General features: G+C 52.7%; 58 protein-coding genes and 4 pseudogenes (1 of these 62 cut by a window edge). 11 read left to right on the plus strand and 51 right to left on the minus strand.

Annotated features, from left to right (window positions below; genetic code table 11):
* Positions 1–668 precede the first annotated feature (668 nt).
* Positions 669–1,342: pseudogene (locus KOE80_RS06820) on the plus strand (recombinase family protein).
* A 210-nt stretch (positions 1,343–1,552) separates the two neighbouring features.
* On the opposite strand, the pseudogene KOE80_RS06825 reads toward KOE80_RS06820, so the two are convergent.
* Together KOE80_RS06825 and KOE80_RS06830 are read right to left on the minus strand one after the other, a co-directional pair.
* A pseudogene (locus KOE80_RS06825) lies at positions 1,553–1,866 on the minus strand (Tn3 family transposase); the annotation flags it as partial.
* Positions 1,867–1,892: 26 nt separating this feature from the next.
* On the minus strand, positions 1,893–2,645 hold the full coding sequence (locus tag KOE80_RS06830; RefSeq protein ID WP_212710221.1) for an alpha/beta hydrolase family protein: 753 nt from the start codon (positions 2,643–2,645) through the stop codon (positions 1,893–1,895).
* A gap of 240 nt (positions 2,646–2,885) precedes the next feature.
* Between KOE80_RS06830 and KOE80_RS06835 the strand changes: the two genes are divergently transcribed.
* Entirely contained in the window at positions 2,886–3,755 is an 870-nt protein-coding gene (locus KOE80_RS06835) for a DMT family transporter (protein WP_001567390.1), read from the plus strand.
* 133 nt (positions 3,756–3,888) lie between these two features.
* Entirely contained in the window at positions 3,889–5,112 is a 1,224-nt protein-coding gene (locus KOE80_RS06840) for a MalY/PatB family protein (protein WP_023287190.1), read from the plus strand.
* Positions 5,113–5,297: 185 nt separating this feature from the next.
* Here KOE80_RS06840 and KOE80_RS06845 read toward each other — a convergent pair whose 3' ends face one another.
* The 3 genes from KOE80_RS06845 to KOE80_RS06855 form a co-directional block, all read right to left on the minus strand.
* Positions 5,298–6,071: an SDR family NAD(P)-dependent oxidoreductase gene (locus KOE80_RS06845; RefSeq protein ID WP_004729618.1), complete on the minus strand. Its 774-nt coding sequence runs from the start codon at positions 6,069–6,071 to the stop codon at positions 5,298–5,300.
* Between the two features lie 65 nt (positions 6,072–6,136).
* The gene (locus KOE80_RS06850; RefSeq protein ID WP_001194072.1) at positions 6,137–6,838 is read right to left on the minus strand and encodes a DsbA family oxidoreductase; all 702 of its coding nucleotides are present in this window, start codon (positions 6,836–6,838) and stop codon (positions 6,137–6,139) included.
* A gap of 65 nt (positions 6,839–6,903) precedes the next feature.
* Positions 6,904–8,010 (minus strand): alkene reductase, encoded by a 1,107-nt coding sequence (locus tag KOE80_RS06855; RefSeq protein WP_006687059.1) that lies wholly within the window; start codon positions 8,008–8,010, stop codon positions 6,904–6,906.
* Between the two features lie 213 nt (positions 8,011–8,223).
* Between KOE80_RS06855 and KOE80_RS06860 the strand changes: the two genes are divergently transcribed.
* Complete coding sequence (locus KOE80_RS06860; protein ID WP_002431133.1) at positions 8,224–8,553, plus strand: thioredoxin family protein; 330 nt, start codon at positions 8,224–8,226, stop codon at positions 8,551–8,553.
* Positions 8,554–8,582: 29 nt separating this feature from the next.
* On the opposite strand, the gene KOE80_RS06865 is transcribed toward KOE80_RS06860, so the two are convergent.
* The 33 genes and pseudogenes from KOE80_RS06865 to KOE80_RS07025 all read right to left on the minus strand — a co-directional run bounded on the left by KOE80_RS06865 (position 8,583) and on the right by KOE80_RS07025 (position 36,839).
* Positions 8,583–8,921, minus strand: a complete 339-nt coding sequence (locus KOE80_RS06865) for a carboxymuconolactone decarboxylase family protein (protein WP_000888080.1) — start codon at positions 8,919–8,921, stop codon at positions 8,583–8,585.
* A 4-nt stretch (positions 8,922–8,925) separates the two neighbouring features.
* The gene (locus KOE80_RS06870; RefSeq protein WP_000210409.1) at positions 8,926–9,507 is read right to left on the minus strand and encodes a TetR/AcrR family transcriptional regulator; all 582 of its coding nucleotides are present in this window, start codon (positions 9,505–9,507) and stop codon (positions 8,926–8,928) included.
* A gap of 141 nt (positions 9,508–9,648) precedes the next feature.
* A complete protein-coding gene (locus KOE80_RS06875; protein WP_226348700.1) occupies positions 9,649–10,206 on the minus strand; it encodes an OsmC family protein in 558 nt (185 codons plus the stop codon).
* A 185-nt stretch (positions 10,207–10,391) separates the two neighbouring features.
* Positions 10,392–10,976 (minus strand): recombinase family protein, encoded by a 585-nt coding sequence (locus tag KOE80_RS06880; RefSeq protein WP_012695450.1) that lies wholly within the window; start codon positions 10,974–10,976, stop codon positions 10,392–10,394.
* 83 nt (positions 10,977–11,059) lie between these two features.
* Positions 11,060–11,407 (minus strand): annotated as a pseudogene (locus KOE80_RS06885) (helicase); the annotation flags it as partial.
* Complete coding sequence (gene ltrA, locus KOE80_RS06890; RefSeq protein WP_226348701.1) at positions 11,391–13,109, minus strand: group II intron reverse transcriptase/maturase; 1,719 nt, start codon at positions 13,107–13,109, stop codon at positions 11,391–11,393. The gene ltrA and the pseudogene KOE80_RS06885, both read right to left, overlap by 17 nt.
* A 598-nt stretch (positions 13,110–13,707) precedes the next feature.
* Positions 13,708–14,778, minus strand: a complete 1,071-nt coding sequence (locus KOE80_RS06895) for a DEAD/DEAH box helicase family protein (protein WP_226348702.1) — start codon at positions 14,776–14,778, stop codon at positions 13,708–13,710.
* 111 nt (positions 14,779–14,889) lie between these two features.
* Positions 14,890–15,516, minus strand: coding sequence for a hypothetical protein (locus tag KOE80_RS06900; RefSeq protein ID WP_226348703.1), 627 nt, complete (start codon positions 15,514–15,516; stop codon positions 14,890–14,892).
* A gap of 81 nt (positions 15,517–15,597) precedes the next feature.
* Positions 15,598–15,939 (minus strand): hypothetical protein, encoded by a 342-nt coding sequence (locus KOE80_RS06905; RefSeq protein ID WP_226348704.1) that lies wholly within the window; start codon positions 15,937–15,939, stop codon positions 15,598–15,600.
* Positions 15,940–16,048: 109 nt separating this feature from the next.
* Positions 16,049–16,606, minus strand: a complete 558-nt coding sequence (radC, locus tag KOE80_RS06910) for a RadC family protein (protein ID WP_226348705.1) — start codon at positions 16,604–16,606, stop codon at positions 16,049–16,051.
* Positions 16,607–16,886: 280 nt separating this feature from the next.
* A complete protein-coding gene (locus KOE80_RS06915; RefSeq protein WP_264180205.1) occupies positions 16,887–18,002 on the minus strand; it encodes a DUF6094 domain-containing protein in 1,116 nt (371 codons plus the stop codon).
* A gap of 1 nt (position 18,003) precedes the next feature.
* A complete protein-coding gene (locus tag KOE80_RS06920) occupies positions 18,004–18,309 on the minus strand; it encodes a hypothetical protein (RefSeq protein WP_226348707.1) in 306 nt (101 codons plus the stop codon).
* Positions 18,310–18,416: 107 nt separating this feature from the next.
* Entirely contained in the window at positions 18,417–18,752 is a 336-nt protein-coding gene (locus tag KOE80_RS06925) for a hypothetical protein (RefSeq protein WP_086060065.1), read from the minus strand.
* A 190-nt stretch (positions 18,753–18,942) separates the two neighbouring features.
* Positions 18,943–19,251 carry a hypothetical protein gene (locus KOE80_RS06930; RefSeq protein WP_021446568.1) on the minus strand — a complete coding sequence of 103 codons (309 nt, stop codon included), beginning with the start codon at positions 19,249–19,251 and terminating at the stop codon, positions 18,943–18,945.
* Positions 19,252–19,327: 76 nt separating this feature from the next.
* A complete protein-coding gene (locus KOE80_RS06935) occupies positions 19,328–19,630 on the minus strand; it encodes a hypothetical protein (protein WP_226348708.1) in 303 nt (100 codons plus the stop codon).
* Positions 19,631–19,701: 71 nt separating this feature from the next.
* Positions 19,702–19,977, minus strand: a complete 276-nt coding sequence (locus tag KOE80_RS06940; protein WP_086060033.1) for a hypothetical protein — start codon at positions 19,975–19,977, stop codon at positions 19,702–19,704.
* A gap of 531 nt (positions 19,978–20,508) precedes the next feature.
* Positions 20,509–21,123: a DUF3275 family protein gene (locus KOE80_RS06945; protein ID WP_222667360.1), complete on the minus strand. Its 615-nt coding sequence runs from the start codon at positions 21,121–21,123 to the stop codon at positions 20,509–20,511.
* Between the two features lie 619 nt (positions 21,124–21,742).
* Complete coding sequence (locus tag KOE80_RS06950; protein WP_226348709.1) at positions 21,743–22,441, minus strand: DUF3577 domain-containing protein; 699 nt, start codon at positions 22,439–22,441, stop codon at positions 21,743–21,745.
* A gap of 309 nt (positions 22,442–22,750) precedes the next feature.
* Positions 22,751–23,032 carry a type II toxin-antitoxin system HicA family toxin gene (locus KOE80_RS20515; protein WP_346659465.1) on the minus strand — a complete coding sequence of 94 codons (282 nt, stop codon included), beginning with the start codon at positions 23,030–23,032 and terminating at the stop codon, positions 22,751–22,753.
* On the minus strand, positions 22,950–23,225 hold the full coding sequence (locus KOE80_RS06960) for a DUF1902 domain-containing protein (protein ID WP_222667358.1): 276 nt from the start codon (positions 23,223–23,225) through the stop codon (positions 22,950–22,952). The genes KOE80_RS20515 and KOE80_RS06960 overlap by 83 nt, the downstream gene beginning before the upstream one ends.
* A gap of 185 nt (positions 23,226–23,410) precedes the next feature.
* Positions 23,411–25,423, minus strand: a complete 2,013-nt coding sequence (locus KOE80_RS06965; protein ID WP_131070572.1) for a DEAD/DEAH box helicase — start codon at positions 25,421–25,423, stop codon at positions 23,411–23,413.
* 192 nt (positions 25,424–25,615) lie between these two features.
* Positions 25,616–25,924, minus strand: a complete 309-nt coding sequence (locus KOE80_RS06970; RefSeq protein WP_226348710.1) for a hypothetical protein — start codon at positions 25,922–25,924, stop codon at positions 25,616–25,618.
* Entirely contained in the window at positions 25,921–26,433 is a 513-nt protein-coding gene (locus KOE80_RS06975) for a hypothetical protein (protein ID WP_226348711.1), read from the minus strand. Before KOE80_RS06975 ends, KOE80_RS06970 begins: the two co-directional genes overlap by 4 nt.
* A 327-nt stretch (positions 26,434–26,760) precedes the next feature.
* Positions 26,761–27,198, minus strand: a complete 438-nt coding sequence (locus tag KOE80_RS06980) for a single-stranded DNA-binding protein (RefSeq protein WP_026484866.1) — start codon at positions 27,196–27,198, stop codon at positions 26,761–26,763.
* Positions 27,199–27,790: 592 nt separating this feature from the next.
* Positions 27,791–28,909 carry a PFL_4669 family integrating conjugative element protein gene (locus KOE80_RS06985; RefSeq protein ID WP_226348712.1) on the minus strand — a complete coding sequence of 373 codons (1,119 nt, stop codon included), beginning with the start codon at positions 28,907–28,909 and terminating at the stop codon, positions 27,791–27,793.
* 47 nt (positions 28,910–28,956) lie between these two features.
* A complete protein-coding gene (locus KOE80_RS06990; protein ID WP_051316415.1) occupies positions 28,957–29,346 on the minus strand; it encodes a hypothetical protein in 390 nt (129 codons plus the stop codon).
* 148 nt (positions 29,347–29,494) lie between these two features.
* Positions 29,495–31,129, minus strand: a complete 1,635-nt coding sequence (locus tag KOE80_RS06995; protein ID WP_226348713.1) for a hypothetical protein — start codon at positions 31,127–31,129, stop codon at positions 29,495–29,497.
* A gap of 7 nt (positions 31,130–31,136) precedes the next feature.
* A complete protein-coding gene (locus KOE80_RS07000; RefSeq protein ID WP_226348714.1) occupies positions 31,137–31,733 on the minus strand; it encodes a hypothetical protein in 597 nt (198 codons plus the stop codon).
* A 6-nt stretch (positions 31,734–31,739) separates the two neighbouring features.
* Positions 31,740–32,345: an STY4526/YPO1902 family pathogenicity island replication protein gene (locus KOE80_RS07005; protein ID WP_026484871.1), complete on the minus strand. Its 606-nt coding sequence runs from the start codon at positions 32,343–32,345 to the stop codon at positions 31,740–31,742.
* The gene (locus KOE80_RS07010; RefSeq protein ID WP_226348715.1) at positions 32,342–34,126 is read right to left on the minus strand and encodes a ParB family protein; all 1,785 of its coding nucleotides are present in this window, start codon (positions 34,124–34,126) and stop codon (positions 32,342–32,344) included. The genes KOE80_RS07005 and KOE80_RS07010 overlap by 4 nt, the downstream gene beginning before the upstream one ends.
* An 8-nt stretch (positions 34,127–34,134) precedes the next feature.
* On the minus strand, positions 34,135–35,079 hold the full coding sequence (locus tag KOE80_RS07015) for a ParA family protein (RefSeq protein WP_080748046.1): 945 nt from the start codon (positions 35,077–35,079) through the stop codon (positions 34,135–34,137).
* 272 nt (positions 35,080–35,351) lie between these two features.
* Positions 35,352–35,516: a hypothetical protein gene (locus tag KOE80_RS07020; protein WP_226348716.1), complete on the minus strand. Its 165-nt coding sequence runs from the start codon at positions 35,514–35,516 to the stop codon at positions 35,352–35,354.
* Positions 35,517–35,543: 27 nt separating this feature from the next.
* Positions 35,544–36,839 carry a conjugal transfer nickase/helicase domain-containing protein gene (locus tag KOE80_RS07025; RefSeq protein ID WP_319002384.1) on the minus strand — a complete coding sequence of 432 codons (1,296 nt, stop codon included), beginning with the start codon at positions 36,837–36,839 and terminating at the stop codon, positions 35,544–35,546.
* A gap of 65 nt (positions 36,840–36,904) precedes the next feature.
* Here KOE80_RS07025 and KOE80_RS20420 point away from each other — a divergent pair.
* Positions 36,905–37,597: pseudogene (locus KOE80_RS20420) on the plus strand (DUF3438 family protein).
* A gap of 529 nt (positions 37,598–38,126) precedes the next feature.
* On the opposite strand, the gene KOE80_RS07035 reads toward KOE80_RS20420, so the two are convergent.
* The gene (locus tag KOE80_RS07035; protein WP_226348719.1) at positions 38,127–38,858 is read right to left on the minus strand and encodes a FadR/GntR family transcriptional regulator; all 732 of its coding nucleotides are present in this window, start codon (positions 38,856–38,858) and stop codon (positions 38,127–38,129) included.
* Positions 38,859–38,916: 58 nt separating this feature from the next.
* Entirely contained in the window at positions 38,917–39,843 is a 927-nt protein-coding gene (locus KOE80_RS07040; RefSeq protein ID WP_226348720.1) for an EamA family transporter, read from the minus strand.
* Positions 39,844–40,224: 381 nt separating this feature from the next.
* Between KOE80_RS07040 and KOE80_RS07045 the strand changes: the two genes are divergently transcribed.
* The 3 genes from KOE80_RS07045 to KOE80_RS07055 all read left to right on the plus strand — a co-directional run bounded on the left by KOE80_RS07045 (position 40,225) and on the right by KOE80_RS07055 (position 44,467).
* On the plus strand, positions 40,225–41,658 hold the full coding sequence (locus KOE80_RS07045) for an aldehyde dehydrogenase family protein (protein WP_226348721.1): 1,434 nt from the start codon (positions 40,225–40,227) through the stop codon (positions 41,656–41,658).
* Positions 41,659–41,862: 204 nt separating this feature from the next.
* Entirely contained in the window at positions 41,863–42,774 is a 912-nt protein-coding gene (gene kdgD / locus KOE80_RS07050; protein ID WP_226348722.1) for a 5-dehydro-4-deoxyglucarate dehydratase, read from the plus strand.
* Between the two features lie 322 nt (positions 42,775–43,096).
* Positions 43,097–44,467 (plus strand): amidase, encoded by a 1,371-nt coding sequence (locus tag KOE80_RS07055; RefSeq protein ID WP_226348723.1) that lies wholly within the window; start codon positions 43,097–43,099, stop codon positions 44,465–44,467.
* A 211-nt stretch (positions 44,468–44,678) separates the two neighbouring features.
* On the opposite strand, the gene KOE80_RS07060 is transcribed toward KOE80_RS07055, so the two are convergent.
* The 5 genes from KOE80_RS07060 to KOE80_RS07080 all read right to left on the minus strand — a co-directional run bounded on the left by KOE80_RS07060 (position 44,679) and on the right by KOE80_RS07080 (position 49,105).
* The gene (locus tag KOE80_RS07060; RefSeq protein WP_226348724.1) at positions 44,679–45,236 is read right to left on the minus strand and encodes an ureidoglycolate lyase; all 558 of its coding nucleotides are present in this window, start codon (positions 45,234–45,236) and stop codon (positions 44,679–44,681) included.
* 94 nt (positions 45,237–45,330) lie between these two features.
* Entirely contained in the window at positions 45,331–46,623 is a 1,293-nt protein-coding gene (locus KOE80_RS07065; RefSeq protein ID WP_226348725.1) for a TRAP transporter large permease, read from the minus strand.
* A gap of 3 nt (positions 46,624–46,626) precedes the next feature.
* Entirely contained in the window at positions 46,627–47,166 is a 540-nt protein-coding gene (locus tag KOE80_RS07070) for a TRAP transporter small permease subunit (protein WP_226348726.1), read from the minus strand.
* A 161-nt stretch (positions 47,167–47,327) separates the two neighbouring features.
* Entirely contained in the window at positions 47,328–48,362 is a 1,035-nt protein-coding gene (locus KOE80_RS07075) for a TRAP transporter substrate-binding protein (RefSeq protein WP_226348727.1), read from the minus strand.
* A gap of 68 nt (positions 48,363–48,430) precedes the next feature.
* On the minus strand, positions 48,431–49,105 hold the full coding sequence (locus tag KOE80_RS07080) for an RraA family protein (protein ID WP_226348728.1): 675 nt from the start codon (positions 49,103–49,105) through the stop codon (positions 48,431–48,433).
* Positions 49,106–49,228: 123 nt separating this feature from the next.
* Here KOE80_RS07080 and KOE80_RS07085 point away from each other — a divergent pair, with 123 nt between their 5' ends.
* The 3 genes from KOE80_RS07085 (at position 49,229) to KOE80_RS07095 (ending at position 52,112) form a co-directional block, all read left to right on the plus strand.
* Entirely contained in the window at positions 49,229–50,134 is a 906-nt protein-coding gene (locus KOE80_RS07085) for a LysR family transcriptional regulator (RefSeq protein ID WP_226348729.1), read from the plus strand.
* Between the two features lie 224 nt (positions 50,135–50,358).
* The gene (locus KOE80_RS07090) at positions 50,359–51,180 is read left to right on the plus strand and encodes an NAD-dependent epimerase/dehydratase family protein (RefSeq protein WP_226348730.1); all 822 of its coding nucleotides are present in this window, start codon (positions 50,359–50,361) and stop codon (positions 51,178–51,180) included.
* Between the two features lie 38 nt (positions 51,181–51,218).
* Positions 51,219–52,112 (plus strand): SMP-30/gluconolactonase/LRE family protein, encoded by an 894-nt coding sequence (locus KOE80_RS07095; protein ID WP_226348731.1) that lies wholly within the window; start codon positions 51,219–51,221, stop codon positions 52,110–52,112.
* A 54-nt stretch (positions 52,113–52,166) separates the two neighbouring features.
* Here the strand turns inward: KOE80_RS07095 and KOE80_RS07100 are convergent, their stop codons facing one another.
* The 6 genes from KOE80_RS07100 to KOE80_RS07125 all read right to left on the minus strand — a co-directional run.
* Positions 52,167–53,309 (minus strand): porin, encoded by a 1,143-nt coding sequence (locus KOE80_RS07100; protein WP_319002385.1) that lies wholly within the window; start codon positions 53,307–53,309, stop codon positions 52,167–52,169.
* Positions 53,310–53,480: 171 nt separating this feature from the next.
* Positions 53,481–54,335: an ABC transporter ATP-binding protein gene (locus KOE80_RS07105; protein ID WP_413228923.1), complete on the minus strand. Its 855-nt coding sequence runs from the start codon at positions 54,333–54,335 to the stop codon at positions 53,481–53,483.
* The gene (locus tag KOE80_RS07110; RefSeq protein ID WP_226348733.1) at positions 54,332–55,228 is read right to left on the minus strand and encodes an ABC transporter ATP-binding protein; all 897 of its coding nucleotides are present in this window, start codon (positions 55,226–55,228) and stop codon (positions 54,332–54,334) included. Before KOE80_RS07110 ends, KOE80_RS07105 begins: the two co-directional genes overlap by 4 nt.
* 72 nt (positions 55,229–55,300) lie before the next feature.
* The gene (locus KOE80_RS07115) at positions 55,301–56,215 is read right to left on the minus strand and encodes an ABC transporter permease (protein ID WP_226348734.1); all 915 of its coding nucleotides are present in this window, start codon (positions 56,213–56,215) and stop codon (positions 55,301–55,303) included.
* A 38-nt stretch (positions 56,216–56,253) separates the two neighbouring features.
* Positions 56,254–57,306, minus strand: a complete 1,053-nt coding sequence (locus KOE80_RS07120) for an ABC transporter permease (RefSeq protein WP_226348735.1) — start codon at positions 57,304–57,306, stop codon at positions 56,254–56,256.
* A gap of 99 nt (positions 57,307–57,405) precedes the next feature.
* Positions 57,406–57,435 carry the final stretch of an ABC transporter substrate-binding protein gene (locus KOE80_RS07125; RefSeq protein WP_226348736.1) on the minus strand. It continues 1,629 nt past the right edge of the window, so the window shows 30 of its 1,659 coding nt (coding positions 1,630–1,659); its start codon lies off the right edge, out of view — the gene reads right to left on this strand; its stop codon occupies positions 57,406–57,408.

Below are 57,435 nucleotides of genomic sequence, written 5' to 3' on the forward strand. Positions count from 1 at the left end.
GTGACTGTCGCCAATCGAGCTGCCCCAATAAAGGTGGCTAAGAATAATTTGGAAATAAGCTGACTAGAGATTGATCACTTTCATTACAGACGTCAGACCTGGTGAGACCAATATCCTGACTTCTAGCCGTTATTCTCGTTTACTCGTGACCTCTCTTGAAGGCGAGGTCTTGAGCAGCCTCCCTGCTCCCCCACAAGGCTGGACTACAGAAACATTGAACGCAGAGGCAGAGCGACTCATCCCTCTAACCAGATGGGGCGCAGATGTTTACCTCGGGCATCACTGGGTAGGAAGCACAGAAGTTTAAATTTGAGAAGTCAGTTTTTTGGCACTAAAGGGAGTTGGCCATAAAAATGGTTCATTTAAGTAGCCAAGAACCGCCTGGCTCAATAGGTTCGGGAAGCAGTATTTTTGGCTACCCTTCCCAAGGGTGGACAAGATGGGTATACCCAAAATGACCAGAAAAGGTGACGGCGTGAATAGGCAGAGAAGTATTACGGTGTTTATGGCATTGCTCTGTTTTGGCGGTGGCGTTGCCAACGCAGTATCGGCCATCCATCTTTTTATGGCTCGCACGGACTTCCAACAATTTCTATGGCATGCAGCAACCGCAGTGCTAGCTTTTGGCTTTGCGATTGTTGCTCTGCTTACTAGGCGAAATATAAATAATGAGTCCAAGTAAACACCACGAGGCACCGGGCGCTGCCCTCAAGGTGGCACGCATCTACATGCGCGTGAGCACGGAGGACCAGGACCTAAACCGGCAGGATGCCATCGTAGAGAGCACGAAAGCAGCCGGCTTTTACGTCGCCGGCATTTACCGCGAGAAAGCCAGCGGCGCACGGGCCGATCGCGCGCCGAGCTACTGCGCCTGATTGCCGACCTGCAACCAGGTGAAGTCGTGGTTGCGGAAAAGATTGACCGAATCAGCCGCTTGCCGCTAGTAGAGGCCGAACGCCTGGTAGCCTCGATCAGGGCTAAAGGTGCCAGGCTGGCAGTGCCTGGTGTTGTGGATTTGACGGAGCTGGCCGCCGAGGCGAAAGGAGTGGCCAAGGTTGTCCTGGAATCCGTCCAGGACATGCTTTTGAAGCTGGCGTTGCAGATTGCACGCGACGACTACGAGGATCGGCGCGAGCGGCAGCGACAAGGCGTGGAGCTGGCCAAGGATGCTGGGCGCTATGCAGGCCGCAAAGCTGACACCCAAATGCACGATCGGATTATTGCGCTGCGGTCTGCAGGCCACAGCATTGCTGCTACGGCAAGATTGGCCGGATGCAGCGCAAGTCAGGTCAAGAGAGTTTGGGCGCTTCATCAACCATTGGCGCGGTCGGCCGGGTCGTAGTGTCCCATGCTCTAAAAACTTACTGAGATACAAGCAGAAATGACTTTTCAGGTTTATTCTGTAAAATCACTGTTTATTTATCCAGTAAAAATTATGAATACTCCACTTCCTGTGACGCAGCTTCCAGCTCAGGTCTGGGCAATTCCTGCGACTGTAGGGGTCCGCTTGGAAAACGGAAATTATCCCACGCTAAGACTATATTTTGTACAGCAGTGGAGAAGGATGAGAGACCAGCAGTTCATTAACAGGGACTCCTTTTTGCTTAAGCGGCTCAATGGTTCTTTCTATATAAACCGTATTCCAGAGTGTTATCGCCGCCGTATGTAGTGTTAGCGCCGGTGGCGTGGTAACGCTGATCCTCTCACCCCCAGATCCCTGATTTCATTCAGCCGGTGCATGAAGGATGCTCGCCCAAGGGCCTCACCCTTATTCAGCCCCACCTGTATGCATCGGCCTAAGCCTTTATCGCAAAATCAGTCCAGCATAAACAGCGTCCGATCTCTGCAGAAAATCGCCCTCTGCGCTACGAGTTTGAACGCATTTACTCTGTTTATAGGTAACATTCGCTCCACGATATAATGATATCGGCAACGTATTCAGCATCCTGAGTATGAGTCAGAAGGTGATCCGCCTTACCCAACGAAATGAAACTCTTGGGATGCTTTGCTGCTTTGAATATTTTTTCGGCCTGCTCAATTAACACAGTATCATCTTCAGTCGCATGAAAAATAAGCAGAGGCTTGTTCATGGCGAACACCTTATGAGCGATTTTGTGTTCCTGAATATTGTCCAGCATCTGTTTCTTTAAGGTAAATACCCGCCCGGCCAGCTCAACGGGATAGGCTCCATGCTGGTTAATGTTTTCAACATCATCCTTAAAAAGACGTTTTACGTGTGTCAGTTCTCCGGGTGATCCTATGGTGACAACGGCCTTTGCCTCAGGAACTTCGCCGGCAATAGACAGAATGGCCGATCCCCCCAGGCTATGGCCGATGAGCAAAGAAGGCGCTTCGTACTGTCGGCGGAGATAATCTACCGCGCAAAGCAGGTCCGAAATATTGGATGAGAAGTTGGTGTTGGAAAAATCCCCTTCGCTGTTTCCCAGACCAGTAAAATCAAACCGGAGAACGGCGATAGCATTCTCTGTCAGTTTCCGCGCAATACGCGCCGCGCCTTTGAGGTCTTTGCCACACGTAAAACAATGAGCTAACAGCGCAAACGCTTTAGGATTTTCAGGAAGTTCAAGCAATCCGGCCAGTTCTTCACCAGCCGCATTTTTGAACGTAAATTTTAGTTTTTTCATAGGATATTCCAGGTCTTAAACTGATTTCATATGTTTGATCGCAGGGAAAAATAATCTTCTGCTCTGCATCTGGCATTACGCGTTTTCCTTCCTCTACTGGGGATGTGAAACAGAATTCATTCCGAATGCCTGTCCTCACCTTCCAGTTTGAAAGCTGATTATTGCTTCCTGTTCGGTGATCACTTACGCTATGCTACCAACTAGATGGTAGTTTACAAGAATTTTATGAGGTCTCACTGAATGGCCAATTGCGCGCTCATTCTTAAAATATCCCTGGCAATGCTGGCATTTGCTGCAAACTCTATTCTGTGCCGTCTGGCCCTGCAGGGAGGCCACATTGATCCCCTTTCATTCAGCAGCCTCAGGCTGGCCAGTGGTGCACTCGTCCTGTCACCTTTCTTGTTTTATCACGCAAAAACTACATTATCGCTGTGGCGTCCGCTGAGCGGATTTTACCTCATGGTGTACGCAGTGCTCTTCTCTGTCGCCTATATCCATCTCGATACCGGGGCAGGTGCGCTGTTACTTTTTGGTGCCGTACAGTTTGCGATGGTGATCCACGGATTATTTAAAGGGGAATCACTCTCCGTTATGCGGGCTTGCGGTTTAGTTATTGCTCTGGCAGGAATTGCTGCCCTGCTGTTACCCGGGGCGAAGGCACCGCCGCTTTACAGTGCACTTATGATGATCGTTGCCGGATTAGCCTGGGCCGCCTATTCCGTCAGGGGGAGGGCGGGCCAGGCGGCCGGGGCTTCAACGGCGGCAAATTTTGTACTCGCCACGCCGATGGCTCTCGCTCTTTCGTTGCTGTTTATGAAGCAGGGTCACTATGATGCTGCGGGCATTGCTTTGTCATTGCTGTCCGGTGCCGCCGCCTCAGCCGGTGCATATGTATTGTGGTATACCCTTTTACCCTCTCTCGGCTCTATCACCGCCAGTACCCTTCAGCTCAGCGTTCCCTGTCTGGCAATGCTAGGGGGTGTGGTATTCCTGGATGAATCACTGACGGTCAGAACGATATTTTCTGCCCTGGCGGTGCTGACTGGCATTGTGATGGTGACACGCGAGAAATCCCCCCGTCAGTCGATGACAAAGGCGAGAGAACCTTAATAACGCAATTAATTCATGCAGTTGTGATGATTCTCTTATGTTAATCACACGAGCCAGTTTTCCCGCTCCGGCATCAGACTGACAGTAATACTGAGGTCGACGTTTCTGACTACACCTAAGGCAGGTTTATGAAATGAAATATGATTTTGATGAGTACGTAAGCAGAGAGAAAACAGACAGTCTCACCGTGGACGGCTGGCGGGAATACCTGTTTTCGGGACAGTCCGAATTTGCAATGCGGTATCCGGCAGAAGGGCTAATCAACCTCTGGGTTGCTGACATGGCTTTTGCCACACCAGAGCCGATTCTTCAGGCCATCAGAGACCGTCTGGATAGAAAAATACTCGGCTACACTAAAATCTACGACGAAGAATACTATGAGATCTTTGGCAGCTGGTGTGAGCGACAATATGGTCACCGTTTCAAAACGGAAGACATTGTGCTGTCTCCGGGCATTATTCCCGCGCTGAACCGTCTCGTCCCGCTTCTGACCGACATGGATGACAGTATTCTTATTATGACGCCTTCATATGGCCCGTTTAAAAAGGCGGGTGAATACAGTCAGCGTCGCGTGGTGTACTCTGCGTTAAAAAAATCAGCAGGCGGCTGGGAACCTGACTGGGAAGACTTTGCACGCAAAGCCAGTCAGGCCGATTTACGTGTGAAAATTCTTTTCCTGTGTAATCCGCATAACCCGACCGGACGAGTCTGGCGGCCTGATGAACTTAAGCGGATTATTGAAATTTGCCTGGCCAATGACATCTGGGTGATATCTGACGAAATTCACTGCGACCTGTCCCGAAGCGGTATCGGTCATACACCGGCCGCCTCTCTTTTCCCTGATTCTACACGCATTATTACCTGCATGTCCTCGAGTAAAACATTCAATCTGGCCGGGAATTTGTTGGCAAATATTATTATTCCGGATCCCGGTGTCAGAAGCGAGTGGCGTCTCAGACACGACGAGTTCATCTCTCCACTGAGCCTGGCAGCAAACAAAGCGGCGTGGAGTGAATGTGATGACTGGCTTGTCCATCTGAGGGAATATATTGACGGCAATTTCCAGTACCTGCACGACTATCTCAAAAGCTATTTACCCGAAACCAGGTTCTCGATCCCCGAAGGGACATATCTGGCCTGGATAGATATTAGCCGCTACCTGCCCGACACCGCAGGTGAGGATTTATCGCTGTATTTTGCCCGGGAGTCAGGGGTCCTTCTTGAAGGGGGCTTGCTGTTTGTCGACAATGGGGACGGATATATCCGGTTAAATCTGGCCTGCCCACGGAGTATGCTGACAGCAGGGATGAAAAGAATTTCACAGGTACTGCGGATACCGGCTCCTCATCGTGTATAACCCCTTTCTCTCTGGCCGTTTTGTCCTGTCAGGATGTCGTCAGAACCCGGCATAACACCCTGTGCCGGGAACACAAAAGGCACGGATGAACAGGTCGTGAATATTCTTAGTGAAGCCTGCTGATGACATGTCTGGCGACAAAAAAATGCCGCCCTTAAGGGGCGGCTTATGCCAGCGTCACGGGGTTATCGTCTGACCGCCATGATGCCCGCATCGACATCCCAGATAGCGCCCGTCACCCATGAGGTTTTGTCAGACAACAGGAAGAGAATAGTGTTTGCCACATCTTCGGCAGTTCCGACGCGTCCCAGCGGGTGGAAATCGTTCAGCGACTTCATAGCATCTGCGATATCCGCTTTGTCCATGAAGCCTTCGTATATCGGCGTATGAACAATCCCGGGAGACACCGCGTTGACACGAATACCCGCGCTGGCCAGCTCAATCGCCAGATTACGCGTCAGGGCATGCAGACCCGCTTTTGCCATTGAATAGGCCGAGGCCGGCGAGTCACCCAGTGCAGCCTGAGCACCAATCGAACCGACGTTGACGATAGACCCTTCGAGCTTCGCGGCGAGCATGTTCTTCACGACATCCTGTGTAATAAAGAACGTGGCTCGGTTCAGCGAAAGATACATGTCATAATCGGCAAAGCTGTGCTCGGTAAATCCTTTGGGCATGAAGATACCGGCGGCATTCACCATCAGGCTGATATCGCGATGGTGAGCATTAATTTCCTGACGGATAGTTTCCATACCTTCTTCGGTCATCAGGTTCGCCGCGATGACCGCAACCGGTCCCAGAGGGCTCAGTTCTTTTTGCACCGCTTCGGCTTTGTCTTTTTTATTCCCGGTCAGCACGACACTGCCGCCCGCTTCCAGTACCATGCGTGCCACGGCCAGGCCCATGCCGCTGGTACCGCCGACGACGAGCAGTTTTTTACCTTTGAAAAAAGTGTTCATTTTCTGACTCCATTACTGGTGGGTAAGACGTTGCCGGCAGCGTGAAACTGCCGGCGGTTGACGGATTAAATACTGCAGCCATCCGTTCCGCAGGTCTGACCCGCAGTGGCTGAAAATTCGGTTTGCTGTTCATCCCAGACCTGACGCAGGGCATTCAAAAAGTTATCTGCTGCCTGAGCCCCGCTGATGGCATATTTTTCGTTCATCACAAAAACCGGAACGCCGCTGAGGCCAATAGACTGTGCGTGGGCTTCATCGTCGGAAACGGTGGCGCGAAAATCGTCATTCTCCAGGGCGGCTTCAGCGTCAGCTTTCGGCATACCGGCTTCTACGGCCATGGCAACGAGCTGCTGACGGTCAAAGAGAGAGCGACCTTCGGTGATACTGCCATGATAAAAACGTTCTTCCACCGCGTCCGCAATTCCGGCCTTACGCGCGGCAACCAGCAGGGTGTGTGCATCTTCTGTATCACCAAACATCATGCCGTCGAAGTTGTAGATCAGACCTTCAGATTTACCGGCGGTGCCCACCTGATTCATCATCAGCTCCGCTGAATGCTGACTGCCCAGCTTTTTAACGATGGCATCCTTAAAAGGCATCGCGGGAGTACCACCGGCCAGACGGTAGCTGTGATGGCGGATCACCACCTGGTCGCGAAATTCAAAGCGATTCAGACCCTGTTCAAATCTTTTTTTAGCAATCCAGCACCACGGGCAGACCAAATCTGACCAGATATCGATGGTAAGGGTGGGTTTCAGCGTTTGCATAATGATTCCTCAAAGACGTTGGGCGGTCGGATCTCACTTATCAGAGAACCGCGACCGTATGGGATTTATTGCGCCTGCCAGACCGGGTAATCGGTATAGCCTTTTTCCGGGGAACCACTGACGCCGTAGTAGGTGGCGCGGTCACTTTCTGCCAGTGGCCAGCCGTTTTGCATTCTTTCAACCAGATCCGGGTTAGCGATGTAGGGCACACCAAATGCCACCAGATCCAGCTCATCATCTTCCAGAGCCTGCTCTGCGATATCACGGGTAAAACCGCCGGCAGCGATGATGGTGCCTTTAAACGTGTTGCGAAAACGGCGGCGGAAGCCTTCCGGAAGTGGCGCTTTGGTGTACACCGGCTGATAGTAAAGGTGTACGTAGGCCAGTTCCCGCTGACCGAGCGCGTCGGTGATGGCTGACCAGGTTTGCTCTTCACCTTCATACGGCGCGAGGTCATAAATGCGGCCGAACGGTGACAGGCGCACGGCAACGTGGCTGTTACCCACGGCTTCCGCCACGGCGTCAATGGTCTCCAGCAGGAAACGCTGACGATTTTCCACCGAGCCGCCGTATTCGTCGGTGCGGGTGTTCAGTTCGCTACTGAGGAACTGGTCAAAGATGAATCCGTTTGCCGCCATGATTTCCACGCCGTCAAAGCCGGCTTCCATCGCCAGGCGTGCGGAGTGCACGAAGTCTGCAGTGATGCGTTTAACTTCATGCGTTTCCAGCGCGCGTGGCTGGCTTGGTACAACCGGGCCCGGTTCTCCGGATTCGGTCAGCGCAAAAACGGTGGTATTGACCGCCTGAACGGTGCCCGCTGAAACCGGCGCTATGTGGCCTGGCTGAAGAGAGACGTGAGACATACGGCCGACGTGCCAGAGCTGCGCGAAAATACGGCCACCTTTGGCGTGAACCGCTTGTGTCACCTTACGCCAGCCCTGGACGTGTTCGTCGTTGTAGATACCAGGGGTATAAAGGTAACCCCGGCCTTCTTCTGAAACCGGCATCCCTTCGGTGATGAGCAGGCCAGCAGAAGCACGCTGTGCATAGTACAAAGCCACGACCTCATCCGGCACGTCATTCATGGTGCGGGTGCGGGTCATCGGTGCCATGACTACACGGTTTTTTAACGCCAGGCCAGACAGATTGTAGGGGGTGAAAAGCTTACTCATCGTATACCTCACAAAAAACAAAAAGGAGTATCCCGGCAGGGATTTGCACAGCCCGGCAGTATCATCGACTGGACGTCGCGCACTGGAGTTGCATAAACATCTGATGGGTGGCAATATACCAACCATCTAGTAGGTAGGTCAATGGGTGTGTCGTATTTTTTTGTCATAACGCAGCCATTTCTGAATTGTCACTCATTTTGCGAGGTCATCACCATGCGTACATTAACAGCTTATAACGAAGATAATTTCCGCCAGATAGAGCAGTACAAAGGAATATCGGTGGTACGTTTCTCTGCACCCTGGTGTCCGCCCTGTCAGGCCAGCGAAGAAATGTTCAGTCAGTTTGCAGACCGGCTCGATAGAGATATTCAGGTGGGGAAAGTCAATGTAGATCAGGCGCCGGTGCTGACAACCAAATACGAGATCTGGGGGCTGCCGTCTGTGCTGATATTTCATGAAGGGCAATTAGTTAAACGCATACCGGGTGTGAAACCTGCATCGGTATATGCTCAGGCTATTGCGGACATAAAAAAAGGGCAGTAATGCCCTTTTAACGTGGAATTTATTAATGCTTAACCGCGTGCCTGACCGACGGCATCCAGAGTGCGGGCTGAATAAATGACCGCCGCGCCAGCGTTGAGGTTAATCGCCACGCCCAGCGCTTCAGCAATTTCAGCGTCGGTTGCACCGGCTTTCACAGCGGCGTCGGCGTGAAAAGCAATACAGCCGTCGCAGCGGGTTGTGACTGCGCACGCCAGGGCAATGAGTTCACGCACTTTTGCGCCCAAAAGGTCAGTTTTGTTACCTGCGTTGCCCAGGGCAACCACGCCTTTCATGGTCTCGGGGGTCAGTTTGCCCAACTCGCCTAAACGTTGCATTAACTCTGAGCGATAGTTGTTCCAGTCCAGCATAGTGTCATTCTCCTGAATGAGGGGTATTAAGAAGCAGTTTTATATACTTAAGGCTGTTGGCGAAGACTTCGGGTCTGGCCGTTGCATGCGCCACTACGCTTGAGCCTTCACAGACATTAATGATCATCAAAGCAATATCTGATGGTTCGGCATGGGATGAAAACTCACCTGACTCCATGCCCGCCCTGACGACTTTTGTGAGCCACTCGATTTGCATATCGAAATAAAGTGATGTCTGTACAGTAATTGCCTGAGGCAGATTGGCGGTCTCTGCTGACAACGCACAACACAGTGGCAGTAGCGAAGCTTTATGGCTTTGCGCGAAGATATCGATGTAAGCCGCAATTCTTCTCTCCGCGCTTTTCTCAGTCGCCTCTATCTGCTCAAATACGCGTTGTGTATCAGAGAACGCCTGTATTACCACCTGCTCACCCAGAATATCTTTGGTCGGGAAATGGTGATGAATACTGGCCTTGGTGATACCCACTATTTTTGATAAATCAGCATAGCTGAATGCTGAATACCCTTTTTCGCGCATCAGGTGTTCTGCTTCGCTGAGCAGCCGTTCCCGTGTCATGGTTGTCATAATTACTCCATATAATCTACTAGTTGATAGATTATATTGTTGCTATTTTTCCGTAGCAAGTTGTATCACTGACTCAGTATCGTGCAGAGCTGAACGTCACTGCCATCCTGCATTCTGAATGGCAGCATTACATCTCTGACATCACGCCAGGCGTGTAATCATTTCAACCGGATTAGCCAGAGTATCGTGGATTGGCGAATTCTTTTGCATTTCGCTGACCAGCGCTTCTAACTCCTCGCGACTGGCGGTCTTGCTCGTAAGGTGAACATCGACGCGAATAGATTTCGCACCTTTACGCACGTTGCTGTCCAGCCCAAGGAAGCCGTTGAGGTTGATATCGAAATTAAGATCCAGCTCGATACCGTCCAGGTCGATCCCTTTTTCAGCAGCCATCATGGTAAGGGTGGCGGTATAACAGCCAGCCAGCGCCTGCATGATGTATTCAGTCGGGCTCATGCCGCTATCGGTGCCGAGTAAACCTGCGGGTTCATCACCGATATTAGAAAATTTCCCCACACGGCTGGTATCGATAACGCCGTTCTGGATTGTGGCGCCGGTCTCTGTGCGAACGGTTAATCCGCCGCTGGAACGGGCTTTCATCTGGAAAGTCAGGTTACCCAGGCCAGGCTGGCTGCGAACTGCTTCACGGGTATTGTGGATCGCAGCTGCGTCTGCAGAAGGTTTAACGGTAGTAGACATAATGGCTCCTGTAATTTCTTGATAAAAGGTATAGCTGGTGTAATCAGCACCAACCATCTAGTTGGTAGATTAATATCGCGAACCTCTTTTGTCTACTCTTTTATAAAAAATAGGGGGAAAAGAACCCAGCAGGCTGTTTTATTTCATAATAACCATTTGATTTTTTTTATAATCTTCCCAGCCGCTCACTCTTGCAGCAATCCAGCCTTTACCCGAAGGATAGTCTGGCGGGTGGTATTAAATTCCCGGGCAATAGCACTGATACTGATGCCAGCATTTAGGCGCTCTGTCACTGTTTGCTTTTGTTCCTCGCTCAGGATGGGGGGGCGACCGAAGCGTTTTCCAGCCGCTTTTGCCCTCGCAATACCTGAATACGTTCGCTCAAGCAGCAAATCCCGCTCAAACTCCGCTACAGCAGAAATTACCTGCATAGTCATTTTTCCGGCCGGACTGGTCAAGTCAACGCCTCCGAGTGCGAGACAATGAACGCGAATATCTAAAGCCGCCAGTTGCTCTACTGTTTTTCGGATATCCATCGCATTACGACCCAGACGGTCAAGTTTGGTGACAATCAGTACATCCCCATTTTCCATGCGATCTAGCAACCGGATAAATCCGGGGCGTTCGCTGGCAGCAACCGAGCCACTGATATGCTCCTCAATAAGTCGTTGGGATCTGATGGCAAAACCCGCCGCTTCAATTTCACGACGCTGGTTTTCTGTGGTCTGTTCCAGAGTTGAGACCCTGCAGTAGGCAAAAACACGTGACATGGGAAACTTTCCGTACGAAATGGATGTCCGAATTATAACGTGTGTCCGAAATTAATTTCACTAAGTTTCGGACATGTGCTGTAAGTGGTGTACGAAACCGACCCATTACGAGCAGGTTTGAAGCCATCTTGAATCATCTGTGTCGGATTTATTCTCCACAAAAGATGAAACAAGTCATCGGCATAGCCCCCCATCAGTGTCCCAGTGAGCAGCAGTGTTTTTTGGCATTGGCTGGCCAGCACGCCCATGGCCTGGCCTTGGGCTGAGCCCTCATTTTTGTATTCATGGCCTTCATCTACAACCAAAAGACCGAAATACCCACGAGGCAAGTAGTCGGGTAGGGACAAGCCATTGCTGGCCCATCCCCCCCTAAGAACCGTACGTGAGAGTTTCCCCTCATACGGCTCAAGCCTTTCAAAGCCCGCTTTCACGAACCGGCTTCACCACCTTGAGACCATTGACGTGAATCTGGTTATGGCAATTCGGATGCACCATCACGAGGTTGGTACTCCCGTCCTTTCCACCATCGACCCGCCGAATGATGTGGTGGACATGCCACCCCGTCTTTTGCGTGATCAACTCATGGCAGATCGGACAACGACGATCCTGTTCCAACCAGATGTTGATGAGCTTCTTCCTGCCTCTCAGTGAGTTCTGCATCTTGAGGCTTACACGCTCCTCAAAGTACGCCTCCCACGTCGGGTCGAATGGATTGGCTTTCAATTTGATTGGTCGGTGTCGTCGAATGGGCGTGTCCATTGCCTTCCGCAGTGACGACAGGATGGAACTCCCATCAGGGAACCTCTCCCCCGTCGCCGCCGCAAACACCCAGTTACTGGTGCCTACAGAGTGGAAGTAGCGTTGCTTGATCCATACGCTGCTTTTCTGCGGATGCCGACGAACGGCCCACTGCCACAACACACGCCAAATCTCATGATCGACACGCGCGAACGTCGCTTTGGACACGACGTGCTGGTGATAATTCGCCCAGCCTTGGATCATTGGATTGAGCATCCGAATCAGCCGAGGCTGATCCAGCGCCTTATTGCCTTTGACCGCCGAGCGCACTTTCTCCAAGAAGGTTGCCACGTTCGCTTTCGACGGCTTAATCAACAGCTTGCCGTTGTACTTGCGCACGTTTTGTCCAAGGAAGTCGAAACCCTCGTCGATGTGCGTGATCTTGGTCTTCTCGGGTGAGAGCATGAGCCCCCGTTCCCGCATGAAGTCCTCGATAATCGGCATGACCTCCTGCTCCAGTAGCTCTTTCGAGCGTCCCGTCACAATGAAGTCGTCCGCGTAGCGCACATAGTTGACCATCAGCTTAGTCTGGATGCCGTTTGCATATCTAGCTCTTCCGAACTTTTCATGCAGTTTGGCTTCCAGTCCGTCGAGGACAAGATTCGCCAGGGTTGGCGAGATGATGCCCCCTTGCGGGGTACCGGCTTCGGTTGGAAAAAGTTGCCGATCTTCCATGTATCCAGCCTTGAGCCACTGCCTCAGAATCTCGCGATCCGTCGGTACATGACCCATGAGCCAGTCATGGCTGATGTTGTCGAAGCAGCCTTTGATGTCGCCTTCGAGAATCCATTGCGGGGCCACCTTTTTGGACAGCGCCGTGAAGCACTGTTCGATGGCGTCCGCTGTGGACCTTTCCGATCGGAACCCAAACGAGCGTCCGTCCGCTGTGGTCTCGGCCACTGGTTCGAGAGCCAGCAGGTATAACGCCTGCATCGCCCTGTCTTTCATGGTCGGGATACCCAGCGGCCGCATCTTCCCATTGGCTTTGGGAATATAGACACGCTTCAGCGGTTGGGGACGATACCCGCGCCGCTTGATTGACAACATGGCTTGAGACTTGGCTTCCGGAGTGGACCATGTGCTGCCATCCACACCCGGCGTCTTTTTGCCTTGGTTCTCGGTGACTCGTCTGACGGCCAGTGCTTTGCCGCTGAACGAGTGGGTCAGAATCCACTGTAAGGCTTTCACCTTGCCGTGTTTCCCTTCCCGAGTCGCCTTTACGATACGCGCTTGGAGACTTCGCACTTCACGGTGACACTTGGCCCAGTCGATGCTGTGCCAGTTAACCGATTCGTGTGAGGGCGCACCCGCGCAAGCAATTTCTTGCGTAGTCATCTGCAATTCCCTCTTAAAGAAGGTTAGACAAACTCTCTCGTAGAGAAAGACCAAGTGGAAGTCTGCCCGCTTTCGCGTGGGATGCTGTTGCCTTGCGGCTCAATCCCTATCCGCCCGATTACAGGACGGCATTTGCTTTCTCCACATTCCTTTACCCGCACCACCAACAGCATTCCTTACGGTCTGCCTGCCCCGAAGGGCGGCGATACGGGCTTACCGTGTTTCACCTGAGTAACGAGATGGGTTAGACCCTGCCTTTCCACCGGCGGTCATGATGTCCGTGTGCCCCCAAAACGGATAAAGGGCAACCGACCGCATACCTTTTTTGGTTCAAGCCTGTCAGCATCTTTAGCTTGTTGTTCATAACGGTGTTTATCAGCAGTTCACTTTCGTTGGTCATACCACCCAGCCTAGCGCCGTACCCGCATTGATGCTCGCAGGTAACGCCTTGCCTCGCGGCATTGGCGCGGCCCGAAGGCCCTGCTACATTGTCCCGACAGCTTCACACAGGTCTGTTACCAATCCTGCATGTGCCGGTAGGCTACTGATGACGGAACATCAGGTTCCTCGTCGGGGTTGCCCCCGTTGGAACAATTACTCAGGCGACTTCACGTCGCACGCGTTTGATGAACTCAGTGGCTTGATAGCCCCCCTCCCCTATACTGAACTCAAAGGACGCGAGGGATCGCTCCATACGCATGGCCTGCCGATCGGAGAAAACAAGCTCGCCAGACTCATCCATGAGGTTGAGAAACTCATAGACGTTATCGTCGAGCATTCCCCCAAGCAGATCCTCTCCAAAAATCGAGAGCAATTTGCGAGCGGTTTTATCTCCGATCGTCGGCATTTGCTTCAAGGCACCCAACACCAGATCGTGCATGGAGTCGATACGCTTACCTGCACGAATCAACGTCCAAAGCGTGCTATCGCAGTGGCTGCATTTGCAGCGTCTGTCAGCAAGCATGAGTGCGGCCGCCTCAGCGGAGAGCGGCATCATTTCACCATCGGCATTCTCACGCTCGATGGGTTCCATGCAATCAGGGCAGCAAGCAAATCTAAACCGTTGACCATCTTGCAATACCTGGCGAGTCAAAAATGCCGGTTTCCAGTGAAAACCCATGCGCATACGCACACGTCCAAGCACAAAGAACTCTGGCTTACTGGTTTTCAAACCCAGGGCATTTCGTAACGCCAACAGTTTGCGTAACGTATCCGGCCCATTCAGAATCCAAACCTTGGCGCCAGGCACGGTGGCTAGGATCTCGCGTCGCCACTTGTAGACTAGGTGAGGTGGCGAAACGATCAGGGTGCGTGGGTGCGTGCTCTGCATTAAAGCAGCAACACATATGGCCATCATGGTTTTGCCCGTGCCCATATCCGCATTGAGTACCGCTGCCGGTTCATTGTGATCCAACAACAGCTTCACAACGGCGTGTACAGCATGGGCCTGGGCTTCAAATGGCTGACGCGTCAGATTGTCCAGAACGTGTTGCCGCGCACGCCAAACGGGAGTTTGAGTGTCCAGGTCTGGATCGTAAATAGGCGGGTTCTGGCGACGGACTTGCTCCAACAAGCCCTCACCAAACTGATCAATAAAAATGGCCAGAGACATATGCAGCTCATCGGCATTTTGCTCTGGGGTATCTAGCTGGGGATGTATAGCGCCCATATTGGCTCTCCACAAAAGGAATACGGGGAGCCAGCGGGGCTGCTCCCCGCATGGGTTGGAAAAAACTTAGAAAAGGCTGGTTCCGGAAATCAGCCAATCAGCTTAGAAAAACTACAACTGCAAACGTAGGCGGCCTTCCCTGACCCCATCAGAGATGAAATCAAGAAAATGCTCACTTAGGCTCACCCGAACTGCCTTGACAGGGCCAAGCGTGGGATACAGATCGCTGCCCATTATCTGCACAGCTTGCTTATCACGGCACCACGCCAAAACCTCTGCACGCCAATGGTCCAGAAGGGCCACCGGCGACAAGCTTTTGATCAGTTGCCAGGCACGATCATCAAGATCATGCTCCTGAGCCTCGTTAAGGCTGGCCAGGTCGCTCTCTGCTGAGTAGTGAAGAGCCCAACCGATTCGATTGGCACGGTCTGGCTCCTGTAGATTCTTGTCAAATACCCACAGTTGCCCCAGAGGACCAAACAGGTTTTGTTTAGGCAGCCTGCCGGTGTGTTTGCCTAAACGATCCACACCGCCGACCTCGACCAAGTGGCGCTGGCCATCATCGCCGAGCAAGTGAAAGCGTTGTATACCGCCTTCCTTATTGCCCAACTGCATCGCAGCCATGAATTGCATCAGCGATCCATCGCGTCCATACAGTGAAACGAATAAAAAGCGGCCGTCCGACTCTCGGATGCAGGCATCTGCCCAGTCTTCAGGAAACTCCTCTACTTGGTACATCACCGAGCTCCATAGTTATGCGACTAGCCCCTTCCTCGCAAAGAGGAGGAAGAGGCCAGGCCGCGTCGTTTAGAGAGATGATCAAGCCGAGCGCACGGCAAATGAGCCGTCAGCTTGATGGGTGATGTCTCGATTCCCCAAGTTGTTCCAGGAGTCGCGTTCGACCTCAGTGAACATATTTGCTGGCACAGTGATTTTGAGCCGGTGCAACACCGCTTTAAAATGCTCCAGGCTCAAACCAAATGGGTTGGACTCATAAAGATTGCTATACAGATACTGATCATCGAACCCGGTCACATCCGGATCCACAAAATCCACCCGCTTTTCGATGACCAAAAAATAATGCCCCAAAGCCCTATCCCAACCTAACAGCACGGTAACGGGATGATCTTTATAGGTGGTTTCAAAGTAATGACGACTCATGACAATCTCCAGAAAATGAGTCGCAACGCCCCATAAGGGCCGCAGCGACCCCATGGGTACAGGTTAAAAACGCCCAAATGCGGGCTAAACAAACAAGAAATGACTCAAGTTACAGGTCGCCGTGCTCAGCGAACGAATAACTAGTGGTATCGGCTGAAGGCCCGACGATTAAATGGTCCAGAACCCTCACATCGATCAGCTCCAATGCTTTTTTCAGCCGCTCAGTAAGTTGGCGGTCTACCCGGCTAGGCTCTAACTTTCCGCTTGGATGGTTGTGAGCCAAAATGACCGCGCCAGCATTGTTTTTGAGCACCTCTTTAACGACCTCACGAGGATAGACAGCCGTTTGATTCAGGGTGCCTTGGAACAACTCCCGATACTGGATTAGGCGAAGCTGGTTGTCTAAAAAGAAGACAGCAAAAACCTCGTGTTCTAGGCCAGCCAAACGAGCAACGGCATAGCGTTCCGCAATGCTCGGCGTTGACATGGGAGTTCCCGAAGGCACTAAAGACACAATCGCCTCACGTGCAGCCTCCAATATCTGTCCTGGAGTCGCCAACACGTAGTGCCCATGCGCATCAGCAACATGCAATTGCGCGGGGTTAGGCGCTGCCTGAGCGTATACAGACGGCGCGATGGGTAAAATCGACGGATTGAAAGAAGACATGGGTATCTCCAAAAAGCTGGAGACATCCTGCCCCTTGAGGACGGATGTCCCCAAGGGATAAGACGAGGCTGCTGACATGCCATGCATGACTGCAGCAGATAAGAAAAACTACCCAGGCAGTCAAAGACCACCTTGATGCGTTTACAGGGTTGAACGCACCTATAGAAACCCCTTTTGGCTTAATGAGAAGGTTTCCCCAAATGACCTGGACCAGGCCCCTTGAGGAACCCTTCTAATGAAGGGTGAATAGCGCCAACTATTGGCACCGAGGAATAAAGCATCAGCTGATTTTAACTATCTGACCAAGCCGATGATCGGCAGTAAATTCAATCGCATTGATCGTAGGCACAAACTTATCCAGCATCGTGATGGTCTCTGAGACATTCCCTTTCTCATCCACCTCCAGGTTCTGGATACGTTCTTTCTTCTTAAAGGTATCCCCCTTTATCAGAAAAATCCGGCCGTCTTTCGATTCAATGCAGCCAGTCACCTGGCCGGCCGCCAGCGCAAGCGCTAGGTGCCATTGAGTCATCGTACGAAGCGGTCTTCTGTGACTGGTCCGCACCTGAGAGAAATGAACATCAAAGCCTTGCCACAATAGACTCGCCTTCCATGTATTGAGCTCGTCTTTCAATTGAGCGGCATCGATTCGCACAGCATGAAAGTCAAGCTCCGCATCAGCTGCTGGCACCTGGTAGGGTTCATCATCCCAGACCTCTGGCAATACTTGATCTACGAACTCTCCGGCCTGAGCCTGCGCAAGCCAGTCAAGAACGCTTTTACGTGGATGTGTGCTTCGGATTTTGGTCCCGAAAATGACACATTGTTTGAATTGCTGCTCAGGGGCCATAAAGAACCGTAAATTGTCGAAATTACGGGCCAAAAATGTCCGAATCTCAGCATCTAAGGCGTAGTACGGAATGATGTAGATAAGTACCCCACCCTCAACCAGGAATGATGCCGTTTTCTTTAAGAACGTACGCTCCAGACGTTCGGCTTTGTCAGAATCAGCGTTTGCCAGGTTCGCCGCATCACTGATCCCAAATCCGTAAGGAGGATTCAGAAACAGTAGGCCAATACTGCGCGCCTTAACCACGACGTCATGAATATCCGCGTGAATAACCCTATCTAAGAGGGTTTTCGCGTGCCAGGCGCGTTCTTTATCAAACTCAACACCCAGAGCTTCAATGCTTACTGAAGCGTCACCAGCACGCTCCTGTAGGCCAAAACGGATGTCAGCCAGCGCCGCACCTTCCCCACAACATGGGTCAAGCAATCGCATTGGTCTTGATGCTGGCATGAGAAAGTGTTGAATCCGCTGCAAAGTCTCGTCATCGGTCGGGTAGTACCCGGCTTTGACGAAGTTGCGAGCCAAGCGGGTGAACAAAAGCGCCATTTCACACCTCCTGACCATCAATGAGCGAGATCTCACGGCCAAACACCAGGCCTGCTGTTTCAGGTGAAGGCTCGCCATTCTGAGAAATCCACCAACTGGGTGGTTGAAGGGGGTAAACAAGCAGCCCAAGGTACGGACCTTGTGAGGCAAAGCAAACGATTCTGCATTCACCAATATTGTTGAACCTGACCATCACTGTTTCGCCCATGGCTGGAACAGGTTCTGGTCCGGTCCAGATCAGTCGATCGTCGGTACGGTTTCTGTCAGTTGTGTACAGCGGTAAGGTGAAATAACGGACAACGATCATGTGGGTCTCCGAAAAAAACACGACGAGAGACCCAGACGGATCGTCCCGCCGGGAAAGTGATAGAGATAATGCAAACCCATCAGGATGGGTTTGCACGGGTTAGAGGATCAGTACTCCGATGGCAATGTCAGCATGGTGCTGGATCGATCCCATTCTGTAACAATCCAGATCTTGAGTTGGTCATTGACGCGATACGACGACATCAGTCGCCCTCCACACGCTAGGGACCGCTGGTTAAATCGCCAATCTTCGTGGCACAGATCCCCCCAATCACCAACAGCGTGACGAGCTAGGTACTCACAAGCGTTGATCGTGCCTTCTTGATCCAGCTTGGTAACACCTGGTGTAGCCACAACCACACCGAGTTCAAAGCGCGGCAGCACATTGGCAAGAGGCGAGAGATCGAAGGAATCTCTGCACACAGGTTGAGTCTGTTCAGTCATAGTCGGCCTCACTAAAAATGCGCAGGCCATACCCATGCGGGTCTGTGCCCGCAGGGGTGAAAATAGAAAGACAAAAGAAAAGCGAATGTCACCAGACCGATGAAAGACCTGGCATACATTCGCTAGTTAGGAGGAGCGCACTCCTCATCAAGGCACACCGAGGTGTGCGGAAACAATCGCGTGCTGAACGCTAGAGCATGAACATTTTCATGCCGCTTAAGATCAGACCGGCAAAACCAGCCAGCATCAAGCCAAGACGGATGGTCATATCCCGCTTGGTCACCTCAATGTCTTTTCTGGTCACTTCAATATCGTGCTTCAGTTCAGTGCGAAGCGCGGCAATGTCGTGTTCAACCTTGGCTGACCACTTCTCCAGCACTTGATCAAGTGTGAGTGCCATAGCACCCTCCATTGCGATGGCCACCTTTTCGGCAACCTCTTGCTTCATACCGGCATCGACCAGACCTTGCCGTAGCAGGAACAAGTCAGATGGACTCATTGGCATATAGTACCTCTTAAAAAATAAAGAGGGCTATTACCCTTGAGGGGCAAAGCCCTCAAGGGTGGATTAAATATTAAGCGGCTAACCGCAGTAGCACTTGCCATAGCGGCGCACCGAAATGCGCCTTTATGACGATGCCAATCAGACTGGCACAAGCAACAAGTAGCAAGATAAAACAGACGCGGGTGATCATCTCCCGCCTTCTCACCTCAATGTCATGCGTCAACTTAATGCGAAACATAGCAATGTCGTGCTGCAGCTCAGTGCGAAACATGGCAATGTCGTGTTTAACACTGTTTTCGGCAGCCTCTTGCTTCATACCGGCATCGACCAGACCTTGCCGTAGCAGGAACAAGTCAGATGGATGTAGTGACATACCGTACCTCTTTAAAAATAAAGAGGGCTATTACCCTTGAGGGTCAAAGCCCTCAAGGGTGGGTTAATACGTTAAGCGGCTACGACTGTAGCCCCGAATCGCAGCCAACGATGAGCTTGCAGACGTTGTTTGAGATCGCCAGGTAGACGTTGAGCCAGATCCTGCCGAACGGAGCAACCTTGAACGAGGCGTACGAAGGAGCACACCTGTGCAGGTGCAAGCTCATGTCGAACCGCCAGGAACTGTTCAAAACCTTCATCACTCGCTTGAGAGAGCCAGTCATTGAAGATCGAGTGCAGATTCTTACGCTGAGCCACGGTGATAGGAAAAAAATGCAGTTGAGCCATGATCGTCCTCTAAGAAAAGGGGACGACCAAGCCCCCAGGGACACGGTGTCCCCATGGGATGAATAAGAAGCGCAGGAGAACCCCGCATGCATCGGTTAAAAGCAAATACCCAGGTAGCCAAAGCCACCTTGGTGCGTTTACAGGGTTGAACGCACCTGTTTGAAACCATCGTTGGTTTGCTTAGATGATTTCCCTTGAAGGCCGGGAATGATTGTCCTGGCTCGCAAGGGAACCCATCTAGGTTCCGGGCTTAAATAACAAATTAAAATTCATACCCCCTCACTCCCCTTGGCGAACCCAAGGTGTGCGTCACCGAAATGGAGGTCCTGGTGACAAAAGAAACGGCGCGCAAGGTACGTGGCTGGTTTTGCTATCACCAGCTCCGGCTTAGCGCAAAAGCTGCGGACGCATAAGGACGCCGCCTCCCAGATTCAACGATGCACCAATGCACTGTGCGGTCTGGCTCATGGTCTCGATAGCATCAAGAACATAAGTCAAACCGCCACCTTCGGGCGGTTTAGAAATGAGGGTTTACTGGGCAAACCAGATTTGTTGTTTCGCATCGAAACGGTAGCCATGACGTTGGCCAAGTTCAGCTGCTTGCCGTCGTAGCAGCGCACGTTCTACAGTCGCATCAAGTTTGATGGGATCTCGGTTGGCAATGGCTCGGAGCATTTCTGCGTCAAGCAACCCATCGTGCCCTCCCTGCGTTGACTCTTGTGGTCCAGAACCCGAAGACCCTGACTGGGGCTTCCCACCCTTGTTAAAGTGGCTAAAGTCTTTTGCGGTAGATGGAGGAGGAACTGGCTTTTTAGGTGGTGCAACCCGTACAGGTCTTTGCTCGTCAATGGGGTCAGGCTCAGCTTGCTCATGAGCAGTCGATAATTCGGCCTGGCTCTCAACTTGTAAATCGTGCAAACGAGCGCGAATTTCTGTCACACCTTTGCCAAACGCGATGTATTGCGACAGATAGATTTCACTAATCCACACAGTTGCCAGGTACTCACCTTCCTCAAACTGATCCAGGAGGGGGTCTTTGACCTTGAACTCACCATAAGCAGTTGAGAGGTCTGCAACGCAGAACGCACCATTTCGACTTTGTCGAATCCGCTTTACGCGCAGCTGCGCTCCATCTATACGGATCATCGTGATCTCCTTCAGAAAGACAGGGAGACCACATCCAGCCGGAAGAGATCTCCCGGTGGGGTGTGAAATGAAAGTACCCGTTCAGCTTACGCCGGACGGGTACAGGGGGGCTTGAATGGTGGCCATCCAACTTGCGATCGGATAGTACTTTAGAGCACGTGAGGTTCCAGTTTGAACGTGCAATTCAACGGACGTACTCGTGTGAGATGTACCCCAACTCTATACAGAGCGTTCACGTTTCAGGGGTTGACGTGTCGTGCCCGAAGGCGACCAGGTTATTCAAGTGACACCTGAAAACACTCGCAAAACCGAAGCAGTTTAGTCGCTAATCATCACGACTTCAAGAAAAAAGCCAACTGAAATTAGTTGTCTGTTTTTACCATAGGCTCACTTAAACAATCCAGGATATGTAAACACTCAGCAACACTACATGTTTCCAGATCCTGACGGATAATCCCAGCTCGTTGCCCTGCCTTTACGATTGCTCTCATCAGGTTCTCGCGATCAAAGCAAGCAGACTGAGAGAACTGTTGATTATTTTGTGTCATAGCAGCTCCGAAGAAAAAACCCTCGCACCGTCCAAATGGGAACAGTGTCGAGGGTTTTGATGAGGCGTGGGTTAAGCAACGCTCTGATGAGCATAGTTTGCAGCGTATTGAAGCGCACTACTTGCTCCATATCCTGCTTGATATGCCGCAGCGCCTTGGTTCACGGGCACCGGAGTGCTGTTGAACCTTGGAGTTGCTGGACCTTGAGCGTTTTCCTGTGGAGCTTTATTTTCAGACTGGCCCTGCTCAGGCACATCCTGAGAAGATTCATTATCGGTCGAGGGGTTCTGCAGAGGAGCCTCCTCTTGGAAAGGAGTGTCATCCACGCTGGACTCTTCTTGCGATTCACGTCGGAAAATATTAACGCCATCAACAGTGACACTGTTGATCAACAACAGACGTCCCTTGATAAGTGCGGCAGGCTCTTGCTCGCCAGTAGTGCGCCCATTCTCATCTCGAAGGTTGCGCATGTAGGAATGGGCGTAAATATCACCCACACGGAACGAGACGAAAACCTTGCGTTTAGCTTCGACATCACCCTTGAGTTTTTCCACCATTTCGATGGCTTCACTCCCCGAGACCCGGAGGTCAAAGTAGGTGTAGTCAGGTTCGTCCGTCTTTCCACGCATGGCAGAAATCGAGCAAGAAAGAAAAGGCTTTGCTTTGCGGCCAGAACCCTTGGTTTCAACCCAACGAATACGGTTCAGATAACCGACACCGTTAACGTGAAGATTGAAGTGGTTAGAAGTTTGAGTGGAAGCGTTAGTCATGATAGTGAACTCCAGAAAAATGGACTGGAGGAACACGCACCCACCCAAGAGCCGAATGGCCTGGACAGGGAAAGCGGGTTCCCTGTCCGGGTAGCAAAGAAGAAGATGTACTCTGGTACTGTCTTAGAGGATCAGTACGTGCGTCTTTCAAGAGTTGAGACGCCGCTGTGGGGTGCCTTATGGCGATTCACGACAGTAAATTATCAGCGATCAATGTCAAAGTCAATTCTACGTTTCAACCATTTAATGACCGGAATAATAAAAATGGCCCACCCCACGGAAAGGGTGAGCCAAAAAACAAAGGATGCCTCAGAACTGCTTAGGCAGCCCTGCCTGTTTCAGCACACCATTGGCAGTGTGTCGAGACAATATCTTAGAGTCCACTGGAAAGTGGGTTTCAGTAAGAGGCGAATACCAGATAACATGGTCGCCCTTCCCTTTGCGTACTTCGACGCAGCCTGCTTGTATGAGAATTTTTATCAGCTGCGGCGTATAGCTCGCACCCATCTCAAGCTTGGCTACGTTGGAGGGGTGCAACACGCCTAGCAATGAGTTCAAAACTCTCACCAGTGGCATCCTTATGAACGCCATTGGCGTCCAAAAGCTCCGGCACCATTACGTCCAACTTTTGTGTCAGTTGTTCCATCGTAGGTGCCTCGGTGATTAAGCCAGGTACGTCCTGAGACGTGGCGACCCAAACACCAGCCTCGGCATCCCAGTCCGCATAAACCAGGTGAAGTTTGGCCATCAGAATGTCCCCTGGAGAGGATGAAATTAAAAGCATATTCGCTCCTAAAAAAAAGGAGCAGCAGCCCTTGCGGGTTGCTGCCCGCAAGGGTGTAAAAAGCCCAGGCAATGCCTCGATGCACTTTCAGGGTTGAGCACATCTGAACCGCTTTCAATCGGTAAACGGTACAGAATCAACCTACTCGATTTAATCGCAGCAGTCAAACTGGCTTAAATCAGATTTCAAGCGTGAGCAAGCGCGGCGGACTCCCCTTGCATCCATCGTTGCAATGCTGCATTCGTGATCGCAGCTGCTTCATTGGCTTGTGTCATTGTCACAGCCTCTACGACATCAATTTCTGTCTCACGCTTGCCCTCCAGGATCTTCCACACAGCCTCATCGATCGTGTCGGGTATGAGCGGCACGATAACCATCACATCGCGCTGCTGGCCCAGCCGGTACGCCCTATCCTCGGCTTGGCGCATGAGCGCGGGGGTCCAGGGCATCGATGCAAAGGCCACGTAGTTAGCAGCGGTTAGAGTAATACCGACACCAGCTGCCATCGTAGTGCCGATAAACACCCGGACCTCGGGGTCATCCTGGAATGTGTCGATGGCCTTTTGCCGCTTGATAGCAGAGTCAGCTCCGACCAGACGCACAGCCTTAATACCAGCGGCCGTAAAGGCATCATGCATGGCATTGACCGTGCTCATGTACTCGCAAAAGATGATGATCTTGTCTTCGGCCTGTAGGCTCTCAACCGTTTCTATCAGGAACGGTGTTTTAAGCGTTTCAAGACACTGGCGCAGCTTAGTGATCTTAGGCATGGCCATAAGGCTCATGTCATCGTAAATCTCTTTGTAGGCAGCCAAGCCTTCGCTAGGTGAGATATAGCGCACCGAGTGCGTTTTGGCGCCAAGGTCGAGCACGTCCTTTCGCCTGCGCAGCATCCAACCGCCCAAGGCACGGGCTAATGCAGCTCGACGATCACGGGATCCAGTGAATTCTTTGCGGAACTCCTTCAGCTCCATATGGCCAAGTGAGTGGCCCGTCAAACGCAAAAGCGTGTGCAACTCAATTTCACGATTCAGAAGCGGTGTACCGGTCACCACATAGCGCTTCGGAATACGCGTGGCCATCACAAAGGCATTGCGTGTACGCCCAGATTTATGCTCCTTCAGGTAATGCGCTTCATCAATAGCCATGGCCCCGAACGCCAACCCGACTTCTCGTACCAGGCCACCCAATCGTTCGTAGTTCGCAATGACCCACTGACAGCCGTATAACGTCGAGATTCGATCATCCCCTGCAAAGCCGACAATAGCGTCGGGGTACACGGCATGGATCTCACGCTCCCAGTTGATACGCAGAGAGGCGGGACAGACAATAAGCACTCTTCCCTGCCCTGCTGCCAGGCGAGCACCCACAACTGTCTGGCGTGTCTTGCCCAGACCCATATCGTCGCCTAAGCATGCTCCTGTCTGCCCAGCAAGGTGACGTACCCCTTCGATCTGATAGTCTCGTAAGCCCGCGCCCACAGCAGCAGCGGCCAGCACAGCCTCATCGATGTCAACTGAACTACTTTGTTCCAGGTCAGCAGACAAAAAACCCGCGCCGTCTACATCTTGACCAGGACTGCCATCTCCTCGCTCAGGTGTTGCAGCAGGAACCTGAATGGGAGATTCGTCAGCATTCGGTGATACCAGCTCTTCGAGTACGACGGGCTGCTCATGCACGAACGAAAATTCAGGGGCCACGCCTGCCAGGTCACGGAGCATCTTCTGGATGTGAGCTACGTCACCACGTACTTGCCACGCTGCAGCGGGTTTATGAAATCTCCCCTGTAGCGCACGCATGGCACGCACGCACAGCCCATCGTACGAAAAGCTGACGGCATGTTGGCCATGGTTGAGGTCGCCTCTGGCCAGCTCAAAAATTTGGACGTCGAGCAGTTGGGTAAAGTAATCAGGCTCGGGTGCCCTTATAGCTGCTTTTAATAGCGCAGCAACCCCGTCAAACTCAACATGCTCACGCAGATAGAGCGCTTCTAACCAAGCCAGGGCATGGTCCGCGTTAGCCTGCTCCAATACCCACATTCGCCGTCCTGGACACCACCATGCTCCAGCTTTGGACAACCGGGCAGCCATTCCTGAAATATTGAACAGCTGTAGCCCAAGCCTACGACCGTCAAAAACGGCTTGAATCAGTAACTCAGGGGCCTTGAGGGAGATTGGCGCAATACTCAATGGCAGCACCTAAAACGCCGAAAACGAAGCAACAGCCATAGCAATCAAACCGAGGGCTGAAGTAACACCACCAATACTGAAAGAGAAGAGCCCTAAATCACTGCCATGCATGCTTAGCCCATAGATTAGGGCAAGAGCACCTATTGAAAAAACAATCGCAGATATCCCAAAAATTAACATTTTTAAGGCTCCAGGCACCAATTAAGAAGAGACTTCGCCAACATCTTGGCGCTGTCTTTCAATATTTGTTTTTTTCCAGCAATTTAAGCTAACTTCTTCAACAATCTTGTCTAAATCAAAATTCGTCACCACCTCGCCGCTATCAAGTCTTTTCCGAACTAAGACTTCAACTTGTGGATGGATACGTATTGCTTTCCTTATCCTTTTTTTCTCTGCCGGTTGATTAGGGTCTGGAACCCAAAAAATATATACGAGACATGCAATTAAAGCGATTACAGCTAAAAAAACAACTATCCAAAATAATGCGTCCTGCATAGCTGCGTAATTCATATTGAACCCTTTAGAGCACTATCAGGTTGGAGAACGATTCTTGTGCTTGTGTTATCAAGTACGGTATCCAGCATCTCGGGTGAGATCGCTTGTGTGGCACAATTTGTTTTATGAAGCTGCTTGGCAAGCGCAATGCCTCGATGATCTCTTACAGCTCCCTCCCTTTCCCGCTCAGATTTATAGACTAAATTTAATTCGAAAACCTCTCCGTCCAATTGAATGCCACGCGTCCTCAATTCAGAAATATTCTGCTCCGCAATCCAGAGAGCAACGCCCTTCCACTTACACCAACCGATAACCTCATTCAATATTTCCTTATCGAGATGGAGGGCATGATCAATAACAATCGTTTTGGTTGTTTTTGGATCTGGCCACAGCCAGTTTTCAATGGGGTTCACCAAGGGATCGAGTAGCAAGATGCCCTCCCCGGTAAATACAGAAGCAATCAATTTAGATTTACCCACACCTGTTTTGCCCGTAATGAGAATTACGTCATATTTAGGCTTCATCACCTCTTCCTCTTTTTAGTGAATCGGGACCATTCCCGCGCAAGCACCCTGCTGGTACCAGGGCGCCTGCCTCCCACTCAAACACTCGATTCTCTTTCCCTTTCAAGCAGATACAGAAAACGCACAATCGGAACCACAACCGCTAAGATTAACGAACACAAGGCCAAGAAAAGAAAGCCGCCATTGATTTCAATCTCAAGAACACTATTGAATACGTAACAAATCACAACTACTGTCATTGTTAACACTGACACCTGCGTAACAAGCCACGCCAACTTTACTTGCATATTTCCTCCGTTTCTGTAGACCAGGCCACTGTTTTACTGATCAAGCGGGCACATCCTCATCCAACGATGCCTCCTGATCACGGGCTGACGAAGGTCGGTTTGCTTGTTTGTAGGTGATCGACTCAATACGAGTGAGCTGCAGGGCTACATCCTCAGCAACGATCTTGATGACTTGTACCTCGGCATTCGTGGTCTCATCTTTGGCAAAGAAATCCCGCTCCTCTCCAATTACCAGTACGCGAGCTCCCTTGCGCAAGAACTGTGCACACGCCTCGGCCTTGCTGCCGTAGATCTCGACCTCGCGCCAGAAGCCCCCAATCTGCCCAACTTCGCCGGTGGCCTGGTCCACCCCATAACGCCCAAAATACACACGCATACTGCACACACTAAACTCTTCCCCCGAATTGTTCTTACGAGGAATACGTTTCAAGGTGGGTGAGTCGCCCAGGTTGCCCTTACCAATAAACAAGTTCTGCATATCAACTCCTTTCGGTGAAAAACAAACGACTTGACCATATGGTCGGATTGCCCTGCGTTAACTGGATCACGCCCTACTTCGACTCGGAATTGGCCTAGCAAAAGTGGGCACTTTGCGTTGCTGGCTCAATAACTTCAGTTCACGTACGAGCCCGCGCAATTTGAGGTGTTGCGAATTGAATTCTTGTGCCTGGGCATTGGCGTGCTCGTACCACTGCCGCAGCACGGTCGGTAAGACTGAATATCTTGCATGCGCCTCTTCCCATGACAGATGCTTTCTTGTGCCAATCTCTCGCCAACGCAGAGCCATATAGCCATCCGCTTTACGACGGTGCTCGGCCAGATACATGGAATAGCCAGCCACTTTCTTTGTGGCAGCACAGAGAGCGACCATGTCTGCCTCAACCTGGTCAACTTGCGTAAGATGGTGGCGCAGCGTCTGGGCGGTGCCCCTACCCGTAAAGGGCTTTGTGTCAATCACGCTCTGACACGTTTCGTTCTCCAAGGTCCCCCTTGCCCACTCAACTACATTGACACGTTGACTTCGAGTCTGCTTTGCCATTCATTTGCCCTTTCTTCACAAAACCCTTTCTTCACACCAAATCAGAATCGGCATCCTGATACTCATTGGCTGCGCGCTGTGCTTCAGCTTCAGCCAGTTGCACACCAACTGACTGCAACAGGTTCCTTTCCTTCTCAGTCAATGTGTACCGGCGTCGAGAGTGTCGTGGTTGCAGCTTGGCGGTGAACACATCGGCAGGCACCATGCCGAATACTTCGCGCACGAACTCCACACGCTGCTTGCCTTCTTCTGAAGCATGTTCCGTAATGAAGTCCAGTCGGGACAGCGCATTAATATCTGGCTGCATGAGCCAACGTGAAAACCTGGCGACTTCATTGAATACGCGACGGATAAAGCGCGTCATTTCCGTGATTGAGCGGCGCATCTGCTGATCGCTTAAGAGCGTCTTGCGGCCCAGGGTCTTTTGCAAACGGATGAAGTAGTCGTAATCAACAATCAAGCGGCTGATGCTGTATCCGTAGGGAGATCGGAACCCCAGCTGCAATGACTGCGGTTGTGCAGACTTCAGGACGGAATAACTCAACCCTCGTTGCTGCTGGCTAGACAGCAAATTCTCGGCAGCCTTGATCTCCTCTTGCAGCCGCTCATTCACTTCTTCCATGGATTGCTCGTGCCGCAGCAAAGACCAATCGGCATAGGGGTTGTCATTGCCCGTCAACAGCCATAAGCTGCGCAACGAACTGGCGACACGGCGACCACCCACAATGGGCGCCACATCCGAGCCAGGCTCACGGACACGCCCCATAAACAGCCTGAACGCCTCTTTGGTATGCAAGGTCATCAGATCGTCTTCTGAATCGACCAGAGAGCCCAAATCATCCATGGCAAAGAACTCCGCTGGCTTAACGTCGGGATCAGACCCCTTGCGTGTCTGGAACTTGGCCTGCATACGAGCCAATTGATCTTTGCGATCTTCCAGTTCGATATACCGTTCATAAAGAGGATCATCCTCATGCATCGGACCTGCCATATACGCAGCCAGCAAAGCTTCTTCGCCGGTAATCGAATACCCATCGGTGAATGGGGAGTTCTCCTCCGTAGAGAACCCAATAAGAGACTTGGGTGCGGGAATGGCAGCGGGCTTGTCGCCGGACTTGAGTCGTGGCTGCTTATCAGTCGAAGTAGGCATAGGTAGTCACTGAGAAGAGAAAAATGAATGGGTGGTGATGGACATCATCAGATCGTCGAGCCCTTGAAATCTGCCAGCGGTGTTGCGTTGACAGCATCCAGAAACGGGAACGTATTGGCACGAAATCCAGGTAACATGCCGCTCAAAGGGTCTTGATTGAGGAACTCCAACAATGCGTCACTGTTGACTGTGACCAAGGTGCGGTAATTGGGCTGAGGCATGACATTAATAAGTCCCATCGTCTCCAATCGCTCTAAGGCGCGTTGAACTTGACGACGGTTGATTTGACCTAACAATGAGTCCAAAGCCATCTTGGTAGCGGACGTCCGAACTCGGCGCTCATCTCCGTGGTCTTGTAGCAGTACATGAAGAACAAGGGCATCGCTGTATTTCTGTAGTCTATGCAGAAGATGGATAAACAATTGTTCGTTGGTCATTAATACGATCTCCTGAATGTGTTCTGTTAAGTGGCCCAAAACGGGCCACCTCCCACACTGTGTGCGGTGGCCCAAAATGGGCTACCTCCCAACTGTTTGGGATTAGGACAAAATGTCCTACTGAATGAAGTTCTGGTCAGCCAGGTCCTCATGACTGCTTCCTCATGGCTTGCACTTGCTGGCGCAACTGGGCAAAAGCCTCCTCTTTTGTCATTGGAGGCAGAGAAGTCGTTAGGTTTGTATTGAGCGCCTTGATGTGCTCTTGGACGGCGTCCTGCGCATGTCGATTTTGTTCACGCTGGCTCGCGATGCTTTGTGCATACGCCAGATGCACACGCCCCGATTCCAAGCCAACACGCAGTGAATGCAAGTAACCAGGAGGATTTGCGATTTGCTTACCTGGATTGCGCAACTGGCCTTCCAGTTCATCCAGTAAACACTGACGATGTTCGGGTTTAGCTGTGGCCAGCACTTTCCGTACAGCCTCATGCCATTGCTTGCCAAGCACACTGGGTAGGCTGATATCAACCTCGTCGTTTTGAAAATTCAAATCATCACGACGACAACCCGCTATCTCGGCCAGTGCCTTGGACTTATCCCCTGCAGACGCCGTGGTGATGGCGGGTCTTGTAGTTGTTTGAAGAGATATTGTTGTATTGTTGTTTCGCGGTTTGGGCAGCTTAGTTTCGCGTTTTGGGCAAGTTAGTTTTGCGGTTTGGGCATCAAGTTTCGCGTTTTGGGCAGCTGGGCGAGTTGTGAGGTCGCTTGCTTTTGTGAGTTGTCCACAAGCTGCACCAGGACTGACTGAGGCCTGAGCAAAGAGACGGCCAGGATTCATACTGGCAGGGTCACGCAGCGCGTGCTGGAGGGTAGCGTTTGCCCGTGCTGCGCCAGCACTATCCAAATCAAACAGCGGCCTTTGTGACTGTGTGCCAGCTCCAAATAATTTGCTTGATCGTGATGGCGCAGGCTTCTGCCCATTCACAGGGTCAGGTTTGGATGCCGATGTCAATTTCGGTGTAGCAGCAATGGGTGGCTGATCAGTAGACTCAGACTTGAGGGGGTACTGCTCCTGACCGTGCAATAAAGGGCATAAGGCCAACAAGTTAATGCGTATGCGATTACCTGCCTCCTGGAGTAAACCCATTTGTTTCAGGCGATCACGGGCATTGCGTTGTGTTTTACTGGTCAAGCATAGGGCGTTACGAATCGCCTGTTGAGACAGCGTAAATTCACCTTCGATGCTTCGGCTGTAAGTAAGAACATGCCGTTGCTGAATCAGCAGATACGATAGGTACAAGCCAGAGGCCACATTGCCCGCAATATCCGCCAATGGCCGATAGAAGCTCACATAGCGTTTCAGCAATGGTGCGAGTTGCGCCCAGTTTGCTTTCTGATCAACAACTGAGATCCCCAGGCAAGAAGCGAGACGATCAAGGTTGATACGATAGTGGAGCTTGGCCGGTCTACCAGCCAACTTTTCCTGGATCAGCGAATGTTGAACGAGCAAGAGACGAGCGCTCTCCTGCTCTCGGGTGGTCAATCCCGTTGCTTGCGTACACTGTTTTGCCGTCAGAAAGAACCAGCCATCACGATTTTTATAGTGAACGGCAGTATGCCGAGCCCAATAGAGCGCATGCCCCAAAAACAAAGCAGCTTTGAAATTGCCCAGCGTTTCAGCCAGGTTTGGGTAGTACTGCACGAACCCTTGGCTGGTGAGCAACTGCATAGCCTCATCAATTAGAGACGCCGTTGTTGTATCGGTGTTTAATGCGGCACCCATAGCCATCTCATCCGTATCGCTTGGAAAGAACGGGTTGTGACGACGATGAACCTTGTTGTTGATGAACCTCCTCGAGCGAGTTGGCCAATGAAGCGGACGCTTGGAGAATGGCATCTGCGACAACATTCAGATGCAAGCGGTATTCCGGTACACGACCTGGTCCGGACTGTTCACTTAGCATGCCCAATGAGATCAAATCTCGTCGGCATGTCCGCTGCTGAGAGGCAGTAATCCCTGTGACCTGATGACACTGCGTCGCTGATAGTCGAAACACATAATCATCCTCCTGGAACTCCTCGGGCTTAGCTTGAGCAACCCGTTCCAACACAGACGAAAGCCATAAGCCCGTGATGACATTGCCCGTAATGTCGACATACAGACGATGAAAGCTGATTGGCGTTTGCCCCATCAAATTCAACAGCGCCGCCTGCGCTAGAAAGTCTTCCCTTGGCGCGTCTTTACTGTTTTGAGAGTCACCGACATGAGGAGACGGTAAGGCCCACTCGCCCTGATCCTGACCGCAGTAATCACGCTCTGACGCAGGGACAGTCGCCGGATGTAACGCAGTTGTAGAAGTACTTGGCATAGTCATAATTTCGTCCATGTGGCTTTATCCTTGCAGCGGTGGCGTCGTCGGCTTTATTTCCAAACCAAGCTCATCATCTTCAGCAAACTCGACAATGGTTTGCTGGAGTACACTGATTCGCAGCTCAGGAAACTGTTGGTGTAAGGCGTAGATTCGGTCTCGGCAGGGTTTATCAGACATCGATTGCTGAATATCGAACCAGGCTCGATGGATGGCATCACGCACAGCGACTGGAGGTAGGGCTGTACGGCCACCGGGCTCCCCTCCCGGTCTGAGCTGTGCGCGCAAGTCCCGATACTCCTCGTGGGACAACTTGAAATACGCACACACCATCCGACGCGAAGCGCCATGAATCACGAAGTATTCGCGTAACTTGGCGTGTTCACGACGCATATCAAGCAGATGTAGCCCCTTGCTGATGACCTGCTCAGACAGTGAAAACCACATTTCCTGTGGTGAGTTGGCCAGATTCGTGATGTCCCGAGTAGTCCGGTAACGCAGATCATCAAGAAACTCGGGGGAGTAGCCTGCACGCAGCAGAGAGTCCATGTGCCCGCCATCGATTTGCTCAATAATGTGGGCCAGTAACATGCGCCGTAGAACAGGACATTGAATAGGAATCTTATTCATGAAATTTCCTCCGTCACATCCGGCATGAACAAGGGCATAAACCCGTCCAGTTGGCGCTCTGGGTAACGAGTACGAACCCGTTCCATTTCTGTGAGCAGACGAGTCACCAACGGCCCCAATTGCTCATGCCGCAATACCAGGCTCACGCTTTGGAGCGAGACATGGTCGAATGCCTCGCCCAGTAACTCCAGCGCTCCTTCCTGAAACTGCTCCTCGCCCTGCTCCCAAAGCTGTTTCCAAGCAATGGTGAAGCCATCGGCTTCGTGTGGAATGAGCTGCGTAAATCGACGATCAAGCTGACCGGTGAGACTGATCAGGATTTTCCAGAGGGCTCTGCGATAAATGACCAATTCTGGCCCCAGCTCAATCCCATCGACATACCCAATACCTTGGGCAGGGAAGTCCAGATAAAAGCCAAAGATGTGATGTGGCTGATCGCTTTTAAAAAGCACATCAGACATATCGATCAGACTTTGAAATTCTCCTAACACCGTAAATATCGGTTGTGGATCAAATCCTTCGCTCTCCCCGCTCATAATCACGCTCTGCGAAACCGATGGGGAGACTGGTAGGAAGGCACCGCCAGAACTGTCGGGCTTACTCATAGGAGCAGGCACACTGGCCAACATTCGACCTAGCGGAGGTTGCGTTGGAGTTTGCTTTATTGACGGTTCAGGAACAGCGGACGATTGGCCTACGGAGGTTGAAACTGTCGCCTCAATCAACGTAAGGGTTTCAACCGCCATACGTGGGTTAGCTTCCAAAGCCTGAGCCATGGCTAATAACTTATCGGGAATCACTTCTAAAGCCGCAGCAACCGCTATGGTGACCTCTTCGAGTAGTTGCTCCACTTGTAAAAGTGCAGGTACATCCCGATCGCTGACCTCTTCCGCACTAGTACGGTTACTCAGTTGACGGGCAGCGGATTGCTGGCTAAGTAACGCGGCATACTTGTGCAGGATTGTTTGTAATGCTGTTTCAGCAATAGGCTGTTGGTTGAATTTGTCAGCTAGTTTTAAAAGCTGTGTTACACGAGGTTTAAGAACCAGATTAACGTCACTAATTTTGAGCCAAGGACCTATTGGAGCTAAATACTCCACAGCGAAAAGGAAGTTTTGCAGCATGCTCATGCCGAAATTCAGGCCGCTGGCCTGGCGCAACTCCCGGTTCAATTCCGTGGTTGAAAGCGATTTGCCCGATTCTTTCTCGAAATGCTCCTTAAACGACAGCACGCCCTGGGCTTTCTCCCAGAACGAAATCTCGCCACGCTGCTCGTTTTCAGCCAGGTGCGCCGCAATGGTCGGCGCGTCCCCTTTCCAGACCTTGACGATGACCGTCAGCCGCGCAAAGCGTTGGTCACCCTCTTCGTACAGCTCTTTCGCAATACGCAGCCGTGTATTCCCGCCGCCGTAGACCATGTAACGCGGCTGACCAGGACGCCTGGTAACGCTGATATGGTTCAGGATGCCGTTGGCCCGAATCGACGCCTTAATCTCGTCATAGAGTGGGTTTATTTCGGTACGCGGGTCAAATTCGTACCGATCAATATCAGTGACTGCCAAATTTGAAATACTGCCATCGACCACATCCATAGGCGTCATCGCACCCATGGCGTTCAGCGGTGGCGGCGTGCCCATCAGGGAACGTTTGGCGATGTCTTCGTAATTCGATTTTTTTGAGGACACGGGACTGGTCTCTCTTAATGTTGAGCTCAACTCAGCGTTCATGCGCAACTGCGCGGCACGCTGACTGGCGGTCAGCAATTCCGGAGTTTTAGACATGGCGCGCTCTACGAGTTAGTCGTGAGCGGGCTGTCTGGCTCGTCTGACGCGGAGATAGGGACATGCAATGCCGCTAGCGCGGGAGCTAACTCATTGCGGTGATTGGGAGTGAATTTATTGCTCAGGTTGGGGATTAATTCCCACAGCAAACTGTGCATGTGATCGCCCGCTCTGACCGGATCAATCCAGTGAGCAGGGACTTGGGCGGTAGCAGCTTTTTTATAGGCGACAGCTTGTGGAATCTGGGTGGCCAGCACAGTCACACGCCCGCTCATTTCAATGAACTGATTGCGGATTAGGCTGGACATGGTGCGGCTATCGACCGTGTTCTCGCTACGGTTAATCACGCACTGAATGGCGGGCACTTTGTAGCCCAGGTTGGAGGCAGATTCGTGGCGGGCGACCAGTTTGATCGTACCGTCAACAAACTCACGGGCCGACAGAACATCAGGGGCTACAGGAGCGAGAAGCACATCCGCTGCATTGACGGCTGCGTCTTGTAGGTGGCCGACTGCCCCTTGGGTGTCGATGATGCAAACGTCGTACTGAGCACGGATATCCGGGTTACTCAGGGCCATCCGAATACGCACCAGGCGATCAAGCTGATTGGACAACCAGATTTGAAGGGGGCTGTCATCTCGCTGAGTGTCAGAGCACACAATATGCAAGAAACCGCCCTGCACGTTCAAACTTGAACGGTCACCCTCGAATTCGGCAGGAGGAAATTCGACGTGACTAATGCAGTCCGTGGTGAGTGCTCCTGACATCACCATTTGCGTTAAGCCATAAGGGGCTTGATGAGCCAGTTTGTAATAGCGAGTCAGAGATGGCTGAATATCCGCATCAATTAAAAGAACGCGATATCCGAAATCAGCAAGCAATCCACCTAAATTGGCAGTTAAAGTGGTTTTGCCAACACCACCTTTAGTGGCAACAGTTGTGAACGTAAGCATTTTAAAAACCTCGTTGAAAAAGCAACGAGTTTTCTGCTTAAATTACTGTATAAAAAATACTAATAAACAGGTGAACTTAACATAAAGCGACATTATGCGATGTTTCCCAGCCGTCCTCTAGGGAGGAAAACGAGCCTGTTCAGCAGTCTTTTGCATTATGTGAAGTTAGGCACCTCACAGTAATCTAAACCGAAACCCCGTCGAAACGTTGAATTGCACGACTGATCGGACGGTGGCACAGCACTTTATCCTGTGTCAAACATCCCCTTCATTCAACAATCCAACTTTAATACTGGATTGACGGGCGGCACGGGTAAAACAAACCGGTCCGGGTCCATCAACACCACCGCCGCCAGCGAGGCGATCGGCACATTTCCTTTGCCAATGATCTGGTAGCGCAAGATGTTGACCTTGCCACCACCTTCTACTTGCCGCATCCGACGCCACCCAGCTTTGATAACCTCTCACTGAATCTGCATCCCCATGGCGTCGGCCTGTTCTTCAGGCCCTGTTTGAGCCGCGTAGAGCTTGAAAATCTTGGGTGAAATCAGTGCCCTGCCTTCTTCTACAAAATGCACGGGTGCCCCAGATTCGTTGTACTTAATCTCACGGCTGGCCAAGCCTTGCTGCAGCCACTGGATAAACGCCGTCGCTGCTTCGGTGGGTTCTTTCACAGGGGCCTCGTGCGGTAGTTCAGGCAAGCTAGGTGTCAACACGACCGGTGTGGTGCTTGCCTGACTGAACATACGTTGAGATTTTGCCTGTGCCTTTGGAGCAAGCTCTGGCTCAAAAACCGACGCTTTAGGCGTCGGTAGGGCTGGTAATGCCCCAGGTGTGTGCTCAACAGAGGCTGGCACAACACTTTTAGCCTTTGCTGCAGCTATGGCTGTTGCTTCATGTTGACGTGATTTTTTTCCTGGGCGTGCGCTGCTAACCGTTGCTGTCGGCGCTGAGTTCACAGGCGTGGGCTTATGCGACGCTTGCGGTGGGCTGCGATGAATAATGTTGGATGCTGTATCAGCTTCATCCAGAAAGTCATCGTCAACATCAAAGCCATCTACGGCGAGTTCGGCTGGCAAAATCACCGTCCCCTCGTCGTACACCTGAATTGAAGCAGTTTGGTGAGTGTTGCTTGAGGTTGGCACAGGATTGGTCTGGTTGCCGCTTTGCGTTGCGCCATTTTTCGGTGTTAGACGCTTGGCTGCGCCAGTTGACGCATTTTTGGGCTTTCTAAACTCCATTGCTGGGACAAGATTACGCTTGGGTGCCGCAGTTTGGGGACGAGCTGAAGCAGTTTTGGCCGTTGTGACCACCTTTTGCGTCAATGCTCCTTCACAGATGTGCTCTGGATCAGCTGTGGCATGAGTGGCTGTTGTGTCAGGGCTATGTTCAGTGCCATCAACACCTGGGACAGTTTCCGTTTCAAACCCATCATCGTCACGTGTGGCCCGAACATGGATCTCTCCGGACATCGCCGGTGGGTATAAGTTTGGATCATCATAGAGCTTTGACAGTGGAAAGCGCAGCACACTTAGTCTGTGTCGATATTGATGGGTTTCTGCGCCCTCTTCTGTCGCTGGCGTTTGGCCGTTGATTTCAACGTGCCAAATCGCTTGGCCAGAATGAGGACTGACTTGCAAGATTCCATATTCCTGCCAAGTGTCAAACAGCCTATCGTTCTTGGCCTCACCAGGTACAGACTCGTCAGGTTCATGCTTTTTAATCCAGGTCCGCGTGGCATCGGCCAAACGCTTAGCCACAAACCACACCGCATAGCGTCGAGCGTGCCGTGTTTAATCGAGCTCCGGTACGTGCGCCACTGCCTGTGGGCATCGAACGCATGATTACCTTGCCTGCGCCTGCCGCCGTGCATGTGCCATCGGATATGTCCAAGATTGCCCAAATCGAAGTCATTGATCGCACGATGCACATCACAGCCCTCCAGCAATTTACACCCGTTCGAATCATTGCCGAACTCATTGATTCCGGGCAGCAAATTCCCTTCGATTTGGTTGCCGACAGCACGACAGCCAGTGCCCGTAGCGAACTTCAGGTTTTTGTCGTTGCTTCCTCATCGCCTGGTACAGAGACGATCGGAAGTGATGGTCCCGCCTCCCAAGCGGCAGCGCAAGCGACCAGTATGGCGAATGAACACACATTGAGCCAGCAAATGGCGGAATCGGCACTGACAGATATGGTCTAGCTCACCCGCTACGCCGCACGCCAGCTTTATGCCCCGAAGCGGCTTGCCACGCCACTCTCAGGTGTGCAGCAGGTCGAAGTCACTGCTGCGCCAATTGCCAACCTAATACGCGGCGTCAATGTTGTATCCCCCCGTCGGTCAATGGCATTCTGGCCAGCTCTATGTGACAGCCGTCCTCATCAAGAACCGGTCACATCACCCCTTGGAGATTCCGCTGGAGTATGTTCCCGCGCAATGGCCAGGCATTGGTCGAGATCAGCGAGCAGATGGACATTGTGGCACCGGAGGTATGGGGCATCCGGCATTAACGCGTGATATATGCCTGCCCGTGTTGCAAGGGCGGAGCATCAGATGACGCCGAAGGTCCTATGTCGTCCTTTCAAGCGCCACACTGACGGCAGCGTCACGCAAGCCATAAGATTGTATGCTAGTAGTTAACTAGATGAAGCGCTGATGATAGCTGGTTACGTGCCGTATGACGCGACGGCACACCGCTACAGACTGGTGCACCTTGGTTTCGGAGCGCAAGCCTGCTGCAATCTAGGGGAAGCCAACCAGGGTACTAACGGGCACTCTCTGCATAGGCAGTGGCCGACTTAGAACAATCCTTGCGAAAGAGCCGGGCAGCCATTCATGGTGGCGCTATGAGGCAGGCTGTTCTGCGATAGGTTGGCAAGGCCGATGAATACGACGAGGTTCCGCTGACTTGGAACCTCAATATCACACAAGGTCTCAGGACAAATGTCGTCATGAAAGGCTGCGTAGCCCGGTTTGATCTTGGGCGATTACAGTAATACTGCTAACAACGCCAGCGGAGTGAATGAAGTAGCGATCCCCTAACTGTTTAACACCTTTCCCTCAAACTACTTTTTAGTCTGTAGACGCTATTATTAAGATGCATTTGCATGGCACTACTGGCCAACAAAGGGTTCTGACTTTCAATGGCACGAAAGATCTCTACATGCTCCTGATGGACGCGGTGCAAGTACTGCTGAATCACCTCCTGGCTATTGACTTGCATCTTAATACGAGTTCTGGGGATAACGGTTTGTCCCAAGCTAGACATAAAATTGGTGAAATATTTATTCTTAGTGGCGTTGGCAATGGCTAGATGAAACTCGAAGTCGATATCTGCCGTGTTTTCCTGAGCATGCAAGGCGGCCTGAAAAGCATCCAGATTTTTTTGTATGATGTCCAGGTCATCATCGGTGCGACGCAGTGCGGCGATGCCGGCCGCTGCGGATTCCAGGCTCTGACGTAACTCCATGACATGAATGATATCGTGGATGGTCTCCAATGAATCGGGACTGATCGTCAAATTCAACGTGGGTTTTTGTTCCCGCACGAAGGAGCCGATTCCGTGCCGTGTCTCGATCACACCACAGGCTTGCAAGTGCGAAATGGCTTCGCGAATCACGGTACGACTGACCTTCATGCGCTCGATCAGTTCAGATTCAGTAGGTAACTTATCACCACAGACCAAATTCTGGCTTCGGATGAGCTCGGTAATTTCCTGGATCACTTCCTGAGTCAAGCTTTGAGTTCGACGTCGAGCAGGCGCAGTTTGATTTGTCATTGTTATTACCCAATTGAATTCTAAAAGTCGCTTAATAAGTTGGGCTTAATGGTACTGATTAAGAGGCGGGTCGTCTGTTCGAGTAAGCCAGCACAAAAATACCGGCTAATACAATCGAAGCGCCGAGCAATTGATTGGGCTCGAGCATTTGGTCAAGAAAAATCCAGCCCAACAGAATCGATGTGACCGGCTCAATATTCATCGCCGGAGAGTTGGCCGCCATATTCAACTTGGGGGCCAACACAAACAGGCCGATGAACGAACAAGTATAAAGCAGCCCGACAAACGTCATGGCAACCCACCCTTTGGGCGTGGCGGGCAAACGTATCCCTCCCTCTATGGCCGATGTCGATGACAGCAGCAACACGCATATCAAGACAATGCCAATCGTAAAGAGGCTACGCACAGGGCCCGCCAAGCTCAGCAACTTATGCTCTGTAATCCACATGGCAATCGCAAAGCAGCAGGCCGCTCCGAAAGCAAAGGCCAGTCCTACAAACCAATCAGGACTGAATACGCTGTCGCGAACAAGCCAAGAAGGGACATCCAGCACCCAAATCAAGCCAAACAGTATTATGCCCATAATCAACATGGACTGCTTGGTAGGCTGTTTGCCGCCCAGCCCCCAGGTCAACAGCGCCAGCAAGATAGGGAACACATTGGCAACCAGCAAGGCGATCGCAACCGGAAGCCGTGCAACCGCAGAAAATATGCACAAACTTTGAAGTGCAATCAGGACGCCAAGAATAATTTGCCAGGGCAATATTTTCATAGACAGGCGCAACGACTGTTGTTGCAGGATCAACAAGACAGACAGCGTAAGAAAGCTAATACCCGCTCTGAACATAATCGTCGTCAACAAGCCTGTACCGTTATCAAACGCGATTCGGGCTGCAACGTGGTTGGCTGCAAACCCACTGCCAATACAAAGAAGGATAAGAATGGCGATGGGCCGGGCGAAGAAATGAGAAGCGCTGTGGTTCATTACAAATTTAAAAATGTTGTTTATCCGTCAGCGGTCTTATGGGTCGCTGTGCCACATCGAGACGGAATGAGGTTAATGGGTGAAGCCATGGCAGAGGCTTTGTGCCCTGGCTGTTGTGGGTAGCCCGCAACGCCCAGGCCTTGGAATTGCATTTAATTATCGGCTACACTTGCTCTTGTTAGTTGTCATACAACTACAGCTGTTTTCTAGATGTGTGAATGCACAATAACAGTCGAGACGAAATGATTAACGAGTCTACATCAGCCTTTTCCTTATTTTGCTAGTGTTAACCCTACTATCATTTTGCCCGTCAAGTTGTATGATGACATCTCAGTTAGCCCAACTAAGGCCGGGCTTCCCTGTCATGAGTAAAGGAAGATAATGAAGCGTTTTGATAACTACATCAACGGCGAGTGGGTCGGTAGCACAGACTACAAGCAGAATGTGAGCCCTTCCAATGTGGATCTGGTGCTCGGGGAATATGCACAGGCCTCGGGATCACAGGTTCAGGACGCGATTCAAGCCGCGCGGGCAGCCTTCCCTGCTTGGGCCGCAGGTTCTATTCAGCAGCGAGCCGATGCGCTGGACAAAATTGGTAGCGAAATTCTGCGACGCAGTGCTGAATTGGGTCGGTTGCTGGCTCAAGAAGAAGGTAAAGTCCTGCCTGAAGCGGTGGGCGAGGTTTGCCGTGCCGGCAATATCTTCAAGTATTTTGCCGGTGAGTGCCTGCGTCTGGCTGGCTCTGTTATTCCGTCTGTTCGTCCCAATGTCAGTGTCGAGGTGGTTCGCGAGCCGGTCGGCGTGGTGGGTTTGATTACCCCCTGGAACTTTCCCATTGCTATTCCGGCCTGGAAGATCGCCCCTGCCCTAGCCTATGGTAATTGCGTGGTCTTTAAACCGGCTGATCTGACACCCGGTTGCGCTTGGGAACTGGCCAATATTATTGCTGATGCAGGCTTGCCTGCCGGTGTCTTTAACCTGGTGATGGGGAAAGGACGTGAAGTTGGTAATGCCATTGTTGAATCCACGAACGTGGACGCCATCAGCTTTACCGGCTCGGTTCAGGTGGGTCGACAAATTGCCGAGCGTTGCGTCGCACGCCAAGCCAAAGTGCAACTGGAGATGGGCGGCAAAAACCCACAAGTGGTGCTCGATGATGCCGACCTGGACAAAGCAGTAGAACTTAGCCTGCAAAGCGCTTACTTTTCGACCGGTCAACGCTGCACAGCGTCCAGCCGTTTAATCGTGACAGAAGGCATTTTTGACCAGTTCCAAGAAAAACTGGTAGAGAAAATGTTGGCCCTGCGCGTAGGCGATGCTCTGGATCCAAACACGCAGATTGGTCCGGTTGTATCGGAAGCTCAACTGGCCAATAACTTGAAATATGGTCAGATCGGTAAGGATGAAGGCGCGACGCTGCACGGTGGCGAAGCCCTGGAATTAGGCGTGAAGGGCTTCTACCAGCGCCCCGGTCTTTTTGTAGAGTGTGAGCCAACCATGCGCATATGCACCGAAGAGATCTTTGGCCCAATGGCCAGTTTGCTCAAGGTGCGCGATTACGACGAAGCCTTGGCAATGGCCAATGACACACCGTTTGGCTTGGCCTCCGGTATTGCCACGCAGTCGTTAAAGCACGCTCAGCATTTTAAGCAACATGTCCAGGCTGGCATGGTCATGGTGAACCTGCCAACAGCAGGGGTTGATTACCATGTGCCGTTTGGTGGCCGCAAAGGATCGTCCTACGGTCCACGCGAGCAGGCAAATTACGCTAAAGAGTTTTACACCGTCGTCAAAACGGTCTATATCGCTGCGTAGTACAAAGGGTGCCTACGGCCTGTATTCAGGTCGCAGCGCCCACACGATGGAAGTTGTCTTGTCCTTGAATACCGGGCGGTTTTCAAGTTTAGTTTGCGGATCCCAAAGAATGCTGTGGCTCACCCTTGTTGGTCTCGTACAGCCCAGGTCATCAGACAACATATAAGTTGGGGCGAGCGTATTTTATTTGTTTCAGGAGTTGGCATGAGCCCTCAAGAGCTAAAAACAGTTTTGTCGTCTGGTCTATTGTCTTTCCCAATAACCGACTTTGATGAAAATCTGGAATTCAATCGTCAGTCTTACATTGAGCGTCTGGAGTGGTTGGCCCCTTACGGCGCCAGCGCACTGTTTGCAGCCGGTGGGACGGGTGAGGGCTTCTCCCTGTCGCTGGATGAGTACGCCGACGTCATTCGTACTGCTGTTCAAACCTGCAAAGGCAAAGTCCCTATTTTGGCCGGTATCGGCGGTAACACTCGCCAAGCGATTCAAATGGGGAAAATCGCCCAGGAATGTGGCGCAGCAGGCGTCATGTTGATGCCACATTACTTGACCGAAGCCAGCCAGGATGGCGTTGCTCAACACGTACATCAAGTGTGTCAGGCCCTGAGCATTGGCGTGGTGGTATACAACCGTAACGTATGTGAGCTCAATGCAGATCACATGGAATTCCTGGCAGAGCGCAATAGCAACCTGATCGGTTTCAAAGACGGTATTGGCAAAATTGAATTGATGTCTGCCGTACGTCGTCGTCTGGGCGATCGTTTGACTTACCTGGGTGGTTTGCCAACCGCCGAGGTGTATGCCGCTGCTTACAAAGCACTGGGCGTGCCTGTGTACTCGTCTGCCGCCTTTAACTTCGTGCCCCGCACCGCCATGGAGTTCTACAACGCGGTTGCCTCGGGTGACACCGAAACCATGAACCGTTTGCTGGATGATTTCTACCTGCCTTACGTGAAGATCCGCAACCGTGGCGCAGGCTACGGTGTCAGCATCGTCAAGGCCGGTGCACGCTTGGTTGGCCACAGCGCGGGTCCCGTGCGCGCTCCTTTGAGCGAGCTGACTGGCGAAGAAGAAGAAATGCTGGCTGAAGTGATTGCCAAGCAAGGCGCTCAGTAATCTGACAGGGCACCTCCCTTCCCAGCGCCCTGAAACGCTGGGAAGGGAACATTGGCTGTCACCTGGGTATCGCCCATCACGAAGGCAAAACAGCCATCGTGATGGGCGCTTTCTTTTTAGATAGCCAACACGTACAGCCACAGTCCCCTACCCGTTCGGAGATGATAAAAATCAGCCCCGGATTTGATTAGAATGTTTTTCCTTCGCCATTGATGTTTCCTTGTATCCTGATTCAGGACCTTGTCACGGCTGCCATCAGCGCTATGGCGAGTGGAAAAGGTGACAAAACAATTTAAGACAGCAGTTAACAAGGAGCTTTCTGATGGTTTTTTTCCTGGATGCCGTAGACACCTGCCGTAAGGCAAGCCTGAACGACTCACCGTCCAACACGGCCAACCGGCACCTGCAACATATCCAGCAAGCAAACCAGGCCGTTCGGGCACTGGCCCATGTTGCCCACACCGCTGTTCAGGATGAAGCGGCTGCCCAGCGTCCAGATGCTTTGCTAGCCGGTGTGCCACTTGCGGTCAAGGATCTGATTGATGTCGCTGGAATGCCCACCCGTCTGGGCAGTCAAGCGATCAACCATGTCCCTGCAGCCAACGCTGCCGTTGTCGCATCCCTGATCCAGGAAGGCGCTCTGATCGCGGGCAAAAGCCATACCACCGAATTTGCCATGAGCGGTTGGGGTGTCAGCCCGCTAGGCCGCCCCTTGAACCCCATTGACGCTCAGGACCGCTTTTTTACGGGCGGCTCCAGCAATGGTTCCGGCTCTGCTATTGCCGCCGGGCTGGTACCGGCAGCACTGGGCACGGATACTGGAGGCTCAATTCGTATCCCCTCTTCATTTTGCGGTCTGACGGGCCTGAAGGGCTCCCCAGGCTGGACCAGTGCTGACGGCGTCGCCCCACTCAGTCAACGCTTTGATGTCGTCGGACCAATGGCTCGTACAGCCGCTGACGTACGAACCGTATATCGCGCCATGTTGCCCGCTGAACGACGTGCTGCATTGGAGGCGGGTCTGGAGCAAGCGGCCAACGCAGCACTCCCCCACCTTGTTTTCCTGGATGATGAAAGCCTGGGCCAAGTGGATGCCGAGGTACTGGCGGCCTATCGTGCAGCACAAAAAACATGTGGACAGCACGGCTTTTCGACCCATCGCCAGGCTATCCCATGCAATTTTACCGACATGGCGGGTATCTGGGCGGACATTTCATGCCTGGAAGGCTACCTGAATAATCGTACCTGGGCCGAAGATGCCAGCGCCCCGCTGGAAGAGGCAGCACGCCGTAATCTACTGCAAGGCAAACGCATTGACCTGGACCGCTATTTTGAGCAATTGAACCGTGCCAGCATCTGCCGGGAAAAGATGGAACGCCTGCTCACACCAGGGCACCTGTTGGTCGTACCAACCACCAGCACGCCCGCCATGCCACTGACCGGTTTCGACCCGAATCGTGTACTGGGCATCTACACGCGTTTTGTCAACCTGATCCAAGGCTGCTCCATCGCCGTACCAAACGGACTGAGCCAGGATAAACGACCAACCTCTATGCAATTTGTAGGCGCCTACGGTCAGGATGCCGTGATTTTGCATGCCGCCTTGCATTGGCAAGCACAGACAGACTGGCATGAGCAGATTCGTCAACAACACCAGCAACAAATGCAAACGGTATTGGCATATAGCGAGTAAGCTCGCCTCAATGGCACTTCGGGCCGCATAAGCCGCTATGTCATAAGCGGTGCGGACGAGCTGCCAATGCGCATCGTACCGGCCCCAAATGCAGTGCTCTTTTTGTCTAGGCACAAATGCGACAAAAAAGCGGCGCTGAAATTATTCAGCACCGCTTTTTTCTACGTTGGGTCACAACATCACCGCCAATCCGACCCACCATCGCCTTGATTTACAGCGACACCGTGTCTCCTACGTGTATTTCGGTCTGGTGTGTCTTGGCAAAATCAATAAAGGCCGTTTGTGTCGGCACAGGCCCTCCTGCCAAATGACCTTCAATTTCCTGCTGAGTATGTTCGTCGGTCAGAAAAGCCAGATCAATATAATCCGCATCGACGGGAAAGCGAGCCAAAGAGTGCCAGACATTACGCCACAGCAACACCCCATGATTGCCTTCAATATGGAATGCACGGACATGTTCAGGCGCAATGTCGCCTGTGCCATCACCACATACACCCACCACCATAATGAAAGCCGTCCCGCCCAATGGGAAAAAACACTGCGTCACTTGCAAGTGTTTCTCCATGACTGAAAACTGGCGTCCTTTGTCGTGATAGCGGTTAAACATGACCAGCGGTTTGGCCCCTGCCTCGAACGGTAAAAGCCAAGACTCCACGGCCCCCGAGGCCAGATTGGCCGCCGTGCTGTCTTGCGGACGACGAATGATCTTTCCATAAGGAGCAAATTCAGCCTCCGAAGCAGGCTCAATCTTCACGGTGTGCAAATTCATAGCGTTAGCCTCCACTACTTTATTTTTAAAAATGCTATAAAAAGGCCCAAGCCTGTTTACGCAGCCTGGGCCATCCATTACTACAACAAAGTGATTACGATACAGATGACATTTGAGTCGGGAGCCACAAGGCCAATTGTGGGAACACCAGCAAAATACCCAGCATCAACAACAAAATCAGGCAAAACGGCAAGGCGCCATAAATCACATCAATAAACTTGCCCTCGCCACGAATACTGTGAACCACGAACAGATTCATCCCGAAGGGTGGCGTCAATTGACCCATCTCGCACAACAAGATCAACATCACACCAAACCAGATCGGGTCAAAGCCCAAAGCCATCACAATAGGCACCGTCAAGGGCGCCGTTGTCACCAACATGGCCAAGGTATCCATGAAGCAACCTAGCAAGATGTAAAACAGGATGATGGCCAGCATGGTGCCCATCGTAGACAATTCCAAACCCGTGACAAACTGCACCAACGAGGTTGTCAGGCCAATGGAGGACAGCACGAAGTTAAGAAAAAATGCGGACAGTGTAATCAGGATGATCATGCCAGTGGTACGCATGGTCGATTCAAACGCACGACGCAACGTAGCGATGGTCAGCGCCTTCTTGTACCAGGCCAGCAAGAGTGCTGCGATTACCCCTAAAGCAGCCGATTCACTAGCCGTTGCAATACCACCGTAAATCACACCGATAACCAAGGCAAAAATAGCCAGTGGGGGGATCAAATGCAGCAGGCTTTCAATACGCTCACGCCAGGTCACCACAGGGCGCTCCCCAGCCAAGCCTGGGCGTACCAGACACGCGCAGATAATCAGCAGGACAAACAGCCCGGCCAGCACCACTGCGGGCAAGGTCGCGGCCAGATACAACTTGGGAACCGAGACATTGGCAATCAGGGCGAACACAATCATATTGATTGAGGGCGGAATTAAAATGCCCAGCGTGCCACCCGCCGCAATCGATCCCAGGAACAAGGGCGCGCTATAGCCCGCCTTGCGCTGTTCGGGCAGGGCCAGCGTAGAAATGGTGGCCGCCGTAGCAACGCTAGAGCCACTGGTGGCCGAGAACAAGGCGGACGCCCCGATATTGGCATTCATCAAGCCACCCGGCAGCCAAGACACCCACTTGGCAACCGCAGCATACATCCGCCCGGCCACGCCTGAACTGACCAACAACTCCCCCATCAAGACATAGAGAGGAATGGCCACCAGCAAAAATTCGGCACTAGAGCCCCAGGCCAATTCACCAATCGCATTGGCGAGGGGCAAAGGCGAAAACAATTCCGACAAAGCCAGACCTAAAATTCCAACACTGGCGGCCGCAGCAACGCTCAGTGCCAGCAGACCCAGCAACAGAATAACGGTAGTTGACAACATGATTTATTTCTCCTGCTTCGCCTGATTTGCCGTTGCGACGTACGCAATATCGTCCGGATGGACCTCTTCCTGAATCTCTTCTTCAACCGAATGAATACCGATTAAACGGCCAACATCACGCGATTTGCGCTTAGCAAGCAACCATATGGAACACGCTAGCAGGACCACGATTGTGAACAGAAAAAACAAATACCCGGCGAACCACAATGTTTGAGGGATCCATTGCGGTACTTGCAACGGTGTATTAGAGACGGACTTGAACATGATGGAGTCCATCAGCACCTGCCAGGCGTGATAGGTCACCACGCCGATAAACACCCCCAGGCACAACATGGCAAACAGATCAAGGGCAACCCGGACGCCTCGCGGCATGTGGGTATACACCACATCAACCCGAATATGGGAGCGACGCAGCAAGGTAATGGGAAATGCCCACGCACTGACAATAGCCAGCACGTACCCTGAAATCTCATCGGCTCCGCCCAAGGACCACCCCACGAACTTGCGCAGGAGCAGATCCACCACAATAAGCGAGGACGACACCACTAAGCAGATGCCTCCAATCCAAGTACCAAACCCGGCTACTTTATTCAACACGCGCACCGGCGCTAAAGTCTCTCGCTCCACACCCACTCCTTCTCTTGTCTTATCCTTCGTGACGCACGCATTGGGCAACTGCCCCGCGTGCGTCGCCCTCTGCTGACTTACTCGATAGTGACACCGACGACTGCGCCGACCGTATCATTCCATTGACTTACGCAGTCCTTGCCACAACTCTTGCCCCACTGCTGAGCAATGCCCTGAGCCACTTTGCGCAGCTCTTCTTGCTCCTGCTCGGTAGGTGCCGCCGCCGTCATGGATGCTTTCTCGTGAATCTGGCACTCAGCTTGACCCGTGTTGCAGGACAGGGCGAAATCGTTCTCGCGCTTGGTCTCTTCCCACAGACGATCCTCCAGCACCTTGGCCTGCTCTTGCAAGAAAGCCTGGACAGCCGGATCAAGTCGCTGCCAACGCTTCATGCCAATGCCGTAGAAACCAATCGACCAATCAATGGGCAGGTTGTAAAGATTGTTGGCCACTTCAAACCACTTGGCGGCATTACCCGACCCAATACCCGTGACCGCACAATCGATCACGCCGGTTTGCAAGGCGGTTACGACCTCAGCAAAGGGCAAAGTCACCGGCGTGCCGCCCAACGCGCTGACATAGTCGGCCATATTGCGACCACGAGTGCGGATCTTGCGTCCTTTCAACTCACTTAAGCTAGAAACAGGTTCACGGCAAAAAAACACCTGTGCGGTATAGGCAATGGTCGAGAGCAACTTGATCCCGTGACGCTCACTCATGCGCTGGTCCAGCACAGGGCGATAAGCCTGGGCAATTTTGCGTGCGGTATCAATATCGGGTGCCATGCCTGGCAAATCCACCCCTTCAAACAAGACGTCATCGCCACTCACATAGGCAAAAACGCCCATGCCAATATCCAGCGCACCGGTGCGCATCAAACGAATCACTTCCGGCCCTTTCAAGCCGCTTTCAGAAAGACCCGTTAAGTCTGCGGTAATCTGCCCGCCGGAGGCCTCTGGCAAGGTGGTATCCCAGAACGGTTTTTCCACTGCGCCAAAGGTGTAGTTATGACTGCCGCCGCCCACAACTTTGAAATGGGTCTTGGGCAAATCAGCGGCCATCGCCCCTAGGTGGGCAGTAGCCAGCAACATGGCGCCTATGATTGTTTTCATGAATCTCTCCTCCCTGCCATCTGGCAGAATGTTGAACGTGGAAACCAAGACCCCACGTTCTGTTCCTTTTAGACCGTGCTAAGCGCGCGATTGCGCTCGATAATGTCACGCGATCCCACGATATCGGGAAACTTCTCCCCTGCTCGCAAACGGGCCAGCGTCAGCTTCTCCCGCTCTTGAAAATCAATCGCTTGTTGGGCGGCGGCGTGTATGTGCTCGCGAGGCAAGACCAGCACGCCATTTTCATCCGCCAAGATGGCGTCGCCGGGACGTACAGAGACGCCACCGCAGTTGATGGTGCCGCAAAATTCGCCATCCAGCCCCAACACACGCGTCGTCACCACCGAGGGGCCACGCGACCAGACCGGCACGCCGTGCTGACGCAGCTCCCCCAGATCCGTCACCAAGCCATCAACGATCAGGGCGGCCACACCAGCCTGCTTGGCCGCATAGGCCATCGCCCCGCCAAAGCTGGCCGTCACGGCTTCACCGCAGCGATCAATGACCAGGACATCACCTGGACGCACACAGCCCATAGCGTGATGCAAAATACCGCCGTCCGTGCCCGGCATCTGTACCGTCACCGCCGTCCCGGCCACGCGTATATCCTGGCTGTGAGCACGAATGCCCGCATCCATAAAACCCATGGATTGAAAATGACCAATAGTGGCGGGCTCTGCACGAGCCAGAAAGTCGAGATCTTGAGCCGGAATGGAGGGAGGTAATGCGTGAATCAGATACATGCCAGATGTGTCACTATAATGAAGGCCGAAGGAATAGCGGAACCAAGTGCAGGGCAGAATATCACGCAAGATTCGGCCGCTAATAATCAATAATCTCCGCCAACTTGAGAGAATTTTTTTATCATGCGGATTACCCTAAGTCAGTTGGAAGCCTTTTATTGGGCCGCGCATCTGGGCAGCATTCATGCAACTGCCCGGCACTTGCATCTATCGCAACCTGCCATCTCTGCGCGTATCCGCGAGCTGGAAACCACGCTGGAAGCGCAACTGTTTGAACGCTCACGACAACGCGTCACACTGACCGAAACCGGGCTGGCTGCATTGCGTTATGCAGAACAGGCGCTGCACAGCAGCCGCCAATTGGAACACTTCCGTAAAAGTCGCGATCTAACCGGCAAACTGCGTATTGGGGCGGACGAATGTTCGGCAACCGTGGGCTTGACCGCTGTCATCACCCAGATCAAAGAGCACTTCCCCTCGCTGGATCTGGAAATTACGATGGATGTCGGTTCCATTCTGAACAGCAAACTCAACGCCAAAGAGCTGGATGTGGCTCTGTTGACCAACCCCTCTACCGGGCCGGAGATTACCAATCGCTTCCTGGGCTGGATGCAGTTTGCCTGGGTGGCCTCGCCCTCACTGCCTATCCATGCCGACCCGTTCCGCCCCCAAGATACGAATGGTATGAGTATTGCCACGCACTCGGCCCCGTCAACGCTCCATGCTGTTGTAGAAAGCTGGCTGACAGCAGGCGGCGCACAAATCCAGTCTCTTAATACCAGCAACTCCCTGTCCTTAATTGCCAAGCTGACTGCATCAGGCAATGCCATTTCAATTTTGCCCCTGCCCTTATTGCGCGACATGATTGCTCATGGCACGGTGCGCACACTGCCGTGCGATCCTCGTATCGAGCCGGCACAATTCTATATTTCCTACCTGACGGCAACGCATAATTCCCGCATTGATGCCATTGTGGAAATTGCCTGCGATACCTTGCTGCGCATGAACTTTTTGACACCTGACCCCTGATCCGCCACCCATTTGCAGTGGGCGAAATTACGGCGGCCTTGGATCAAGCGCATCAGGCTGAGCTGTTTTATATCTTGCCCCACTGCACCGGCACGTGACCTAACAATAAAGATCGGTCAAACACCTTGATGCGGTTTGGCCTTGATTTACTCTTCCACCATGCCATATGATGTCATACAAATAACCATCAAGACATACTACTACCTAACAAAGAGACATTCCCTATGACAAACACAAGCTTGCCTCGCCCTCTTTTCCATCGCCTCTTACTGACAGGTGCTGCTGGCGGTCTGGGGGCAGAACTACGACAACGCCTGCCCTCTTATACCCAAGTGCTACGCCTTAGTGATCGAGCCGAACTTGGCACGGCACAGCCCCATGAGGAAATTTGCCTGGCTGAGTTACAGGACAAAGAGGCTGTACTGTCCTTGCTAAAAGACGTTGATGCCGTCATTCATCTGGGCGGCATTTCCACGGAGCAGCCTTTTGACCTGATACTGCAGGCCAATATTGTGGGCGCCTACAATCTCTATGAAGCGGCCCGCAAGCAGGGTATCAAACGCGTTGTGTTTGCCAGCTCAAACCACGTGACCGGATTCTATAAGCAAAATGAAGTCGTCCATACCCAGTCCGCCCTACGACCAGACTGCCTATACGGCGTGAGCAAAGCGTTTGGCGAAAACCTCGCCCAGTTCTATTACGACCGCTATGGTATTGAAACGGTCAGCATCCGTATCGGATCCTCCTTCCCTAAGCCACGAGACCGCCGCATGTTAGCAACCTGGCTCAGTTACGACGACCTGGAGCAACTGCTGATCCGCGCCCTGACCACACCGTGTGTTGGGCATACCATCATCTACGGGGTATCAGACAACGCGATCCGCTGGTGGGACAACCGACACGCCAGTCATCTGGGCTACAAACCGAAAGACAGCTCGGATCTGTTCGAGGCTGAGGTTCAGGCTCAACACTCCCTGGCCGAGCCTGATGATCCTGCCGCCCTATTCCAAGGCGGCGCTTTTGTGCGCACCGGCCCGTTCGACTGACCCCAACACGCTCACTGAGCCATTTTTCAAGGATGATCATGACCTCAGCACCCTCCAACGCCTCACTGCTGGTCAACACTCAAGACATCGTGGGTGAAAGCCCGGTCTGGTGCGAAAAAACGCACACGCTCTGGTGGACCGACATCGATGCCCAGCGCCTGCACGCACTTTCCTGGGACAAGCAGCAGATTCAAACCTGGCCTCTTGATGAGCCTGCCGGCTGCATTGCCCTACATGCCCAAGGCGGCCTGATTGCTGCCATGACCAGCGGTATTTTCCGGCTGGTGCCCCGATCGGACGGCCGATTTAACCACCAGCTCCTGCATCAAGCCCAACATCCGCACGACAATATGCGCTTTAATGATGGCCGCACGGACCGGCAAGGCCGATTCTGGTCTACCACCATGGTGAAAAAAATGGGTCTGGCGCAAGCGGCTGGGCAATTGTATGTCACGCAAGACGATCAAACCCGCCTGGTTCTGGAGGGTTTCATCACCCCTAATGGCAGCGCCTTCAGCCCGGACGGAAAAACCTTCTATTTATCTGACTCACATCCCAGTGTCCAAAAAGTTTGGGCGTTTCCCTTACACGACGACGGCACGCTGGGGGATCGACGTCTGTTCATTGATATGAATGACTACCCTGGTCGGCCGGATGGCGCCGCAGTCGATGAGGATGGCTGCTATTGGATATGTGGAAATGATGCAGGGCTGGTACATCGCTTTACGCCGGAAGGTCAGCTTGATCGTTCTATTACCGTGCCAGTCGACAAACCGGCCATGTGCGCCTTTGCTGGCCCACATCTAGATACACTGGTTATTACATCGATCCGCCCCCAAAACGTCCCTAAAGGGCAAGAAGAACTGGCGGGAGCGGTTTTTGCCATTCGGCCAGGCGTTAAAGGCTTGGCCGACACCCCCTACATGAGCTGAGCCCAGCCCTTGTTCTGCCGACGCCAGTCCTGCTGGGCTGACGTCGGCATGATCCTAAAAGTTCTTACGTAGCGCTATTTCCCAGCCCGTTCCGGTATTCCGACCCACGGCCGCATCCTGATAACGATCATGTAGCACCGACACATTGACCGATGTCTGTTTGCTCAGCGGATAGGCGTAACCCACGCCCAGGCGGTGGCGTTGCCCGTCTTTACGACGATCCACACCATTCATATAACGCTGCATACTGGCTTGATAGGACGCACGCGCTTCGCCTGGTCCCATCGGGATGCCAAAACCTACTGTGTAGGTGCGTGCGCGTCCTTTATCTGTGACCCCAATATCCCAGCTATGTGCCGCAATGCCATACAAACGATAGGCATCCGTTTTATACAGAGCTGCTAACGCCGCGGTCTGCCAATGATCCGCTGGCGTCCCCCCCTTGGCCTCGCTCGTATCCTGCTGCCAGGACACAGCCACCGTCCACCCCTGATTCATGTACTCCATCGATACGCCATAGGCATCTTTTTGGTCTTGGCCTTCCCGAAACGAGTACGCTGCCGAAGCGCTAAAGCCCCCAAAATACGCCGATCGTAACGCCAAAGTGTTATCCCATTTCGTCACTTGTGCGGCACCGCGCCCACCCATTCCTGCCAGGGTATTGCCATCAAAGGCTTCAAACCGACCATTCACCCCCCGGTCATTAATGGGGCTGCTCATACGCCCCATACGCAAACTGCCCATCCCCTCTTTTTCCAGCCCTAGCCAGGCTTTGTCTTTCCAAAGCTGTTCGCCATCCTGCTCGCCCGAATACCCATAAAAACGGTTTTCAAACTGAAAAAAAGCCTTGAACCCATTGCCTAGATCCTCTTCCCCCTTAATCCCGAACCGGCCGCGCGAACTATCATCCATATGCAGATCCGAGCTACGCGCCCCCGCTTTAACATCCTTCATATTTCGCAAGCCCAAATCGATCCGACCATACAACACACTGCCACTGGCATAGGCTGCCCCGCTGTGTCCGACAGCCGCTGCCGCCAAGACCAAAGCACACACGACACGAGGGCGGACCGACCTGCCCCCAGCCGGTATAACCCGCCTGTCTTGAACTGGGCCCCTGCCCGTGTGCTCCCGCAAGATAACAAGATAGCTCATGGTTTTGTCTCCATTTTCTTCTATTGACAAGGCGCCTGCCATCGACCAAACAACCCGTCTTCCCTGTCTTTGCGCAGGCAAAGCAACGCCCTTGCACCTGATCAGGCGCAATAGGCGTCAAAACATAGTGAAGAGCGCCTCTGGCTAGCTGTACGTGCCGAGGCATCAAATGAAAGAGACAGCCCCGTTACTTCAGGGAGCTGCTCACCGAGCTTAGGCAGGCATGGCTTTTCCCACTGCCTGTCGGGTGCTCGGCCCGGCAATGCTGAATTCGTCTCCGGCCACAGCCGCTTGATCCAGCTCACCCGTCACGCATTGACTGGCGTCAATCAGCAAGCGGGTATAAGGGTGCCGCGCCGATGCACTCGTTAACGTATGCACATCCAGCACGTCGACAATTTCACCGGCCTGCATCACGGCAAGACGATCACACAAATGAGCCACCACACTCAGGTCGTGGGACACCATCAGATAGGTCAACCCCTGTTGAGCACGCAAATCCGCCAGCAAATTCAGAATTTCTGCCTGCACGGAGACATCCAGCGCCGAGGTCGGCTCATCGAGCAGCAGTACTTTCGGCTCCAGAATCAGGGCGCGAGCAATCGCCACTCGCTGACGCTGCCCCCCTGACAACTGATGAGGAAAACGGTCCCGAAACGAAGTATCCAGCCCCACTTGCTGCAAGGCCGTATCAATACGCTCATCCCGTTGATCCATGCGATGAATGGCCAAGGGTTCTAACAAAGCGCGGGCCACCGTTTGACGAGGGTGCAAAGAACCATACGGGTCCTGAAACACCATTTGCACCAACCGGCAACGCTGAACATCCAGTTCATCCGACAGCGCCTGCCCGGCAATTGCCAACTGACCTCGTCGATGCGGCAATAAACCGGCTAGGCAACGCAATACCGTGCTTTTTCCAGAGCCCGACTCGCCCACCAGACCAAAGGACTCTCCAGGGCTGATCGACAGGTTCACGTCCTTCAAGATATGAATGGGCCGTTGCCTGCTACCAAAGCTCAAATGCAAATGCTGTATCTCGATCATGCTTGTGTGTTCGGTCCTCATGCCGCGACTCCTACTGTTGACGCATCACGCCACGCAGGATCACGTTGCAAGGTGGGCAAACGCGCCTGTCGTTGATTCAAGCGTGGTAGGGCCGCCAACAATCCCTGGGTATACGGATGCTGTGCCTGATCCAGATCGGCTGCGGCAATCGATTCCACCACCCTGCCGGCATACATCACCAGGACCCGGTCACAAAAATGGCGAACCAGATTCAAGTCATGACTGATGAAAATCAGCCCCATACGGTGCTCGCTGACCAGCCTGTCCAGAGTCGACAGCACTTGTTGACGCACAGATACATCCAGTGCTGAGGTGGGCTCATCGGCAATGATCAGTTCAGGACGTGTGATCATCATCATGGCAATCATGATGCGCTGCCCCATGCCGCCCGACACTTCATGCGGATACAAGTCATACACACGTTCTGGATGACGGATTTGAACCGTTTCCAGCATGCCCAAGGCCCGTTCCCGCAGCTCTTTTTTACTGAGTCGATGATGGACCCGATAGGCCTCGGCCACCTGCTCGCCCACCTTGATGACTGGATTCAACGAATACTTCGGGTCCTGCAAAATCATGGAAATACGTTGACCACGAATCGCCTGCATCTGCCGTTCCGGCAGTGACAACAATTCAGTCCCCCCCAAACGACAACGACGCGCCGTGATGTGCGCTGAGCGTGGATGCAAACGCATGATTGCCCGGCCTACCGTGGACTTGCCCGAGCCAGACTCCCCTACGATAGCCAGCTTCTCACACCCCAGTGTGAACGAGACCCCACGCACGGCATGTACCGGACCGTCCTCACCGGCGAACCGGATATGTAAATCATCCACCTCCAGCAAGGGCTGGCCTGGCACATCCGCCAGCGTTAACTGCGGTTCCTGCATCATCGGTCTCCTTATTTCTTTTTTCCCAGCAACCCCGCCTGCTACCGCGGCGCGAGCATATACCTTCCCTGCCTTTTACGCCCGGGGGTCCAGCACATCCCGTAAACCATCACCCAATAGATTGAAAGCCAAACTCACGATGAAAATCGCCGCCCCAGGCACTGCAACCAGCCACCAGCACTCCAGCATGTAGTTACGCCCGGTCGAGATCATCGCACCCCACTCTGGCACAGGCGGCTGCGCACCCAAACCCAAAAAACCCAGACCGGCTGCCGTCAAAATGACACCCGCCATATTCATGGATAAACGAACGGCAACCGAAGACAAACAAAGCGGCGCAATATGGCGAAACAAAATACGCGCCGACGAGGCACCTTGCAGGCGCACCACATGAATGAAATCGGCATTACGCAGTGATAAGGTTTCAGCCCGTGCCAAACGAGCAATAGGCGGCCAGGACGTCAAGGCAATCGCCAAGACCGCATGCTCCAGACCGGGCCCCATCGCAGCGACAAAAGCCAACGCCATGATCAGGCTGGGAAAGGAAATGAAGATATCAGTTATGCGCATCAAGATAGCTTCGATACGACCGCCAAAATATCCGGCAATAACGCCAATCGCCAGTCCAACCGGCCCCACCAGCACCGCCACCATGCTGATGATGTAAAGCGTAATACGCGCCCCATACACCAGACGGCTGTACACATCGCGGCCATATTCATCCGTACCTAGCCAATGCTCGGCGCTGGGCGCTTGCAAGGCATTGACCAGATCTTGGCGTACAGGATCGTGCGTCGCCAACCAAGGGGCAAACAAGGCGACCAGCACCAGTACCACGATCACGTAAAGTCCCACCATCGCCAGGCGGTTGCGGCGTAATTTGCGCACCGCCTGAACCAAGGGATGAGACGCCAGACGCCGCCACAATACGCTGCGCTGGGCCCTGTCTGCGCCATGCAGAGTCGGGGAAGAAGTCAGATTTCCTGCCATGGGTATTCCTGTCAAAAAGTCGTGAAGAGAATCAACACTCACGCGGGGCGAGTACGCGGGTCCAGCACGCGATACAGCGCATCGGACAGCAGATTGAGTCCAATAAAAATCAGGCCAATCACCAGGACGCTCCCCATGACCGCGTTCATGTCGCCCAGCAGCAAACCGTCAGTCAAATAGCGGCCAAATCCGGGCCAAGCGAACACGGTTTCAATCAGCACCGCTCCCTCCAGCAAATTGCCGTAAGCCAACGCCACAATCGTCAACAACTGCACAAGGATGTTGCGAAACGCGTGACGCCACACGACCTGGCGTTCGGACAGCCCCTTTACCCGCGCCGTCAGGACATACTCCTGTGACAACTGCGCCAACATGAAGCTGCGCGTCATACGTGCGATGTACGCCATGGAGTTCAAGCCCAGGATTGAAGCTGGCAGCAACAAATGATTAATGGTGCTGCGAAAGGCCTCCCAGTTACCTGCCAAGGCCGAGTCCAGCAACAGCATGCCGCTGCGACGCGGCACCAGACCGTCGAACGCCAGATCAATACGGCCCACGCCCCCCACCCAATTTAGCCAGGCATAAAACACCAGCAATCCCATCATGCCCAGCCAGAAAATAGGCGTGGAGTACCCCACCAGACTCAATACCCGCACCACCTGGTCCTGCCAGCGTCCCTGCCGTGTTGCCGCAAACACGCCTAACGGGATGCCGAGCACCGCACCGACCACAATGGCGACACTGGCCAGCTCTAGCGTGGCAGGGAACACGCGCACGATATCGGCCACGACGGCGTTACCCGTCAAAATCGCGTCACCCAGGTCTCCCTGTAGCAAACCTTTCAGATACAGCCAGAACTGCGTCAGTAAGGGCTGATCCAGACCCAGCTGCCTATACACCTGATCGTAGGTCGATTGATCCGCATCCGGCCCAACAATGGACAAGACCGGGTCCAACGGCATTACCCGTCCGATAATGAATGTCAGGGCCAACAAGCCCAACAACGTGATCACCACAGACATCAATTTTCGAATGGCAGCCGCCACCCACACCGCGCTGCCCGCCCCTGGGGCCAAGGCTATCTGAGACATAATGACTACTCCTCGCTTGCTCTTGTTTTTTGCTGGCACAACGCTCCCCGGCTGACCCATCCGAAAGCCTTGGAAAGCCGCTTGCACCTAGCTGTTGTGCTAACGTGCTTTCCAGACGCCGTGATAGCG

The sequence above is a fragment of the Alcaligenes sp. 13f genome, assembly GCF_020496585.1.
GTDB lineage: Bacteria > Pseudomonadota > Gammaproteobacteria > Burkholderiales > Burkholderiaceae_B > Alcaligenes > Alcaligenes phenolicus.

Coding starts and splice junctions, on each gene's coding strand:
- KOE80_RS07015 (WP_080748046.1), bottom strand. CDS start 35,079: ATGCTTACGTTCACAACTGTTGCCACTAAAGGTGGTGTTGGCAAAACC.
- KOE80_RS06975 (WP_226348711.1), bottom strand. CDS start 26,433: ATGAAGCCTAAATATGACGTAATTCTCATTACGGGCAAAACAGGTGTG.
- KOE80_RS06925 (WP_086060065.1), bottom strand. CDS start 18,752: ATGACTGAACAGACTCAACCTGTGTGCAGAGATTCCTTCGATCTCTCG.
- ltrA (WP_226348701.1), bottom strand. CDS start 13,109: ATGACTACGCAAGAAATTGCTTGCGCGGGTGCGCCCTCACACGAATCG.
- KOE80_RS06865 (WP_000888080.1), bottom strand. CDS start 8,921: ATGCTGGACTGGAACAACTATCGCTCAGAGTTAATGCAACGTTTAGGC.
- KOE80_RS06950 (WP_226348709.1), bottom strand. CDS start 22,441: ATGACTAACGCTTCCACTCAAACTTCTAACCACTTCAATCTTCACGTT.
- KOE80_RS06850 (WP_001194072.1), bottom strand. CDS start 6,838: ATGCAAACGCTGAAACCCACCCTTACCATCGATATCTGGTCAGATTTG.
- KOE80_RS07000 (WP_226348714.1), bottom strand. CDS start 31,733: ATGGACGAAATTATGACTATGCCAAGTACTTCTACAACTGCGTTACAT.
- KOE80_RS07110 (WP_226348733.1), bottom strand. CDS start 55,228: ATGATGCAGGAACCGCAGTTAACGCTGGCGGATGTGCCAGGCCAGCCC.
- KOE80_RS06945 (WP_222667360.1), bottom strand. CDS start 21,123: ATGATCCGTATAGATGGAGCGCAGCTGCGCGTAAAGCGGATTCGACAA.
- KOE80_RS20515 (WP_346659465.1), bottom strand. CDS start 23,032: ATGGCGTTCATAAGGATGCCACTGGTGAGAGTTTTGAACTCATTGCTA.
- KOE80_RS07055 (WP_226348723.1), top strand. CDS start 43,097: ATGGTTTTTTTCCTGGATGCCGTAGACACCTGCCGTAAGGCAAGCCTG.
- KOE80_RS07115 (WP_226348734.1), bottom strand. CDS start 56,215: ATGGCAGGAAATCTGACTTCTTCCCCGACTCTGCATGGCGCAGACAGG.
- KOE80_RS07010 (WP_226348715.1), bottom strand. CDS start 34,126: ATGTCTAAAACTCCGGAATTGCTGACCGCCAGTCAGCGTGCCGCGCAG.
- KOE80_RS06860 (WP_002431133.1), top strand. CDS start 8,224: ATGCGTACATTAACAGCTTATAACGAAGATAATTTCCGCCAGATAGAG.
- KOE80_RS06855 (WP_006687059.1), bottom strand. CDS start 8,010: ATGAGTAAGCTTTTCACCCCCTACAATCTGTCTGGCCTGGCGTTAAAA.
- KOE80_RS06990 (WP_051316415.1), bottom strand. CDS start 29,346: ATGACCAACGAACAATTGTTTATCCATCTTCTGCATAGACTACAGAAA.
- KOE80_RS07045 (WP_226348721.1), top strand. CDS start 40,225: ATGAAGCGTTTTGATAACTACATCAACGGCGAGTGGGTCGGTAGCACA.
- KOE80_RS07080 (WP_226348728.1), bottom strand. CDS start 49,105: ATGTATCTGATTCACGCATTACCTCCCTCCATTCCGGCTCAAGATCTC.
- KOE80_RS06870 (WP_000210409.1), bottom strand. CDS start 9,507: ATGACAACCATGACACGGGAACGGCTGCTCAGCGAAGCAGAACACCTG.
- KOE80_RS06875 (WP_226348700.1), bottom strand. CDS start 10,206: ATGTCTACTACCGTTAAACCTTCTGCAGACGCAGCTGCGATCCACAAT.
- KOE80_RS06840 (WP_023287190.1), top strand. CDS start 3,889: ATGAAATATGATTTTGATGAGTACGTAAGCAGAGAGAAAACAGACAGT.
- KOE80_RS06960 (WP_222667358.1), bottom strand. CDS start 23,225: ATGCTTTTAATTTCATCCTCTCCAGGGGACATTCTGATGGCCAAACTT.
- KOE80_RS07085 (WP_226348729.1), top strand. CDS start 49,229: ATGCGGATTACCCTAAGTCAGTTGGAAGCCTTTTATTGGGCCGCGCAT.
- KOE80_RS06935 (WP_226348708.1), bottom strand. CDS start 19,630: ATGTCACTACATCCATCTGACTTGTTCCTGCTACGGCAAGGTCTGGTC.
- KOE80_RS06835 (WP_001567390.1), top strand. CDS start 2,886: ATGGCCAATTGCGCGCTCATTCTTAAAATATCCCTGGCAATGCTGGCA.
- KOE80_RS07090 (WP_226348730.1), top strand. CDS start 50,359: ATGACAAACACAAGCTTGCCTCGCCCTCTTTTCCATCGCCTCTTACTG.
- KOE80_RS07020 (WP_226348716.1), bottom strand. CDS start 35,516: ATGCGGCAAGTAGAAGGTGGTGGCAAGGTCAACATCTTGCGCTACCAG.
- KOE80_RS06845 (WP_004729618.1), bottom strand. CDS start 6,071: ATGAACACTTTTTTCAAAGGTAAAAAACTGCTCGTCGTCGGCGGTACC.
- KOE80_RS07040 (WP_226348720.1), bottom strand. CDS start 39,843: ATGAACCACAGCGCTTCTCATTTCTTCGCCCGGCCCATCGCCATTCTT.
- KOE80_RS07100 (WP_319002385.1), bottom strand. CDS start 53,309: ATGGCAGGCGCCTTGTCAATAGAAGAAAATGGAGACAAAACCATGAGC.
- radC (WP_226348705.1), bottom strand. CDS start 16,606: ATGTCTTCTTTCAATCCGTCGATTTTACCCATCGCGCCGTCTGTATAC.
- KOE80_RS06895 (WP_226348702.1), bottom strand. CDS start 14,778: ATGGGCGCTATACATCCCCAGCTAGATACCCCAGAGCAAAATGCCGAT.
- KOE80_RS06905 (WP_226348704.1), bottom strand. CDS start 15,939: ATGAGTCGTCATTACTTTGAAACCACCTATAAAGATCATCCCGTTACC.
- KOE80_RS07060 (WP_226348724.1), bottom strand. CDS start 45,236: ATGAATTTGCACACCGTGAAGATTGAGCCTGCTTCGGAGGCTGAATTT.
- kdgD (WP_226348722.1), top strand. CDS start 41,863: ATGAGCCCTCAAGAGCTAAAAACAGTTTTGTCGTCTGGTCTATTGTCT.
- KOE80_RS07065 (WP_226348725.1), bottom strand. CDS start 46,623: ATGTTGTCAACTACCGTTATTCTGTTGCTGGGTCTGCTGGCACTGAGC.
- KOE80_RS06985 (WP_226348712.1), bottom strand. CDS start 28,909: ATGCCTACTTCGACTGATAAGCAGCCACGACTCAAGTCCGGCGACAAG.
- KOE80_RS06980 (WP_026484866.1), bottom strand. CDS start 27,198: ATGCAGAACTTGTTTATTGGTAAGGGCAACCTGGGCGACTCACCCACC.
- KOE80_RS06830 (WP_212710221.1), bottom strand. CDS start 2,645: ATGAAAAAACTAAAATTTACGTTCAAAAATGCGGCTGGTGAAGAACTG.
- KOE80_RS06915 (WP_264180205.1), bottom strand. CDS start 18,002: ATGGCGCTTTTGTTCACCCGCTTGGCTCGCAACTTCGTCAAAGCCGGG.
- KOE80_RS06970 (WP_226348710.1), bottom strand. CDS start 25,924: ATGAATTACGCAGCTATGCAGGACGCATTATTTTGGATAGTTGTTTTT.
- KOE80_RS07105 (WP_413228923.1), bottom strand. CDS start 54,335: ATGAGGACCGAACACACAAGCATGATCGAGATACAGCATTTGCATTTG.
- KOE80_RS06920 (WP_226348707.1), bottom strand. CDS start 18,309: ATGATCGTTGTCCGTTATTTCACCTTACCGCTGTACACAACTGACAGA.
- KOE80_RS06995 (WP_226348713.1), bottom strand. CDS start 31,129: ATGGGTGCCGCATTAAACACCGATACAACAACGGCGTCTCTAATTGAT.
- KOE80_RS07120 (WP_226348735.1), bottom strand. CDS start 57,306: ATGTCTCAGATAGCCTTGGCCCCAGGGGCGGGCAGCGCGGTGTGGGTG.
- KOE80_RS06900 (WP_226348703.1), bottom strand. CDS start 15,516: ATGTACCAAGTAGAGGAGTTTCCTGAAGACTGGGCAGATGCCTGCATC.
- KOE80_RS07075 (WP_226348727.1), bottom strand. CDS start 48,362: ATGAAAACAATCATAGGCGCCATGTTGCTGGCTACTGCCCACCTAGGG.
- KOE80_RS07095 (WP_226348731.1), top strand. CDS start 51,219: ATGACCTCAGCACCCTCCAACGCCTCACTGCTGGTCAACACTCAAGAC.
- KOE80_RS07005 (WP_026484871.1), bottom strand. CDS start 32,345: ATGAATAAGATTCCTATTCAATGTCCTGTTCTACGGCGCATGTTACTG.
- KOE80_RS06940 (WP_086060033.1), bottom strand. CDS start 19,977: ATGGCTCAACTGCATTTTTTTCCTATCACCGTGGCTCAGCGTAAGAAT.
- KOE80_RS06880 (WP_012695450.1), bottom strand. CDS start 10,976: ATGTCACGTGTTTTTGCCTACTGCAGGGTCTCAACTCTGGAACAGACC.
- KOE80_RS07035 (WP_226348719.1), bottom strand. CDS start 38,858: ATGACAAATCAAACTGCGCCTGCTCGACGTCGAACTCAAAGCTTGACT.
- KOE80_RS06930 (WP_021446568.1), bottom strand. CDS start 19,251: ATGAGTCCATCTGACTTGTTCCTGCTACGGCAAGGTCTGGTCGATGCC.